This window comes from Sneathiella sp. (genome assembly GCF_036960985.1).
GTDB lineage: Bacteria > Pseudomonadota > Alphaproteobacteria > Sneathiellales > Sneathiellaceae > Sneathiella.
Window position 1 is genome coordinate 1 of sequence record NZ_JBALWD010000017.1, and the last position, 57,671, is coordinate 57,671.

General features: G+C 49.8%; 53 protein-coding genes and 1 other RNA gene (1 of these 54 running past the window's edge). 37 read left to right on the forward strand and 17 right to left on the reverse strand.

The features are described 5' to 3' along the window. On the forward strand, positions 1–444 hold a 444-nt coding region (locus V7723_RS11265), incomplete at its 5' end, for a hypothetical protein (protein WP_335684569.1). Positions 445–771: 327 nt separating this feature from the next. On the opposite strand, the gene V7723_RS11270 is transcribed toward V7723_RS11265, so the two are convergent. Next, the gene (locus V7723_RS11270) at positions 772–1,200 is read right to left on the reverse strand and encodes a DUF805 domain-containing protein (RefSeq protein WP_335684570.1); all 429 of its coding nucleotides are present in this window, start codon (positions 1,198–1,200) and stop codon (positions 772–774) included. Between the two features lie 686 nt (positions 1,201–1,886). Between V7723_RS11270 and V7723_RS11275 the strand changes: the two genes are divergently transcribed. Next, on the forward strand, positions 1,887–3,125 hold the full coding sequence (locus V7723_RS11275; protein WP_335684571.1) for an aromatic ring-hydroxylating oxygenase subunit alpha: 1,239 nt from the start codon (positions 1,887–1,889) through the stop codon (positions 3,123–3,125). Here the strand turns inward: V7723_RS11275 and V7723_RS11280 are convergent. The 8 genes from V7723_RS11280 to V7723_RS11315 are packed head-to-tail and all read right to left on the reverse strand — an operon-like array spanning position 3,122 to position 11,784. Beyond that, positions 3,122–5,380: a tetratricopeptide repeat protein gene (locus V7723_RS11280; RefSeq protein WP_335684572.1), complete on the reverse strand. Its 2,259-nt coding sequence runs from the start codon at positions 5,378–5,380 to the stop codon at positions 3,122–3,124. The two genes, V7723_RS11275 and V7723_RS11280, sit on opposite strands and share 4 nt — an antisense overlap. A gap of 4 nt (positions 5,381–5,384) precedes the next feature. Then, on the reverse strand, positions 5,385–6,722 hold the full coding sequence (locus V7723_RS11285; protein ID WP_335684573.1) for a BatD family protein: 1,338 nt from the start codon (positions 6,720–6,722) through the stop codon (positions 5,385–5,387). Next, positions 6,722–7,381: a hypothetical protein gene (locus V7723_RS11290; protein WP_335684574.1), complete on the reverse strand. Its 660-nt coding sequence runs from the start codon at positions 7,379–7,381 to the stop codon at positions 6,722–6,724. Before V7723_RS11290 ends, V7723_RS11285 begins: the two co-directional genes overlap by 1 nt. After that, complete coding sequence (locus V7723_RS11295) at positions 7,372–8,352, reverse strand: VWA domain-containing protein (protein ID WP_335684575.1); 981 nt, start codon at positions 8,350–8,352, stop codon at positions 7,372–7,374. Before V7723_RS11295 ends, V7723_RS11290 begins: the two co-directional genes overlap by 10 nt. Then, on the reverse strand, positions 8,349–9,332 hold the full coding sequence (locus V7723_RS11300; RefSeq protein WP_335684576.1) for a vWA domain-containing protein: 984 nt from the start codon (positions 9,330–9,332) through the stop codon (positions 8,349–8,351). The genes V7723_RS11295 and V7723_RS11300 overlap by 4 nt, the downstream gene beginning before the upstream one ends. Beyond that, complete coding sequence (locus V7723_RS11305) at positions 9,325–9,825, reverse strand: DUF4381 domain-containing protein (RefSeq protein WP_335684577.1); 501 nt, start codon at positions 9,823–9,825, stop codon at positions 9,325–9,327. The genes V7723_RS11300 and V7723_RS11305 overlap by 8 nt, the downstream gene beginning before the upstream one ends. A 27-nt stretch (positions 9,826–9,852) precedes the next feature. After that, positions 9,853–10,791: a DUF58 domain-containing protein gene (locus V7723_RS11310; protein WP_335684578.1), complete on the reverse strand. Its 939-nt coding sequence runs from the start codon at positions 10,789–10,791 to the stop codon at positions 9,853–9,855. Between the two features lie 21 nt (positions 10,792–10,812). Then, entirely contained in the window at positions 10,813–11,784 is a 972-nt protein-coding gene (locus V7723_RS11315) for an AAA family ATPase (protein ID WP_335684579.1), read from the reverse strand. Positions 11,785–12,026: 242 nt separating this feature from the next. Here V7723_RS11315 and V7723_RS11320 point away from each other — a divergent pair, with 242 nt between their 5' ends. Further along, positions 12,027–13,523 carry an arylsulfatase gene (locus tag V7723_RS11320; protein WP_443024218.1) on the forward strand — a complete coding sequence of 499 codons (1,497 nt, stop codon included), beginning with the start codon at positions 12,027–12,029 and terminating at the stop codon, positions 13,521–13,523. Between the two features lie 65 nt (positions 13,524–13,588). Here V7723_RS11320 and V7723_RS11325 read toward each other — a convergent pair whose 3' ends face one another. Both V7723_RS11325 and V7723_RS11330 read right to left on the reverse strand, forming a co-directional pair. Further along, positions 13,589–15,298 carry an alkaline phosphatase family protein gene (locus V7723_RS11325; protein ID WP_335684581.1) on the reverse strand — a complete coding sequence of 570 codons (1,710 nt, stop codon included), beginning with the start codon at positions 15,296–15,298 and terminating at the stop codon, positions 13,589–13,591. Positions 15,299–15,430: 132 nt separating this feature from the next. Further along, on the reverse strand, positions 15,431–15,751 hold the full coding sequence (locus tag V7723_RS11330) for an NIPSNAP family protein (RefSeq protein ID WP_335684582.1): 321 nt from the start codon (positions 15,749–15,751) through the stop codon (positions 15,431–15,433). Positions 15,752–15,825: 74 nt separating this feature from the next. Between V7723_RS11330 and V7723_RS11335 the strand changes: the two genes are divergently transcribed. Together V7723_RS11335 and V7723_RS11340 are read left to right on the forward strand one after the other, a co-directional pair. Continuing rightward, on the forward strand, positions 15,826–16,506 hold the full coding sequence (locus V7723_RS11335; protein ID WP_335684583.1) for a helix-turn-helix domain-containing protein: 681 nt from the start codon (positions 15,826–15,828) through the stop codon (positions 16,504–16,506). Between the two features lie 33 nt (positions 16,507–16,539). Further along, positions 16,540–17,478: an SMP-30/gluconolactonase/LRE family protein gene (locus V7723_RS11340; protein ID WP_335684584.1), complete on the forward strand. Its 939-nt coding sequence runs from the start codon at positions 16,540–16,542 to the stop codon at positions 17,476–17,478. Between the two features lie 58 nt (positions 17,479–17,536). Here the strand turns inward: V7723_RS11340 and V7723_RS11345 are convergent, their stop codons facing one another. Beyond that, positions 17,537–18,682, reverse strand: coding sequence for an FAD-dependent monooxygenase (locus V7723_RS11345; RefSeq protein WP_335684585.1), 1,146 nt, complete (start codon positions 18,680–18,682; stop codon positions 17,537–17,539). 138 nt (positions 18,683–18,820) lie between these two features. Between V7723_RS11345 and V7723_RS11350 the strand changes: the two genes are divergently transcribed. The 5 genes from V7723_RS11350 to V7723_RS11370 all read left to right on the forward strand — a co-directional run bounded on the left by V7723_RS11350 (position 18,821) and on the right by V7723_RS11370 (position 24,820). Then, complete coding sequence (locus V7723_RS11350) at positions 18,821–20,068, forward strand: type III PLP-dependent enzyme (RefSeq protein WP_335684586.1); 1,248 nt, start codon at positions 18,821–18,823, stop codon at positions 20,066–20,068. A gap of 26 nt (positions 20,069–20,094) precedes the next feature. Further along, positions 20,095–21,138 carry a 1,9-bis(guanidino)-5-aza-nonane synthase gene (locus V7723_RS11355; protein ID WP_335684587.1) on the forward strand — a complete coding sequence of 348 codons (1,044 nt, stop codon included), beginning with the start codon at positions 20,095–20,097 and terminating at the stop codon, positions 21,136–21,138. Further along, positions 21,135–22,034: an agmatinase gene (gene speB, locus V7723_RS11360; RefSeq protein WP_335684588.1), complete on the forward strand. Its 900-nt coding sequence runs from the start codon at positions 21,135–21,137 to the stop codon at positions 22,032–22,034. Before V7723_RS11355 ends, speB begins: the two co-directional genes overlap by 4 nt. Before the next feature lie 141 nt (positions 22,035–22,175). Then, positions 22,176–24,254, forward strand: coding sequence for a marine proteobacterial sortase target protein (locus V7723_RS11365; protein ID WP_335684589.1), 2,079 nt, complete (start codon positions 22,176–22,178; stop codon positions 24,252–24,254). A gap of 104 nt (positions 24,255–24,358) precedes the next feature. Further along, positions 24,359–24,820: a class D sortase gene (locus V7723_RS11370; protein ID WP_335684590.1), complete on the forward strand. Its 462-nt coding sequence runs from the start codon at positions 24,359–24,361 to the stop codon at positions 24,818–24,820. Here V7723_RS11370 and V7723_RS11375 read toward each other — a convergent pair. Continuing rightward, entirely contained in the window at positions 24,817–25,467 is a 651-nt protein-coding gene (locus tag V7723_RS11375; protein WP_335684591.1) for a 2-hydroxychromene-2-carboxylate isomerase, read from the reverse strand. The two genes, V7723_RS11370 and V7723_RS11375, sit on opposite strands and share 4 nt — an antisense overlap. A gap of 166 nt (positions 25,468–25,633) precedes the next feature. On the opposite strand from V7723_RS11375, the gene V7723_RS11380 reads away from it, so the two are divergent. The 6 genes from V7723_RS11380 (at position 25,634) to V7723_RS11405 (ending at position 31,747) form a co-directional block, all read left to right on the forward strand. After that, positions 25,634–26,434 carry an undecaprenyl-diphosphate phosphatase gene (locus V7723_RS11380; RefSeq protein WP_335684592.1) on the forward strand — a complete coding sequence of 267 codons (801 nt, stop codon included), beginning with the start codon at positions 25,634–25,636 and terminating at the stop codon, positions 26,432–26,434. Positions 26,435–26,531: 97 nt separating this feature from the next. After that, positions 26,532–27,377 (forward strand): DUF3108 domain-containing protein, encoded by an 846-nt coding sequence (locus tag V7723_RS11385; protein WP_335684593.1) that lies wholly within the window; start codon positions 26,532–26,534, stop codon positions 27,375–27,377. A gap of 51 nt (positions 27,378–27,428) precedes the next feature. Next, positions 27,429–27,881 carry a D-Ala-D-Ala carboxypeptidase family metallohydrolase gene (locus V7723_RS11390; protein ID WP_335684594.1) on the forward strand — a complete coding sequence of 151 codons (453 nt, stop codon included), beginning with the start codon at positions 27,429–27,431 and terminating at the stop codon, positions 27,879–27,881. Between the two features lie 108 nt (positions 27,882–27,989). Further along, positions 27,990–29,378: an adenylate/guanylate cyclase domain-containing protein gene (locus V7723_RS11395; protein WP_335684595.1), complete on the forward strand. Its 1,389-nt coding sequence runs from the start codon at positions 27,990–27,992 to the stop codon at positions 29,376–29,378. A gap of 87 nt (positions 29,379–29,465) precedes the next feature. Next, positions 29,466–30,557 (forward strand): Zn-dependent alcohol dehydrogenase, encoded by a 1,092-nt coding sequence (locus V7723_RS11400; RefSeq protein WP_335684596.1) that lies wholly within the window; start codon positions 29,466–29,468, stop codon positions 30,555–30,557. Next, entirely contained in the window at positions 30,554–31,747 is a 1,194-nt protein-coding gene (locus V7723_RS11405; protein ID WP_335684597.1) for a mandelate racemase/muconate lactonizing enzyme family protein, read from the forward strand. The genes V7723_RS11400 and V7723_RS11405 overlap by 4 nt, the downstream gene beginning before the upstream one ends. Positions 31,748–31,753: 6 nt before the next feature. Here V7723_RS11405 and V7723_RS11410 read toward each other — a convergent pair whose 3' ends face one another. From V7723_RS11410 to V7723_RS11420, 3 genes are all read right to left on the reverse strand, one after another. After that, on the reverse strand, positions 31,754–32,398 hold the full coding sequence (locus tag V7723_RS11410; protein ID WP_335684598.1) for an MBL fold metallo-hydrolase: 645 nt from the start codon (positions 32,396–32,398) through the stop codon (positions 31,754–31,756). Between the two features lie 67 nt (positions 32,399–32,465). Continuing rightward, the gene (locus V7723_RS11415) at positions 32,466–33,956 is read right to left on the reverse strand and encodes a helicase HerA-like domain-containing protein (RefSeq protein ID WP_335684599.1); all 1,491 of its coding nucleotides are present in this window, start codon (positions 33,954–33,956) and stop codon (positions 32,466–32,468) included. 63 nt (positions 33,957–34,019) lie between these two features. Further along, complete coding sequence (locus V7723_RS11420; protein WP_335684600.1) at positions 34,020–34,907, reverse strand: LysR substrate-binding domain-containing protein; 888 nt, start codon at positions 34,905–34,907, stop codon at positions 34,020–34,022. Between the two features lie 133 nt (positions 34,908–35,040). Between V7723_RS11420 and V7723_RS11425 the strand changes: the two genes are divergently transcribed. The 12 genes from V7723_RS11425 (at position 35,041) to ccoS (ending at position 49,109) form a co-directional block, all read left to right on the forward strand. Next, positions 35,041–36,828, forward strand: a complete 1,788-nt coding sequence (locus V7723_RS11425) for an acyl-CoA dehydrogenase family protein (RefSeq protein WP_335684601.1) — start codon at positions 35,041–35,043, stop codon at positions 36,826–36,828. Positions 36,829–36,865: 37 nt separating this feature from the next. Further along, positions 36,866–38,584, forward strand: a complete 1,719-nt coding sequence (locus V7723_RS11430) for an acyl-CoA dehydrogenase family protein (RefSeq protein ID WP_335684602.1) — start codon at positions 36,866–36,868, stop codon at positions 38,582–38,584. A gap of 344 nt (positions 38,585–38,928) precedes the next feature. Continuing rightward, entirely contained in the window at positions 38,929–39,720 is a 792-nt protein-coding gene (locus V7723_RS11435) for a Crp/Fnr family transcriptional regulator (protein ID WP_335684603.1), read from the forward strand. Continuing rightward, positions 39,717–41,066, forward strand: a complete 1,350-nt coding sequence (hemN, locus tag V7723_RS11440; protein WP_335684604.1) for an oxygen-independent coproporphyrinogen III oxidase — start codon at positions 39,717–39,719, stop codon at positions 41,064–41,066. The genes V7723_RS11435 and hemN overlap by 4 nt, the downstream gene beginning before the upstream one ends. A gap of 181 nt (positions 41,067–41,247) precedes the next feature. After that, positions 41,248–42,876, forward strand: a complete 1,629-nt coding sequence (gene ccoN, locus V7723_RS11445) for a cytochrome-c oxidase, cbb3-type subunit I (RefSeq protein ID WP_335684605.1) — start codon at positions 41,248–41,250, stop codon at positions 42,874–42,876. Between the two features lie 5 nt (positions 42,877–42,881). After that, the gene (gene ccoO, locus V7723_RS11450) at positions 42,882–43,607 is read left to right on the forward strand and encodes a cytochrome-c oxidase, cbb3-type subunit II (RefSeq protein ID WP_335684606.1); all 726 of its coding nucleotides are present in this window, start codon (positions 42,882–42,884) and stop codon (positions 43,605–43,607) included. Between the two features lie 8 nt (positions 43,608–43,615). Next, positions 43,616–43,765: a cbb3-type cytochrome oxidase subunit 3 gene (locus V7723_RS11455; protein ID WP_335684607.1), complete on the forward strand. Its 150-nt coding sequence runs from the start codon at positions 43,616–43,618 to the stop codon at positions 43,763–43,765. Positions 43,766–43,767: 2 nt separating this feature from the next. Continuing rightward, on the forward strand, positions 43,768–44,646 hold the full coding sequence (gene ccoP, locus V7723_RS11460; RefSeq protein WP_335684608.1) for a cytochrome-c oxidase, cbb3-type subunit III: 879 nt from the start codon (positions 43,768–43,770) through the stop codon (positions 44,644–44,646). A 35-nt stretch (positions 44,647–44,681) separates the two neighbouring features. Beyond that, complete coding sequence (ccoG, locus tag V7723_RS11465; RefSeq protein WP_335684609.1) at positions 44,682–46,142, forward strand: cytochrome c oxidase accessory protein CcoG; 1,461 nt, start codon at positions 44,682–44,684, stop codon at positions 46,140–46,142. Continuing rightward, positions 46,139–46,636 (forward strand): FixH family protein, encoded by a 498-nt coding sequence (locus tag V7723_RS11470; protein WP_335684610.1) that lies wholly within the window; start codon positions 46,139–46,141, stop codon positions 46,634–46,636. Before ccoG ends, V7723_RS11470 begins: the two co-directional genes overlap by 4 nt. Further along, positions 46,624–48,945, forward strand: a complete 2,322-nt coding sequence (locus V7723_RS11475; protein WP_335684611.1) for a cation-translocating P-type ATPase — start codon at positions 46,624–46,626, stop codon at positions 48,943–48,945. Before V7723_RS11470 ends, V7723_RS11475 begins: the two co-directional genes overlap by 13 nt. Then, positions 48,942–49,109 carry a cbb3-type cytochrome oxidase assembly protein CcoS gene (gene ccoS / locus V7723_RS11480; protein ID WP_335684612.1) on the forward strand — a complete coding sequence of 56 codons (168 nt, stop codon included), beginning with the start codon at positions 48,942–48,944 and terminating at the stop codon, positions 49,107–49,109. The genes V7723_RS11475 and ccoS overlap by 4 nt, the downstream gene beginning before the upstream one ends. A 7-nt stretch (positions 49,110–49,116) precedes the next feature. On the opposite strand, the gene V7723_RS11485 is transcribed toward ccoS, so the two are convergent. Then, positions 49,117–50,328, reverse strand: a complete 1,212-nt coding sequence (locus V7723_RS11485) for an MFS transporter (protein WP_335684613.1) — start codon at positions 50,326–50,328, stop codon at positions 49,117–49,119. A gap of 172 nt (positions 50,329–50,500) precedes the next feature. On the opposite strand from V7723_RS11485, the gene V7723_RS11490 reads away from it, so the two are divergent. The 9 genes from V7723_RS11490 to V7723_RS11530 all read left to right on the forward strand — a co-directional run. Continuing rightward, positions 50,501–51,292, forward strand: a complete 792-nt coding sequence (locus V7723_RS11490) for a TerB family tellurite resistance protein (protein ID WP_335684614.1) — start codon at positions 50,501–50,503, stop codon at positions 51,290–51,292. Between the two features lie 14 nt (positions 51,293–51,306). After that, on the forward strand, positions 51,307–52,188 hold the full coding sequence (locus tag V7723_RS11495) for a DMT family transporter (RefSeq protein ID WP_335684615.1): 882 nt from the start codon (positions 51,307–51,309) through the stop codon (positions 52,186–52,188). Beyond that, entirely contained in the window at positions 52,181–52,951 is a 771-nt protein-coding gene (locus tag V7723_RS11500) for an N-acetylmuramoyl-L-alanine amidase (protein ID WP_335684616.1), read from the forward strand. Before V7723_RS11495 ends, V7723_RS11500 begins: the two co-directional genes overlap by 8 nt. Positions 52,952–52,957: 6 nt before the next feature. After that, an RNA gene (gene rnpB, locus V7723_RS11505) (RNase P RNA component class A) lies at positions 52,958–53,339 on the forward strand. A 130-nt stretch (positions 53,340–53,469) separates the two neighbouring features. Further along, positions 53,470–55,323 carry a cation:proton antiporter gene (locus tag V7723_RS11510; protein ID WP_335684617.1) on the forward strand — a complete coding sequence of 618 codons (1,854 nt, stop codon included), beginning with the start codon at positions 53,470–53,472 and terminating at the stop codon, positions 55,321–55,323. Positions 55,324–55,770: 447 nt separating this feature from the next. Next, positions 55,771–56,241: a division/cell wall cluster transcriptional repressor MraZ gene (locus V7723_RS11515; protein WP_335684618.1), complete on the forward strand. Its 471-nt coding sequence runs from the start codon at positions 55,771–55,773 to the stop codon at positions 56,239–56,241. After that, on the forward strand, positions 56,234–57,196 hold the full coding sequence (gene rsmH / locus V7723_RS11520) for a 16S rRNA (cytosine(1402)-N(4))-methyltransferase RsmH (RefSeq protein ID WP_335684619.1): 963 nt from the start codon (positions 56,234–56,236) through the stop codon (positions 57,194–57,196). The genes V7723_RS11515 and rsmH overlap by 8 nt, the downstream gene beginning before the upstream one ends. Before the next feature lie 2 nt (positions 57,197–57,198). Next, positions 57,199–57,606, forward strand: a complete 408-nt coding sequence (gene ftsL / locus V7723_RS11525; RefSeq protein ID WP_335684620.1) for a cell division protein FtsL — start codon at positions 57,199–57,201, stop codon at positions 57,604–57,606. Further along, positions 57,603–57,671: part of a peptidoglycan D,D-transpeptidase FtsI family protein coding region (locus V7723_RS11530; RefSeq protein WP_335684621.1), annotated on the forward strand (this coding region is incomplete at its 3' end). 1,656 nt of the annotated region lie beyond the right edge of the window; the window shows 69 of its 1,725 annotated nt. The genes ftsL and V7723_RS11530, both read left to right, overlap by 4 nt.

The window sequence follows — 57,671 nt, forward strand, 5'->3', positions numbered from 1 at the left end:
CATGATCTTGGCCTTGTTGACGCTTTTATCAAGGAGGACAGATTTGAAGTTGATGGGGCAGATGCCGCGGCAGATTTTTTGTCGAGGAAAGGGTATCCAGACGCAAAGATAGCGATTGTCTGGGATGCTATCGCCTTACACGCGACTGTCTCCATACCCCAGCGAAAACAGCCGGAAATCGCGTTGGTACAATTTGGGGCTGGCCTGGATATTGGCGTGTTTCCGATTGATACGTTGACCAATCAGACCATTTCAAAAATCCTTGAAGAATTTCCAAGACTGGGTTTCAAGGAGGCCATGTTGTCGGCGATGGCATCTGTCGTTGAAAAAAAACCCATGACCGGGGCAATCAACCTAATGGGAGACGTTGGCCGGGAATGCGTTCATGGATTTCATATACCGAGTTTCTGCGACATCGTCCGGGGAGCTCCCTTTGATGAATAGGTGGCTGTGACATCGCCGTAAGAAAAGAGCAGCGTGTTCAGGAGAGATAGAAAAGGCAAAATACATAGACTTCCACTCAACTAACGTGGTTGTATTTTGCTGAAACTGCCTTGATGGGCTTAGGTGACGTTGAAGATAAAAACGAGTGGAAGTTAATGTGACAATACCGTGTCGCATCTCTTTTCACTACTCAACGATTTTCCTCTGACGATACCCAGAGAAGATTAAGTGAGGCTGGAACGGCGACTACCCTGCCTATGAAGAAGGCATCTTTAGATGAGCAATTTTCAGCTAAGTTTTTTTCAATGGCCGATTGAGGGCTATTCTCTAGGAGTAGGATCTGCTGGGATAGAATAAGAGGAGCAAGAAGTATAGTGTTCCGACAATAGGGATACATAGCACGAGCGTAAGCCATTTTGAAAAACCCATATCCTGCGCCCGAAATACGCAGCTAGCGGTACCAGTATAGGTAAAAAAGATAAATCCAATGGTGATCAACAGAGCAATATAAGGGGAAATTGTTTCCAGATTCATAGTTTCCATATTGGGATATAGCGTTTCCATTTCAAACCCCACAATAGAGCTGTATATGATGAACAAAACGGTCAAGATAATCTGCGCGCCGAAAAACATCAGGCGGGATATGGTAAAATCTCTGTTGGAAAAGATGATTGTTAGTATAGCAATTGCAAACGGTACGATAATAACGCCCAAACTCAGCAATATAATGGTTAAGTCACTTGAACCGTCTAACATTTTCTTTTTCTTAAAATATTGTAACGAATGCAAAATAGTAAGTGCCCGGATTGCTTGGCCAGATAGAGCTAAAACCAGCAAATTTTCCGGGATTTTCTATTTCTATTGGTGAAAATTTAATATCTCGTAAATTTCTCCGAAAAGTTCCTGAATAGATTTGAATTCGAGACGAAAAGGGAACCCGATTAAGGCGTCTCATGTGACGGCGATGAAGACGAGGGTTGGTCTCGTTCGGGCAGACTCTCCGCCACTTCGTTACTTTCGCCTTCTTCGTTTGAAACAGTTTCTGAGAAAATACGATCTTACATTCAACGAAAATAGATGACCGGTTATGATCCAAGCGGCCATTCCGTAGCATGATTGCATAGAGCGAATTTGGCGCCACCATTGACGCTTGAGAACTCCGTTATCCCAACAACAGCATCAAGCTACGGTTGCGTCGTAATCGCGTTTACGCTGAACGAAAGGTCGGTAATTGGATAACCTCCGCATAAAATCTACCCCTTCCTTCGCCCGCTTGAACGCTATAATCCGCTCCCCGATTACCATTGAGGGATAAGGGAATACCTTGTTCCGATCATGAGGTACCGTCATCTATGCCTTTACGACTCGATTGATATAATATTTATTGATCGGGCAGACGACATAGTGGGTTTCAAACAAATGCGGATTGCATAGGGGAAATAATGGAACATCAAAAACAGGTCGAGATCCTTAAAGAATTGATCCGGCAACTGGATAACAAGGTCAATGTTGATGCCGAAATTATGTACCGCAATCCAACCTCAGCCTATACCTGTCCGCAAATGGCGAAAAAGGAATGGGATCAATTCTTTAAAAACCATCCGCAGCTTATCGGATTAGCGGGCGATTTGCCGACGGCGAAGAGCTTTCTGACAACCGATGATTTTGGCGTCCCCATCTTGGCAACCCGGGATGAAGAAGGAAAATTTCGGGCTTTTCTCAATGTATGCCGACATCGCGGTGTCAAACTTGTCAGCGAGCGACGGGGCAGTAAAACAAGATTTGCCTGTCCTTTTCATGCCTGGACTTATGATAATGCGGGCAGCCTTGTCGCAGTGCCGCAGCAAGAACAATTTGGTGAGATAGATAAATCCTGTCTTGGTTTGATTGAGCTTCCCGCGGTTGAGCAATATGGCATGCTCTGGGTTCATCCCCAACCAAACGGGCATTTGGACGTGGATTTGCTCTTGGGGGAAATGGCGCCCGAACTTGCCAGTTGGCACTTTGGAAAAATGGTTGCCGTTGATACCACCGTAATCGACATGAAACTGAATTGGAAATTGGCCAACGATACGTTCGGTGAGACGTATCATTTTCAGAAACTCCACAAAAATACTCTGGGTAAAGTGGTCTATGGCGATAATTTATCTTACGAAGCCATGGGTAAAAACCACCGTTTTGTCTTTGCCAGCCGGACCATCGACGCGGAACGTTTGAAGCCAGAGGAAGATTGGCGACTGCTGGGCGGCGCCACCATGGTGTATTATATATTTCCGAATATTCAGCTGATCATGAACCGCGGTACCGTGGATTTGGTGAAGATTTACCCGGATCCAGACAATCCCGGTCGTTCTGTCAGTAATATTGGCCATTATTTTTCGGAGAAAGTTGTTGCCCTGAATGCTCCGGAAGCTGAGGATGTTGACTTGCAAAAAGCCGGCGATGCCTATGAATATGATCCCGCGCGTCTCAAGTCACCGAGCTTGGCCATGGTTATCGAGATTTTTACGAGTACCATTCGTAAAGAAGATTATGCGATGGGCGAGTTGATCCAGGCGTCTGCAGAAAATGGCACCATGGAATATGTGATATTCGGGCGCAACGAACCCGCTTTGCACCATTATCACAATACCTACCGTGCGGCTCTGGAGCTGCCGCCACTTGAGGAATATCGTGGCTAGTTCTTGCTGAATAGCTGTTGAAATGCTTCGGGAATAGCATATCCCGGATCCTGTGCGAGTAAGTTCAAGATGGTCCGCTTTGCGTCTTCCTTGCGCCCTAATTGGAGAAGGGCATTTGCGCTGAGAAAGAGTGCATCAGCATTTGTACTATCGACCTCGGAAAGGGCTTTCAACGCTTCTTCATTTTGTCCGGCTTGGCTCAGGATTGCAGCATAATCCAGCATTAAAGTTGTATCGCCGGGTTGCAGCGAAAGGGCTCTTTGCAAATGACCGATGGCTGCTTCGAATTGCCGCTGGCTCGCGAGGTGGTTCCCATAAAATTGCTGGATGACCGGAGAGTTCGGTAATGCTGTTTCGGCGGCGTCTAGGGTTTTACCTGCAAGATCAGGACGTTTTTCCGCGATATCAAGCCGGGCCTGCATGATCCAGGCGTCGCTAAGCTGGGGATCGATCGCAAGTGCTTCGGTAATTGCCGCCCTAGCGGCAGGGATGTTGCGAATTGACAAAGCAAGTCCAGCGAGAGACATCTGTGCATTCGGATGATCCGAATTCGCTGCGACAGAGACCTGAAATTCTCTGAATGCCGCCGCGACACTTTGGCGTTGACTGGGCGATAGGGCCCGCGCGGGGACGTCCAGCATCGACCGTGCCGCCGCGATACGAACAGTCTTAGCATCGTCGGTCAACAGGGCTGGGAGGCGTTGTACCCGAAGTTGTACCGGGGCTTGTCGATGAAGTCGCGCGGCGACACCGCGGATGAGGTCACTGTCATCTCGCAAAAATGCCGCGATGCGGGGCCAAGGCAGGTTCGCGCCGTAGGGAAGGGCGCGCTCCAGCGCTGACGCCCGAACAATGGCGGGGTAATTCTCGTCTTCGGCGACGGTCAGGATATTCTCCAACGCAGCCTTTGTGCCTTTCTCCGTATCGAACATTCCGAAGACTTCTGCAAATCCCTTGGGGCCCTGTTTAGTGTCGGGGTACCAACTGCTCATTTGCCGCTCCGCCCAGATCAGACCGTTACTTTGATGACAGGAAACGCAGGCATCTGGCGTTCTAAGCGCGCGGCTTTGCGCCGGGTTCGGGATTCCAAAACGGTGATCCCGGCGATCGTCGACTTCCATATAGTTTTGGGTCGGCATATGACAGGAAACACATTGCCCGCCTTCGGACGCGACAGGATGATGGTGATGCTCTTCACTGTCATAGGTCTTTTTCGGCAGGCTCGGGAATTCCGGATTGCCGGCCGGATTATGACACTGCGTACAAAGACTGTTATCTTCAGCCTTGATCTTGCCCGAATGGACATTATGGCAGTTGGAGCAGGTGACACCCGCCGCATACATCTTGCTTTGCTTGAAGGAGCCTAAGACATATACCTCATCTTTGATCTGACCATCGGGATGATAAAGATCGGGGCGTAGCAGCGCGAGATCATAATGATCGGCAAATGAAGTGCCAGGAAGAGGGCTGTTTCCACTTAACGCGCTGCGGCGGGAATGGCACGCCGCACATTGTTGGATCTCGATTTCTGAAGGCGTTGCGGCGTGAGACTGGACAAAGCCCTTTGAATCAATGCCGAGATAATCCTGTTGGCGGAACATATCGGGCTTTTCCGCCCATTTTGCATGAGCTTGTCCAGGGCCGTGGCAGGCTTCACAGGTTACGCCGATTTCACTCCACTGACTTTTGAAACTACGGGTTTGAGGTTCATAGTTTTTCTGGAAATCCGTCGCATGGCACTCTGCGCAGCGGCCATTCCAGTTTTTATAGACACCTTTCCAGTGTAAGGCATTCCCCGGAACGTTATCCGTTTGCCCGGGAAAGACCATGTACCATTTCTTGCTTTCCGTATCCCAGGCGATATCGAGAACCTGCAGTCGTCCACCTTCTTCGGCAATAAGATATTGCTGGAGAGGACGTACCCCAACCGAATACAGTATTTCACTGACTTCAGGCAGTCCCGCTTCATTGTTTGTTTCAATCCAGAATTTATTATCAGAGGTGAAAAACCGTGTTGTGACACCGTGATGCTCGAAGGTTATGTCCCTAAAATCTCCCAAGACATTTTCTACCGTTGCCGGACGCCAGGCCCAGCTATGATCTGACTGTTCCCAAAGCTCATGTTCCTGCTGGTGACAGCTCTGACATTGTTCGGATTTGACAAAAGTCGGTACTTTTGCCTGCTCCTGTGCACGAACTGGCGCGGAAAGGCTCAGGCCTATAACCACCAAACAAAACCAGAAAGAGCGTGTCATAAAATTAGGCTTTCTTTGTCTTCGGGTTGAGTGTTATGGCATCTGAGCGAGATGGTTGCTGGGCAAAAGTCTGGAGTATGTCGCGCCGTAAATTAACTATTCCCGTGCGTATTTCAGACGGTGTAGGGGCATCGCCGTTTTTCCTGGCCGCGTACGGAGTTCGAAGAAGGGTATGAAGAAACGTCTTATTCTTTATGTCAGTTATACAGCCATCAACATCCGCCAACGTAAGAATCCCTTCTTTTTTGTATAGTACCGAAAGCCAAGCCCAGATATCATTATTCAAAACTGAGGGCGATAGAGTAACGCATCTGCGCCGCAAGCGTTTGAATATATATATTTCGGATCGCTTGTATCGTCTCCCATAATCCGCAATAGCCCCAATCACTTGTTGGCCATATCTATAAGTAAGATAGCCGCCTCCGGCAACGCATATCAGGATCCAAAGGATGCTGATCAGGTTTGCCCTAAGAGCATCGATAAGATTGACCAGAAATTTTCGAATGCGGTTGCTGTCAGGAGCAGAAAGGCCAGCACCTGCTATCTTTGCGACCTCATAGGAAACGGCTGGTAGCGTTACTATATCGATTGCGTTTTTGGACAAATCCCATATCTCATAGGATATCTCCGGTACCGTTACGTTTCCGACCGTTTCGGCAATGTAGACCATCCGATCAATCCGTTGGGCGCTGTATTGCCCGCGATTTATATTGTCTGAGAGTTGCGGTGTCTCTGGATATGCTGTTAGCCCGTCAATATTCGCGAAATAAGCGGGCGGTAGAGTCAGCGCCAATGTATCCTGAGCCGTGATACGGATTGTTCTGGTGATGGCATCGCCTTGTTTAATCTCGGTTTCAACAGGCACAACCTCCTGCTGGATTTTGATGTTTTTGCCGACAATTAGACGCGCCAGATTTTTCGCGCCCGGCGGCACGGTAACCTGGAAAGAAACAGGTTCCGTCGCGATGGATTTTTCCGGGGTTTCACTCCAACTGACAGTAACTGCGGGAATAGTCAATTCGCCAGATCGTTTGGGAATTACCGCGTACTTTTTACGAATGCCGATAATCTGTTGACCCTTTTCAGTTTTACTGTAGCTCGTACCCAACTGTTCTGGTTGAAGGATAATGATGCCGTCGACAGCAATGTCTGGAAAAAGAAAGGGTCCCAGTTTTTCGTCGTCTGTATCAATATCGATATACAAGCTGACAGTCTGTCCAACAACAATATCTCCGACATCATCAAAATAGGCACGGGCTTGGGTTTCTGCGGCGACATCGACTGTTTTCAGAAAAAACAGAAAGGTGAGGGTGAAAAATTGCGCTGTAAAGAGCTTTTGCATTAGTTGGCCGTCTCCTCTGAAGATCCGGAAGACGTGCCCGTTTGATATTGATAGGAAAACCGTAAGCCGAGAAAATCACCCAGTGTTGTCTGAACGCGCCGCATCCACATTTCTTCCAGCTGTGCATCGCTTAACCCTTCACTTTTGAGCTGTTGCCGCGTTACCTCCGTGCCTGACTGTTCCCCCAACTTGTTACTGATAGTACGATCTGCGCCGAGCTTGCCGCCGGTGCCGCCGTTGTCTTCATATGTTTTCTGGTCAAGCTCATAAAGGTCGCTGACCCATTTCAAATTGAAAATTGCTTCTGGAAAATCAGGCTTTAGGTCGAGGGCAGCCTTGTACGCGTCGATTGCCTCAACAAGCATTTCGGCGCGGGCGAAGGCATTGCCGCGTAAGAACTGACCGGCGGCTGTTTCAATATTTTCCGAGGCCGCTGCTGCCGCTTCGAATTTTTCGGCTTTGTAAAATGCTTGTGCTTTCCATTCAGCGTTTTCAAAGAATTGGGCGGCCTTATCATATTGCGCGTGATCGAAATACCATCGGCCCCGTTGATCTGGAGTCAGCCAGAGATCCCAAAAATCAGAAGCCTGTGCCCCGTTACTTAAGAAAAGGCTTGAGAGCAAGATAACAGCTCCGAGAATGTGACGCTTTACGACCATCGTAATGTCCACCCCCGTCTTGCCCATGGTAATAGCAACAAAACGAGTGGCCAGAGCAGGTAATATCCTGCATCAATCCATTGCTCGTCTTGGCCCGACAGAAGCACATTTTCAAGATGGGTCGCTATCAATCGCTGAATTCTACTTATATCCGATCCATCCAGGCTTTCAGCAACCACTGTCCCTCCCGTTACCGCGGCTATTTCGTCGAGGCCGCGAATATTTGTGCCTTCGATGGCGGCGTTACCGGCTTCGGCAGTTTCGCCAGTTTCCGTCCCAAACCGCCAGAAAAGATATTGTGGCGGTGTCACATCGGCCGGCTTGGTAAATTCAACAGCAAGCGAGGCGTCAATGCCATCTGTGGCATAAAGGATTGTGCCCGGTATGGGGTTGCTGGCTAATAATTTGTTGGCAAGAATAAGCGCTTTCTCTGGTCGATCACCCTCGACGGGCATAATGCCGGGTGTCAGGTTTTCCAGATATAGATTAACCAAGGCGGGGTCATTGGTTGGCGGCACTACCATATGGCTCGTGCCGGAATAAACGACAACTCCGATTTGCGAAGACACATTTGTCGCGACGAGATCGCTGATTTTTTGTTTTGCCCGTTGCAGACGGCTTGGTTTCACATCCTCTGCCAACATGGACGGAGTTAATTCCAGAGCGATGATCAGAGGGGCGTTATTCTGAACGAAAGGCGTTTGGATTCTTTCCCATGCGGGTCCCGCAGCAGAAAGAATAAGCAAACAAAAGGCTGCGGTAAATAGATGGAAAGGGCGGATGCGATTGTTACTTCGGGCGCTAATGATCAAGTGCTCAAGAAGAGCGGGTTCAATGATCCGCTGCCAACGCCATTGACTGGATGTGAACCCTCTTAGGGTAAAGTATAGCCAAATGACACCGGGGAGCAGAAGCAACCACAAGGGGCGCAGGAAATGGAAATTGTCGATGAAGTTCGAAACAGATGTCATGATCTTTTTCCCTTGCCTTTGGGAACGAGCATAACAATCAGTAAAATAAACACGGTCGCAATCATCGCGTAGACGAAATACAGAAAGAGCGGTTGTTGCGGTGTGTAGGAAATAGTTTCTACTTTTTCTGGTTCCAGGGCGTCCAGGGCTGTGTACACATTTTCCAGCTGAGCTGTGTCTAATGCCAGAAAACTTTTTCCGCCGGTTAATGCCGCAATATTGTCCAGTTTTTCAAGATCAAGGGCCGTTTCCCCAACAGACTCCGGATCTCCCATGGCAATGGTATGGATGATGACATTATTTCCTGCCGCAATGGAGGCGGCTTTGTCCACCGGCATTTTACTGCCGGTATCATTTCCGTCGGTCAAAAGAATGGCGACTTTATTTTCGCTTTCACTGCCCTCGAACATCTTGAGACCAAGACCTATGGCATCACCGATCATCGTTTTTGGTCCCGCCATGCCAGGTTGCACTTCCGCAAGCAGGTCTTTGAGAACAGTATGATCGAGCGTAAAGGGCACTTGGGGGAAGGCTGCATCGCCAAACACAGCTAAGCCGATCCGATCCGACTCTCGTCGATCAACAAACTCGTCGACGACTTGTTTGACGGCGTCCAGTCGCGAAATCAGTGTCCCATCAGGAGTTTTGAAATCGGCAGCCTCCATGGAACCCGATAAATCGACGATGAGTAAAAGATCACGGCCGGAATTTTGCCAGGTGATGGGTTCCTGGAAAAGAACGGGCCGGGCCAGCCCGATGATTAACAGACACCAGCACAGCAGGAACATCAATTTTTGAAACCAGTTTTTGGTGATCACCGTGTCGCCTTTTTGGGGCTCTTTATCTGTCAGGGCCCCGATTTTGGACAGGAACGGGACTTTGACGGCGTCACCGGTTTCCTTGAATTTTGTGGTGAGCCAGAAGACAAGAACCGGAAGTGGCAGCAAGATAAAGCCATAAGGGAACTGAAACTCAAACATGATGCTTCTTGAGCCAGACAATGCTTTTTTGAACAAGGCCGTTCAATGTCGCGATGTCCGTGAGGCTTTTTTCAGAGAGCGTATAAGGGAGGGCGGAAAGTAACGCGCTGTCCTGAGGGTCAAACACCGGTTGTTTCAGCTTGTTATTTAGCCAATCTGTAAAGGATCGGCCCCGCAAACTGGCAACTTCGTCTCGATCATATTGTTGCAGGGCAGTTCGGCGCAGGATAAGCGGGATCTGCGAATAATTCAGTTGTTGATCAGAAATTTCCTGTAGATCCCTGATCGCTTGCCGGAGATAGGCTTTTTGGCGCCAGCGCCGTAAAAAAATGGCAATAAGGATGCAAAAGAATAGACCGAAAAGAACAACGAGGAACAGCCAGCCAACGGTCTCGGGAAAGTACGAAACGGGATCAGGCAAGGGGATTTCCTTTAAGCCCCACATCCGGTTGGACCCAAAGAGTTCCGATGCTGATGTGCTGTTATCGGTCATCACCAAACCTTATGTGACATTGCGGCTTCATCGTGCCCCCAAAAGACGGCTAAGCTGGCGGAACACTTCTTCATCTGTTTTAATATTCAGAACCGGAATTCGCCGCCGTAAAAGCAGTTTCTTTCCCTGATCGAGGCGCTGCTCAAATTGTTTTGTATATTGGCTGCGGAAGGCTTCATCGGAACTATCGAACTCCAATTGCAATCCAAAATCACTGGCCACCAGCGATCCCGCATCGGGAAAGGCCTCTTCCAGCGGATCGGAGATAAATCCGATGACCACGTTATTATGGCGCGCCATATTGGTCAGCAACATACGGGTTTCCGCGTCTGCACCGCGCAGGTCGCTGATGATGATGACAAGCATGTCATGGGAGACTGTGCGGCTGACCCGCTTGAGCACTTCATTGAGGCCAACACGTGGCTCCTCTTCGCTTTCTTGCGAGGAGAGCAGAGTATTGAGTTTGACGATGGAACGGAGCAGCTGCAGTACCGTTTTTTCGCTGCGGTTGGGGCGGATTTCTATAGTATCGGTGGCGTTGAAGACAAAACCACCGACCCGATCACCAGCGGCTAAAATGCGCCAGGCGGCGAGGCTGGCCAGCTCTGCCGCGGCCACGGACTTCATTGTTCGTTGTGAGCCAAAAAACATGCCCGGGCGCTGATCGACAACCAGAATTGACTGGCGATCCCGCTCTTCGGTGAAAATTCGGGTATGGGGTTTTCCGGTGCGGGCGGTGACCTTCCAGTCAATGGCGCGGACGTCATCGCCGGGTCGATACTGGCGTAATTCTTCAAAATTTAAGCCGCGCCCGCGCAATTTGGATCCATGCCGTCCGGCGAGCAGGCTGCGGGCCGGTTGCCGCGGTAAAAAGGAAAAACCGCGCGCTTGATATTTCAGCCGATACAGGGACTTGATGTCGGTATAGGCGCCGGCGGTGGTCGTCTTTGCTTTTTCAGTCACCATGATCCTGTGCCTTTTGGGTTCTCAGGGAGCAGCAACAAGCTCGACAATTTTCTCAATAACCTGATCGGGCGTGACATTATCGGCGTTGGCCTCAAAAGACAGGATGAGGCGATGTCGCAGAACATTCTTGATGATCGCCCGCACATTGTCAGGCGAGACGAAATCCTGCCCCTGCATCCAGGCATGCGCCCGCGAACAGATATCAAGGCCCAACGATCCGCGTGGACTGGCGCCGATTTCGATCCAGCTGTCCAGCTCTTCCGAATAGCGGTCCGGGAACCGCGTCGCATAAATCAAGTCGACCATATATGTCTCGATGGCTTCGGAGGTATGAATTTCCTCAATTTCTTTTCGCGCATCGAAAACCACGCTTTGCGCTGTTGGGCCTGAGTCAGAGGGCGCTGCGGCGGATGACTTCATTTCACCGCGGACCAATCGGATGATCTCGATTTCTGACGCTTCATCGCCATATTCCAGCGATACATGCATTAAAAACCGGTCAAGCTGCGCTTCAGGCAACGGATAGGTTCCCTCCTGCTCGATCGGATTTTGGGTTGCCAGAACCATAAACAAGTCAGGCATTTTATGGGTGTTGCCAGCGACGGTGACTTGCCTCTCTTCCATGGCTTCGAGCATGGCCGACTGCACTTTCGCCGGCGCGCGGTTAATTTCATCGCCCAGAATAATGTTGCCGAAAATCGGGCCCGGATCGAACTTGAACACCCCGCCGTCCTCGGTGCTGTGATAAACTTCAGATCCCGTAACGTCAGCGGGCAATAGATCAGGCGTGAATTGGATCCGTCCAAATTCCGTTTCGAGGTTGCGGGCGAGGGCCTTGACGGCCCGGGTTTTTGCCAAGCCAGGTAACCCTTCCAACAGAATGTTGCCATTGGCCAATAATCCAATCAGGAGCCGGTCAATGACATCTTCCTGACCGATGATTGAGGCTTGCATCTTTTGCTTCAAAAGATTGATTTGTTCCAGAGCTGTCATAAAGCATACCAAAATAGAGTTTAAGATTTCGACGTTATACGATAGCATGATTTTGTCGAATATTTATCTCCCAGTAATCTTGCATAATAAATATTATTTAGTCTATGGTATTAGTCCGGGGGAACGCAATTTCGAGAGCCACGAGTACTGTGGCTGAAGACATTTGCCAAGGAGCGCAGAGAATGTCACATTTTTCAAGAATTGGACGAGCCATAGTGCTGGGCGTCTCGGCGGTAACGCTGATGACGACCGCCAGTATGGTGCAGGCCCAAACGGAGAAGCCAAATATTCTGGTGATCTGGGGCGACGATATCGGCCAAAGTAATATCAGTGCCTATACGCGCGGCATGATGGGGTATCAAACTCCCAATATTGACCGAATTGCCAACGAAGGCATGATTTTCACCGATTATTATGGGGAGCAAAGCTGCACGGCAGGGCGTTCCACATTTGTAACCGGTCAAAGCGTTTTTCGGACAGGCCTGTCGAAAGTCGGTCTGCCTGGCGCTAAGGAAGGCATGCAGATTGAGGATCCTGCCATGGCCGTGGTGCTGAAAGCACAAGGCTATGCGACCGGTCAATTTGGCAAGAACCATCTGGGTGACCGCGATGACATGCTGCCGACTAACCATGGTTTCGATGAATTTTTCGGCAATCTCTATCATCTGAATGCAGAAGAAGAGCCTGAAAACGAGGATTATCCAAAAGATCCTGCGTTCCGTGAAAAATATGGACCGCGTGGCGTCATCAGTTCAACAGCCGACGGTAAAATTGAAGATACCGGACCGCTGACGAAAAAGCGGATGGAAACGGTGGATGACGAAACCATTGACCGCGCGATTAACTTTATCGAGCGTGCAAATGCCGCCAAGAAACCTTTCTTTGTCTGGTGGAATGGCACACGCATGCATTTCAGAACCCATGTGAAAGAAGAATTGCGGGGCATTTCCGGTCAGGACGAGTATTCGGATGGCATGGTCGAGCATGACCGCCATGTGGGCAAGCTTCTCGACAAGATCGACGAACTTGGCATTGCCGACAATACCTTTGTTTTCTATTCCACGGATAACGGCCCGCACTATAATACCTGGCCCGATGCCGCCTCAACACCGTTTCGCGGTGAAAAGAACACCAACTGGGAAGGTGGCTGGCGTGTGCCGGCAATGGTCCGTTGGCCTGGTAAAATCAAGCCGGGCACTGTGAGCAATAATATTGTTCATCATATGGACTGGCTTCCTACTTTCGCCGCGATGGCCGGTGATGCAGACGTGAAAGAGCGTCTGTTGAAGGGAACCACTATCGGTGCCCGGAAGTACAAGGTTCATCTGGATGGCTACAACATTCTTCCTTATCTAATGGGCGAAACGAAAGAAACAGAGCGCAAGGAGATCATGTATTTCTCTGATGATGGTGATTTGACAGCCATGCGCTATCAGGACTGGAAGCTTATCTTCATGGAGCAGCGTGCCGAGGGAACATTGCTCGTCTGGGCAAATCCTTTCACACCGCTGCGTCTTCCGTTGATTTTCAACCTGCGTCGGGATCCGTATGAGCGCGCGCAAGTCACATCAAATACCTATTATGACTGGTTGATTGATCGGGCCTATTTGCTCGTTCCAGCACAGGCTTATGTTGGCGCGTTCCTGCAGACTTTTGTCGAGTATCCACCACGGCAGAAAGCGGCGAGCTTCTCGCTTGACGCGGTCATGGAGAAATTGACGTCACCGACAAATAACTAACGTCTAAAGCTGAAAAGCGCGGGATCCGAGAACGGTCCCGCGCTTTTCTTTTGTCTGATCGACGTCTAGTTGATGACTTCGATAAGCGGCTCGGCAAAGGATCCCGAGGGAGGTTTTGTTCCGGTAATTAACGACAGGGTCGGTGCGATATCCACCGTATGGACCAGCCGGTGTATCCGTTGCGCCGGGATACCTTTACCGACGAAAATGATCGGAACATAAGTATCATATCGCCACGGAGAGCCGTGACTGGCGGCGACCACAAGGCCATCAAAATCATTGATAAAACGATTGGGGTCAAACACCACATAGATATCGCCAGACCGGTTGGCATTGTAGTTTCTCAAAACCGATTGCAAGATCGGTGTATCGGGGAGTTGACCGGACCGTAAAGCGCTGCTGGATACCGCGGCTGCGACGCCGTCAAATTTTGAAATCTCTTCGGCGACGGCGGCTTCGACCACATCTAGATCCAGTCCGGCATCGGCAATGGCTTTGCGGTTAAGATAGAGATAGGGATGGAAATAAGTGGAAATCAATTCTTCTCCGATGCCAAAGCGTTTTTTCAGGGCCGTGATTGCCCCGGCTTTATCAAATTCGGTTGGATCGATATAAGCGGCCTCAAGTCCCAATTCATTGAGATAGCCCGGCGCCTCGGGACCGCCGTGATCTGCAGACAGAACAATCAGGGTATTCTCAAGACCAATTTCCGTGTCCACATAGTTTAGCAGATCGGCCAAAGTGCGATCGAGCCTGAGGACATTGTCTTCGGCTTCCAGGCTGGACGGTCCGAAAATATGCCCGACATAATCCGTTGAGGAAAAGCTCACCGATAGGTAATCGGTGACATCGCCTTTGCCGAGGGCCTCATTTTTCAGGAGCTCCTTGGCAAAATCGAGGGTTATTTCGTCGCCGGCCGGACTGAGGGTCAGGAAGGTGGTGAAATATTTCCCGTCCCGTTGGCCATAGGGATGGGGAAATGTCCGTCCAAAACCGGGTAACGCTGTCTCATAAGCCCGGTCATCATGGCCCCCGAAAAGATACGTCGCCGGGTCATGCATTAGCGCCCAGTCTTGCCCCACATAGCGAGCCGTTGGATCCTTTGCATTAAAAGCGCTGACCCAGTCAGGGTAATCTTCGTAATAATATTGGCTGGTAATAAATTGGCCCAGCTGCTTGGAAAACCAGAAGGCTTTGCCCGTATGGCCCGCCATGGAAATGGCTCCGCGGTCTTTCACCGAAACACCGAATATTTTTGACCTGCCGCCGCGGTTTAATTTCAGCTCGTCGCTGTAAGTAGAGACCAGTATTCTGGACGGCGAACGGCCATCGGAGCGGGCGGTGCGCTGGGTTGGATCGATTTCTGTTTTTTTATCGACCCCGGCGCCTTCACTCAGGATGGGGTAGCGGGCATCTTCCACATTATATGTGAGCTCTCCGGTTATCCGGTCCAGCCAGACATTTCCGATCATGCCATGGTGCGCTGGATCTGCTCCGGTGGCCAGAGTTGTGTGACCCACAATGGTTTCTGTATTGGCGTGTTGGTGGTGCGCATTGGTATAATAGGTTCCCGTGTCCAGCAGATATTTGAGGCCGCCCTCGCCTAACCGGTCGTAATAACGGGTCGGCAAGTCGCCGCGAAACTGATCGACGGTAATTTGCAGGACTAGTTTCGGCCAGACTGAATTCTTGTCCTGTGCATTAGCCAGTGTTGCGGAGGCAAACAGGACGCCTGCAATCAAAAGACTCGTCTTCGTCACGGTCAGCTTAAACATACAAAATCCTTTCGACAGCGGCGACAACTGCTTGTGAGTTTCGCCTTTTCATGATTTTGATGTTCGCGGAACACGATGTCAATTGTCGCAGTCCTAATATTAGCCCCTGGAAATCTTTTAAATACGGGGCGATTATTTGTCTGACGTGAGATTTGAAGCCAATTTCAGAAACGTACGATTTTCGCGGATCAGGAATTTTTCCTGCTGGGCAAAGCGGTAGTTTTCCTGACCCAGCGGGTCGTTGGCGAGGCGGGTACGATAGGCCTCATAGGCCGCGAGGCTCTCAATGTTATACACCCCATAGGCCAAGGTGCTGGACCCTTCATGCGGGGCGTAATAACCGATCAAGTCGGCGCCGCAACGCGGGATGGCCTCGCCCCAGTTGCGCGCGTATTGCTCGAACTGTTGCTTTTTCGTCGGATCGATGTGATAGCGGATAAAACAGGTGATCATGATTTGGTCCTTTCAGGATTGATGCTGCGACTTTAACCCTTGTTTTCCCGCAATGCTTCGGTTACCATCGAACTATGAAAGAAGGACCAGACATAGCTCTTTTGGGATCCCTGATCGGCGATCCGGCGCGGGCCAATATGCTGACCGCGCTGATGAGCGGCAAGGCGCTGACCGCGAGCGAACTGGCGGCGGAAGCCGGGGTGACCCTGCAAACAGCCAGCTCACATTTGGGCAAGATGGAAACGGCGGGTTTGTTGCATTTGCGCAAACAGGGCCGCCACCGATATTTCTCGCTGGCCGATGATGATGTGGGCGGCTTGCTCGAAGTGATGATGGGGCTGGCGGCCAAAAAAGGCCATGTGCGAACCCGCACCGGGCCCAAAGATCCGGCCTTGCGCAAAGCCCGCGTCTGCTACAATCATCTGGCCGGTGAAATGGGCGTGCGGGCGCTGGATAGCATGCTGGCCGAAAAATACCTGACCCTGAAGGCTGAAAAATTGGATTTGACGACCCGCGGGATCGCGTTTTTACGGGATATGGATATTGACACGGAGCAGCTGGAGAAATCCCGACGGCCGATGTGCAAGTCCTGCCTCGATTGGAGTGCCCGGCGCAGTCATCTCGCCGGATCAATCGGTACGGCATTGCTTGATCGGTTTTATGATCTGGGCTGGGCGAAACGGGTGGCGGGCTCGCGGATTATTACGTTCTCGCCCCGCGGTGAAAAGCAGTTTCTGGAGCATTTTCCGTTGTAATTTGGCGGTACTAGGGAAGAGGGGACACTAACGATGCCAACGACACAACCCATGCCACCGCTGACCAAACTGACGGTCCCGTCACAAGGCCCTGAAGATGTGTTGGTGGCCGAGGATGGCACGGTTTACTGTGGCACCGGTGACGGCTGGATATATTGCCTTGATCCACAAACCCGCGCGGCGGAGGCTCTGGTCAATACCGGCGGCGTGGTGTTGGGGTTCACGTCTCAGGATGAAAACACGCTGGTAATTTGCGATGCCAAGAAGGGACTTCTGGCCTTGGATCTTGCGACAAAGGCTGTGCGGATTCTAACCGATCAGGTTGAAGGGCGGCCTTTGTTGTTTTGCAATAATTCTGATATCGCCGCCGATGGCACCATCTATTTCAGCGAATCCTCGACCCGTAACCGGATCGAAAATTCGAGCCGCGATATCCTCGAGAATATTCCCTCGGGTTCCTTATTCCGGCGACATCCGGATGGGCGGGTCGAAACGCTGCTGCGTGGATTGTATTTTGCCAATGGCGTCTGCCTTGCCCCCGATGAAAGTTTTGTCCTGGTTGCGGAAACCGGCGCGGCGCGGATCATGAAATATCATCTGACGGGTTCGCGTATGGGCCAATCGGAAATCTTTGCGCAGACCCTGCCGGGGCTTCCAGATAATCTATCTCTTGGATCTGACGGATTGATCTGGGTGGCGATGGTGGTGGAAAATTCTCCGCGGCTGACGGGCCTTCAGGCGCGGCCGCTTTGGGTGCGAAAGTTGGTAACCAGACTGCCGAAATTCATGTCCCCACCGCCCGGGCCTTTTCTCCGGGTTCTGGCTTATGCCCCCGATGGTAGCTGCCAGTTTGATTATGAGGGAGACGGGGAGATCTTCAAGATGGCGACGGGGGTGCGGGAAAAAGACGGACGGGTGTATCTGGGGAGTATTGCCGAGTCCGCTATTGCGGTATTCGATCACCCGGCCTGAGAGCCAACACATGAAAATTTCTAATGTTATCGGCTAAATATATCAATTTCATTCATGTTTATGAATTGGAGAGCAGGCGATCCGTTGCCAGTTTCTTCCAGCCATAGACATTCAGCGGTCCGCGTGACTTGATCATCAAATAGCGCATGGCACGGCCGATCCAGGATTCCATTTTCAGAAGATGCGGCAGCGGCCCGTCGGAATATTGCACGACCCAGCGAATACGGGCTTCGCGCCGCGCCTGATAACTTTCCAGAGCCTGATCAATATTCTGCATGGCGAGGGCGTCAGCCAGAATGTTGGTATCTTCAAGCGCGGCCGCGGCGCCCTGCTGGATAAGCGGCGAACAGCCATTGGCAGCATCGCCGACAAAGACGATCCGGCGATCATAGAATCGCGGCTCCGTCACCGATAATAATCGCCCGGTGACGATTTTGACCTCGTCCAGTTTGGACAGAATTTCCGGTACTGGACCGCCATAGCCAGAAAAGATTTTGCGCAGGTTATCCGCCGCATTATCGGTCAGATCCGCCGACGGGGAGTGTTCATGGATATGGCCATAGCAATAAACCGCATTGGCACTGATCGGATAGGCCATGAATAAATCCGTTTTGCCCATCATATAGATAGGCTCCAGTCCATGTTCGGGCAGGGTGACGATAAATCGCCAGCAGCGCATCTGATGATCGCGGATGGTTTCCTGACCTTCAAAATTCTGACTGCGAACCGTGGAATGAATACCATCGGCGGCGACCACCAAATCATATTTGCCGTCAAGGAGCTCATAGGAACAGCTAACATCCACCTGATCGTCCGCATGGACGACCGACAGCAGTTTGGTGTTATGGCGAATCTTATGTTCCAGGCCGACGCTCAGGGCCGCATGCAGATCCTGGCGTTTCATGGCAATAAACATTTCCTGATCAAAGGGGGGATCGGTCAGGTTGGCTTTGCCGAGTGTTTTACCGCTGGTCGTGGTGTAGTTGATCTCCTTGACCTGATGATAGCGTCCGGCCAGGCTGTCGAAAACCTTCAGATCTTTCAGTTCGCGCACCGCATTGAACGGCAATGCAATGCCGGCACCGGATTTATACTCGGACGGTTTCTCGTCGATAATGTCGAAATCCAGATCAAAATGCTTCAATCTGCGCGCCAGTGACAAGCCGGCAATGCCGGCCCCGACGATCAATATTTTCGAGGTCAAAATTGTAACTCCACATCCACCCATAGGAGGGACAATCCTACCTGACTTTTCCCGCGCAAAAAAGCCAAGTTTTTCAACCTGCGTAATTTTTGCGTATTATGCTATTTTGCCACTGGTGAGAGTTGATTTTTTCTGATAATGACGATTTCTCTTTCGATTGAATGGATGGACCGCTTGGACCAATCAGGCCTGCATATCTTAAACGACGCCGACGGCTTTACGGAGAATTCCGAGATAGCCCTCGAGGGCCTGCGCCGTTATGACAACGAAGCGATCGCCATTGAGATTGAGCAATGCGACGACGCACTGCATTTCCTGTATGCCGACAAGATCACCGCTGCGGCGACAACGTTTCTGTCAACTTTTCCCGGCACAAGCCTGTATGCAGCGAAGGCCAATCCGCACCCGGCGGTCCTCAAGCTTTTGTGGCAGACCGGGATGCGGGACTTTGAAGTGGCGTCGGTTCGCGAGGTTGAGCAAATTCAGGCGCTGTTGCCCGACGCAACATTGTATTTTATGCATCCGGTCAAAAGCCGGAAGGCCATCCGAACCGCGTATGCGCTGGGGGTGCGGCATTTCGCTTTCGACAGTCTGGACGAGCTGCGCAAAATCCGCCAGGAAACGTGCGAAGCGCCGGATCTTGCCCTGCATCTGAGGGTCAGCGTTTCTCAGCAGGGGGCTGAGTACCCGTTGGGCGACAAGTTTGGCGCGACCTTGATTGAGGCGCCCTTGCTGCTGGTCCATGCCCGGCAATTTTCGGAAAAACTGGGGATCACCTTTCACGTGGGATCGCAATGCCTGGATGTGACGGCCTATCATGCGGCCCTCAAGGATATCGCCGGTTTGCTGGATGGCGCCGGGCTATCTTTGGATATGTTGAATGTGGGCGGCGGATTTCCGGTGACTTATCCGGGCATGCCCGCGTTGCCGCTTGCCGATTATTTCGATGAGATCCAGCGGGCGTTGACGGAATTCGGCTTTGACGGGCTGGAAATATTTTGCGAACCCGGCCGGGCCTTGGTGGCAGAAGGCGGGGCGGTTGCGGTTCGTGTGGAAATGCGCCGCGGGCACTCCTTATATTTAAATGACGGCACCTATGGTGCGCTGTTCGATGCGGGTCAACCCGGCTGGAATTTCCCCCTGGAGCTTTATCCGGCCGGCCGCCTTGGCAAGAGTGACGATATGGCCTTGTTCGAATTCTACGGGCCCACATGCGACAGCATCGACAGAATGTCGGGGCCCTTTACTTTACCGGCAGACGTGCGGGAGGGGGACTGGATAATCTTTCGATGTCTCGGCGCCTATGGCTATGCCATGCAAACCAGATTTAATGGATTTTACTCCGAAACCACCGTGGCAATCGCCAGTGAAACAACTTCGGATTAATCGATCAACTTTAAAGGACCCGGGAAGTGACAGAGAAGCAGCCGCCCCAGAATAACGAAAAGGCGGCGCTGCTGTCGTCTCCGGTCGAGCATATTGATTTCAAGAGTTTCGACGCCCGCCCGATCATCGACGCCATGGCAAAAATGTCTTTCACCTCGCGGGATCTGGCCCGGGCGACGGATATTTTTAATAAAGCTGTTGGCGAACCGGACGGCGCCGTAATCCTGACATTGGCCGGATCTACTTCGGCCGGTGGTTGCATGGATGTTTATCGGGATCTGGTGGAAACCGGCATGGTGGATGCGGTGGTTTCCACGGGGGCCTCCATCGTTGATATGGATTTTTTCGAGGCGTTGGGCTTTCGCCATTATCAAGGAGATGTGGCCGTCGATGACAACGCCTTGCGCGCCCAGTATATCGATCGTATTTATGATACCTATATCGATGAAGAAGAGCTGCAAAGCTGCGACGAAACCATCAAAGTGATTGCCGATAGTCTGGACCGGCGCGCCTATTCATCCCGGGAATTTATCTGGGAAATGGGGCGATGGCTGAAGCAGAATTCGGTCAAGAAAAACTCCCTGATTGAGACCTGTTATGACCATAACGTGCCGATTTTTGTTCCGGCCTTTTCAGATTGTTCAGCCGGTTTTGGCCTTGTCAAACATCAAGTAGAACATCCAGAAAACCATATAACCATCGACAGCATAAAAGATTTTCGTGAATTAACGGAAATCAAGATCGCGGCGGGCACCACCGGACTTTTGATGGTGGGCGGCGGCGTTCCAAAGAATTTTGTTCAGGACACGGTGGTCTGCGCGGAGATCCTGGGCAAAGAAGTCGATATGCATAAATACGCCATTCAGATTACCGTGGCCGACGTGCGCGACGGGGCCTGCTCTTCGTCAACGTTGAAGGAAGCGGCCAGTTGGGGGAAAGTGGATACGACTTTCGAACAGATGGTCTTCGCCGAAGCCTCTTCGGTCATTCCGTTACTGGCCTCCGATGCCTATCACCGCGGTGTCTGGAAAGACCGGCCGCGCCGTAATTTCGCGCAGCTATTTACATGACCATCCCGTTCGTCGTCATGCCGCCGGGCGATGGGTTTCTTGGTCTTCCAGAAGAAGACGCGGTAAGCTACGCCGAGGCGAAAGCCGTGGTTGTACCCTTCGGTCTGGAAGCGTCGGTCAGCTATGGCGGCGGAACCGCTGCCGGGCCCGCAGCTATGATCACCGCCAGCCATCAGGTGGAGCTGTTTGACGAGGATTTATGGCGGGAGCCGTTTCGTGATTTTGGTGTCGTCACGTTGGCGCAACCAGACTTTTCGCCAAATGATATTGCGGCGGCGCTGGAGGTCCTGGAGGGATTAAACAGCCAGCTGCTGGAAGACGATAAGTTTCCGATTGTCTTTGGCGGGGAACATTCCATAACGCCCGGCGCCATCCGCCCCTTTCTTGAAAAATACCCAGATTTGATTGTTCTGCATTTTGATGCCCATGCGGATCTGCGCGATGGCTATGAAGGGGAGCATTTCTCCCATGCCGCCGCCATCCGGCGTGTGCTGGATCATCCGACCCTGCCCATCGTCTCTGTCGGCATCCGCAATATCTCGGCGGAAGAAATTCCGTTTCTTGACGCCAACCGTCACCGTATGACAATTCATTGGGGCAAGGATCGAGACAGTTGGAATGTGGACGAGATTGTCGGGCCGCTGAAAGGTCGGCCCGTCTATGTGACCTTTGATCTGGATGGGTTTGATAGTTCTGTCATGCCGGCAACCGGGACGCCGGAACCGGGCGGGTTCTTCTGGAATGACGCCATGGTCATTCTCAAGGCCGCGGCGCAGGCTGGAACCTTTGTCGGGGCGGATATTAATGAACTGGCGCCCATACAGGACTTTCCGGCGCCGGATTTTCTGGCGGCCAAGCTGGCGTATAAAATCCTGTCTTACGGGCTCGCTGGTTAAAGAAAACGGCGAAAAAATGGCCTTTTCGACGGATTTCTGCGGTTATATACATCAAATTTATCTAAAAAAAGCCCTGATTGCGTAGTTTCGCTGCCGCATTTCTTTTGCATATTACCTTTTCAACAAAAAGGGAATGGGCATATGCGGTATCATCAAACGAGAACACAGCATAAAAATATAGTCGGCTTGATCGCATATAAAATCAGCAATTCCTGGCAGCAGATAATCGTCGCAACCGTCGCCTCAACCATCGCAACTTTATGTATTCTGAACGTCGTCATGGCGTCGGAGCGCAACGCGGCTGACATGTCGGCGCTGAAGATGGTGCCGATGGGGGCAGAACAGGTGGGCGAACCCGTCACCGTTTTGCAAGCGGAAATTCTATCGACGGAAATCTCTTCTGTGGTCACCGGGTTTATTGTTCGGACCACGGTGCGCCAGCAATTTAGAAATTCTTCAACTGACTGGATGGAGGGAATGTATCAATTTCCGCTGCCCGATGATGCGGCCGTTGACGAAATGGTGCTGATTATCGGGGAACGGCGGATCGTGTCGGAAATTCAGGAAAAGAAACAAGCGCTTAAAACCTATCAGAAGGCCGCTATTGCCGGTAAAAAAGCAGCGTTGTTAAGCCAGCAACGACCCAATATGTTTTCAACCTCGGTTGCCAATATCGAACCGGGCGGGGATATCGTCGTCGAACTCAGTTTTCAGTCCCTGGCGGCGCAGGATGGGGTTAATTTCAGCTGGCGCATGCCGCAGGCCATCACACCGCGTTACAACTCACCGTCGGCCGCCACCTATATTCAGGATGCCAATGTCACCGCGTCGGACAGTCACTACGATCGCCGCGGCGACCGCAATCCCACTAGCTTTCGTATTCTGATGCAAAAGGCAGATGCCTTGTCGGCATTGGAAAGTCCGTCCCATGACATCGATTTGAGCGAAGGCGATGACAGGGCACGTGTGATTAAGTTGGCCAATGGTGCCTTGCCGGCAGACAAGGATTTCGTCCTGCATTGGCAATATGCCCAAGGCGACGAAGCCTCCACCGTCGTGTTTTTTGAAGACGGGGAGGACGCCCGATATATCCTCGGGATGGTGCTCCCGCCGAAAGCCGCAACGGAAGTCTCCTCGGCGCCGCGCGATATTACTTTCGTCATTGATGTGTCCGGCTCCATGCATGGCTTGTCCATGGAACAGGCGCGCAAGGCCCTGACCAAAGGTCTTGAGCTTTTGGGGCCCAAAGACAGATTTGATATTATTGCCTTTAATGACAAAACCTGGCGGCTGTTCGGGCAAAGCCGGGCGGTGACCGCCGCCAACCTTGCCCAGGCCTATCAGTTTATCGGTGGGTTGCAGGCGGATCGGGGAACCGAGATGTATCCGGCCTTGTCGGCCGCCCTGCTGGATGTCCAGTCTGAAGATTATTTACGGCAGATCATGTTTCTGACAGACGGGGCCGTCTCCAACGAACAGCGGATGTTCGATCTGGTGAAGAAGACCGTTGGTCCGGCGCGACTGTTTACCGTTGGATTGGGCAGTGCGCCCAATGGCTGGTTTATGCGCAAAGCCGCCGAGCAGGGACGCGGGGTGCATTTGCAAGTGAGCAATCTGGCCAATACCCAGTCGGAGCTGGAAAGCCTGTTCTACGATATGTCGGCACCGACTTTACAAAATATCGAGCTGCAATTATCCGAAAGCAGCGATTTTTACCCGCGGCAAATCCCTGATTTATTTGGACAGCGGCCTTTAACATTTGTCGCCCGCCACGATCAAAGCGCTGCGCCGATCCGAATTGCTGCGGTGGGGCCGCAGGGGCAACCCTGGAGCTACGATTTCGAGATGAGCGAGGCGTCAACCGGCAGCGGCATTTCCAAGCTTTGGGCGGGCCGCAAGATCGAATCCCTGACCGATGCGCGCGCGCGCGGAATGAGTGCGGATCTGGTGCGAGAAGCGGTACTTGATGTGTCCCTGACCCATGGGGTCCTCAGTGAATTTACCAGTTTTGTTGCCGTCGATCAGACACCGGTCCGGGTGCGCCAAGATTTCCTCAAGAAAGTGCAGCTTAAAGGTAATCTGCCGCAAGGCACCAGCTGGGAGAAATTCTATGGACCGAAAACAGCGTCTCCCATGATCTGGCAACTTACCTCCGGCTTGGTGTTGCTGATGCTGGCAATCGCGTTGTTCTTTGCCGTCCGTCGGCGGGTAGGGACATGATGGCCAAAGCCGTTGCCCTACTGCTTGTTGCACTGCTGCTGAGTGTTGCAGGATGGCAGCTGGGGCAGGCAGGGTTGATTGCTGGCAAGGCCTGGGCCGCGCCGGTGCTGATCGAATGGTCGTGGGATCATCGCGACGATGACAGCTTGCCTGAAAAACCCTGGCCCTGGGCCGATAGCTATCCTGTTGCCCGTCTGGATGTTGCTGGCGATGACATCACCCGCTTTGTCCTGGCGGGCGATAACATGCGCAATCTGGCCTTTGGACCCGTGATGTCTGAAGTGGCGGCCTCGCAGATTTTATACGGCCATCGGGATACCCATTTCAGGTTTCTGAAAGACCTGAAACCGGGCCAATCCCTGTCGTTTCAAGAAGCTGGTCAGCAGGCGACGAACTGGCAGGTACAGAAGTTAAGCATCCTGTCCGCGGACGCCTTGTCTGTCCCCACCGACACCGGGACACCGGGCCTCCTCCTGGTCACCTGTTACCCCTTCGATGCGGTCAGTACAGAAACTGACCAACGCTATGTCGTCTGGTTAGTCCCTGATGATCAGCGCGCCCTTTAACGGGCGGCGAGCCCATCGTTGCTCATGCGCCAGACGCAAGTATCAATGCGATCCTGTCCAAAGAAGGCTTCGTTGTTATAGGCCAGGGTTGGGACACCCCAATGCCCGGAGGCTTCAAGTGCGGCCTGGTTTTCGCCGACTTTCTGCGTGTAGGTCTCGAACTGGCCCTCGATCAGGCTATCGAGATGGGCCAGATCAAAGCCAGCTCTTTCTGCAGCGCGGGCCAGATGGTCGCCTTCATGCCAGTCTTTCGTGTCGCCATTCCAGATCATTCTAGAAACTTCATCGGTAAACGCCAGGCCATCACCGGTTTCACTGGCGGCGATGCCAAGATGGGTGAGGCGATGAATATGCGGCTGTTCTTTGGGTATTTCTCGCGTGACATTGTTCATGGCGACGGGATCGGGGCTCGGCCAGCTGATCGGCGTGCCGTTCATCTCCCCGACACGCATGATATCTTTAAGCAAATAGGGGATCCACAGGGGGTTGATCGCCGAAAAGAAATCCGGGTTCCGGATTGCAATGGGATAAACCGGCCGGACATTGACGGCCAAATCATATTCACGGCGCAGGTCGACAATACGTCCTGTGGCCAAGTATGAATAGGGGCTTCTGTAGGAATAAAATAAATCGACGTTATGGGTCATGGTTTCCTCCACGCTTCTGTGATTGTTTAGTGACACAATAGAGGCGACGGGTAACAAAGACTACTTTCTTTTCTTTACCGCGATGGATGCGGGCGTCATTGTTTCCCTATTATATTCCTGTGCGAGCGTAATAATTGCGCAATCTTTTTAAGCTAAAGAAATTGATATGGCATTGTTTCATATAATCATTCTTGCACTGGTTCAGGGTATTACGGAATTTCTTCCCATATCCTCCAGCGGGCATTTGTTAATCATCTCCCCGCTGACCGGTTGGCCCGATCAAGGGCAGGTGCTGGATATTGCCGTGCATGTGGGCACATTGTTTGCCGTGATCCTCTATTTCTGGCGGGATATTGTTGAAATCGCCGTTGCGCTTCTCAACCCCCGTCGCTCGGAGTCCGCTCCCGCGCTTCGTTTATTCGGGCATGTCATCGTTGCCAGCATACCTGCTGTCATTGCCGGTGGGCTTTTGTACTTCCTGGTTACTCTTGATTTAAGATCTATCCTGCTGGTGGCGATGACGACGATAATTTTCGGCGTCCTTTTAGGCTGGGCCGATAAAACCTATCCAGTGAACAATTCGCTACGACAGATGAACTATAGAGATGCCTTGATCATCGGCATGTTTCAGATTTTTTCGCTGCTGCCCGGCACCAGCCGATCGGGCGTAACCATGATGGCGGCGCGTATGAGGGGCTTTGACCGGGCGGAGGCTGCGCATTTTTCCATGTTACTGTCTATTCCGACAATCATGGGCGCGGGGACGTTGGGAACGTTAAGCTTGTTGAACGCTGGCAATGCTGATTTCAGTATGGACGCGCTTCTGGCCGCCGGTATAGCATTTGTATTCGCATTAATGGCGATCAGCTTACTAATGAAATGGATCAGCCGTATTGGATTCATGCCTTTTGTGATTTATCGCCTGGCTCTGGGTGCTCTGCTTCTTGGTGTTTATTTCTTAAGTTAGCGTCGTACGCCCTCCATCAAATTTTATAAAAACTTGATAAAATGCTGCGCAAGCACCATGTTTTGTCGAATGGGGTTTGTTAGGGATGGAAAACATTATGTTCAAGTCAAATTCTGCCGGTAAATCAAAAACAGGTCTTCTATGCGGAACTGTTTTGGCCATTAGTGTATTTGCCGCCTCTGCTGCTGCGGCAGAAAAAATCACAGAACTCAAGCACTCTGTCTATGTCGGAGGCTTGTTTCTTGGTAGTATTGATACAGAAATCGGCGAAGAAAATAACAACTATCGCATCGAAAGCGTTGCCAATACCAGCAAGGCGTTTGACTGGGCATTTAAATGGATTGCCAAGGGCAAAACTGTTGGGCTGATCGATCGCGATAAAATTTCACCCTTTCTTCATCGACACGAAAGTACCTGGAATAAAAATGCTCGCTCGGCGACAATGAATTATGATCCATCTGGTGCCGTCACTGTTGAAACGACGGGGAAAGTCTCTTCTGATCCGAATAAATATACGACCATAGATCCCGCCAGCCTGACGAACAGTATTGATCCTATGTCTGCCATGTTACTGGTTTCCAACAGACTGGAAGCCGGGCAAGGCTGCAATGCAGAAGTCCCAGTGTTCGATGGTCGGCGGCGTTACGATGTCAAGCTTACGGAAAAGGACAGCCGGTTGTTCAAACCTTCACGGTATTCAGTATTCGCAGGTGAAGCGATTGGATGCAAAATTGAAATCGTCAAAAAAGGCGGCTTCAAAAAAGGACAAGACAACTATGATCGCATGAACCAGGAAATTGTGGTCTGGGCGGCAGCTCCTGTTGCCGGAGCACGAGTTGTCCCTGTTAGAATGCAAATCACAACTGATTTTGGTGGTATGGAACTTCACCTTGCGAAGTATCATGAAGGCCCCATTCAGTTGGTTAGTAAAAACAGCAAGTAAGCAGACAGCTTCTAGCATTAATCTGAAATCGGCTTTTCGGAAGGGGGTCTGATGCAGCTGACGACGCACTTCACGTTGTATGAACTTGTTAAAAGCCAGACGGCCGTACGTCTGGGTATTCGAAACATCCCTGGCGAACAAGAAATGGGCAATTTAAGATTGGTTGCGGAACATATTCTGCAGCCTATTCGGGATCATTTTGGAATTCCATTTGCGCCAACAAGCGGTTATCGATGCCGCCAATTAAATCGCGCCTTGAAATCGAAGGATACCTCGCAACATATTAAGGGTCAGGCGGTGGACCTGGAAATACCGACAGTCTCTAATCTGGAATTGGCAAGTTGGATAAAAGACACCCTCAAATTTGATCAACTCATTCTTGAGTTTCACACGGCAGGCGAAGAGGCCAGCGGCTGGGTGCATTGTTCGTATGTTGACGAGAACCCGCGTATGGCGGTTTTGAATATGGTGAATGACGATGAAGAACAAGCGGCATTCGCCTAGCTGAATGTCTTTAATCCGCAGAATGCAGATACTTCACACGTATGAAAAGATACCAACAGCTGCTATTAACGGATAAGCAGGAATTGGTAGAGTATATGGGGCAGCAAAATGACAGAAGTACAAACCCGCGGTTGGTTTGGAAGGCGTAAGCGTAGCGTAGTACCGGACGATGTGCCGTCACATAAGTATCTGGACGAGGCCCTCAATCAGAGCAAACGGGAAGGCCTGCAGCTAGCTGTCCGCGCCAGGACTATTTCTCTTGCCGTTATTGGCATTTTCCTGATCTACCTTAATCCTCATTATTCCGTTGTATATTATGAAGTATTGCTGGTTGGATTTGCTCTGATCGGTTGGGCGCAATTGAAGATTGGTCGTGTCGGGCGATCCCGGGCCGAATTGTTGCTTTTGTTCCTTGATCTGGCATTGATGACAGTTGTTCTGGTGGTACCAAACCCGTTTGACCAACGCGAATGGTCAATTGGTATGCAATACCGATTTAACGGATTTTCCTATTTTTATGTTCTTTTGGCTGGTGCAGCGCTGGCGTATTCCTGGCGTACGCTTTTTGCCGTGGCCGGGTATACGGCCATGTTATGGATGGGAGCCTATTTCTGGGCACGCGAACAGCCGTCCAGCATTGATCACCTTAGTGAAAAGATGAAAACCGTATTATCAGACTACCCACATATCCTCGAATTTGTTGATCCAAATAATATACTCATCCAGGCCCGTATTCAGGAAGTTCTGATATTTGCAATTGTCGCCGGCATCATTGCTCTCAACAGTTGGCGTGCAAACCAGTTGCTATTAAGGCAGGCGGATGCCGCTCGGGGCCGTGCAAATCTGGCACGTCATTTCCCCCCTAACATTGTCGATAACCTTGCAGCCCGCGATCAACCCCTTGGAGACGTGCGCGAGCAACCGGTCGCCGTCTTGTTTGCTGATATTGTCGGCTTTACAAAAATGGCGGAAGCGCAAACGCCGGACGCGATTGTCGCATTGCTTCGGGATTTTCATTCCCGCATGGAGGCCTGTGTTTTCGATAACAGTGGTACCTTGGATAAGTTCCTTGGCGACGGTCTGATGGCAACTTTTGGGACGCCGGATACCTCACCCGATGATGCGATGAATGCCCTTCAATGTGCACAATCCATGAACGCTATTATGAAAGAATGGAATGCGGCTCGACAGGAGGCTAACTTGCCGCCCATCAGGTTGTCTGTTGGCATCCATTATGGCGATGTTGTTTTGGGAGATATTGGTTCGGAGCGGCGTCTTGAATATGCGGTTCTGGGGGATGTGGTCAATGTGGCCAGCCGTCTCGAGACATTGACCCGGCCACTCAATGCATCTGTTCTGGTAAGTGATGCTGTGATAAATGCCGCGGGCGGCGCGGAGACTGCTGAAAAGCTTGGATATACAGCAACCGGCCCCCAAGAAATCAGAGGCAGAGAGCAAACTATCAGCGGTTGGCAATTGGCCCGCAATGACGGATGAAATAAATTGTTTTACCGCCTATTTGCCCCATTGCTTTTTTCAATAGTTACGTAGACACTCTGCTCAAATAGTGATTGGGAGTGTCGTATGAAAGCAGCCGTGTGCCGGGCGTTCGGACAGCCGTTGGAGATTGAAGAACTAACCCTTGGGGCCCCACAAGCTGGCGAAGTCAAAGTGACCTTGGCAGCCTGTGCAATTTGTCATTCAGATCTTACATTTATGGACGGTGGATGGGGAGGGCAGCTTCCTCAAATTCTGGGCCACGAAGCTTCAGGTGTTGTCGAAGAACTCGGTGAAGGCGTCGTTAATGTTCAAGTCGGCGATCGGGTGCTAGTGACGTTACTGCGGTCTTGCGGTCATTGCGGGAATTGTGAAAGCGGAGAGCCCTATATTTGCGGAACTTCCTTTCCTATCGATACGGACAGTCGCGTTGAAACGGCGTCGGGCGAAAAGGTTGGCCAGGGGCTCAAAACCGGGGCCTTCGCCGAAGAAGTTGTCGTCAATCAGTCTCAAGTCATTCCGATTCCGGACACCGTACCGATGGACGCGGCGTCCCTTCTTTCGTGTGGTGTGATTACCGGCTTGGGCGCCGTCGTGAACACAGCCAAAGTTGAATATGGCAGTTCTGTCGTCGTGATCGGCTGTGGCGGCGTGGGACTGAATTCTGTACAGGGCGCAACCTTGGTCAATGCCTATCCGATTATAGCGCTGGATCTGGTAGATAGTAAGTTGGAAGCGGCGCAGGATTTCGGCGCCACGCACACCGTCAATCCGCTTGCCAATGACGCGCATGAAAAAGTTATGGAATTGACGTCCGGCCAAGGAGCCAATTACGTCTTTGTCGCTGCGGGAAGCCCAAAGGCATTTGAACAGGGCCTGGATCTTTTGGCATCTTCCGGGACGATGGTGATTGTCGGTATGCCGCCGACAGGGCAAAAAATATCCGTAGAAGCGGGTAACATTGCCGGTGCAGGGCAAAAAATCATCGGGAGTAAGATGGGCTCCACCCGGCTTCGCATAGACATTCCGAAACTCATAACACTCTACGAAAAAGGCCGGCTGAAGCTCGACGAGTTGATAACCGGTCGGTATTCGTTAGAGGATATCAATCAGGCCATTGACGATGTGCGGGCAGACAAAGCGCTTCGAAATGTTATAGTATTTGGTGAGAAATCATGAAAATCACAGACTTGAAAACCTATGTCGTAGGAACGCCGCCGCCGCATTGGGGTGGCCAGTTTTGGGTTCTGCTCAAACTGACGACGGACACTGGAATTGAGGGTATCGGGGAAGCCTATGCGGTGCCCTTTCATCCGGATGTGACAGTCAAAATGATTGAAGATGTATTTGAGCGCCGTGTCGTCGGCAAAAATCCATTTCACATTGAACGCCTGTGGCGACAAGTCTATTCCAGCGGATACACACAGCGACCCGATGTTTCGATGATGGGTGTTCTCAGCGCGTTGGAAATGGCCTGTTGGGATATAATCGGCAAGGAAACCAATAAACCGGTTTACGAACTGCTGGGTGGCCGCGTCCATGAGAAGCTTCGCTCTTATACCTACCTTTATCCAAAAGAGAATGATTCCGTCGACGTATATATCGATCCGGATATGGCGGCGGAGCGGGCGGCGGAAAATGTGGCCCTCGGTTTCACCGGCGTCAAATTTGATCCCGTTGGGCCGTACTCCGCGTTTGATCCGCGACAGCCCTCTTTGGAACGTATGGACATTTCCGAAAAACTGGTGAAAAGGGTGCGCGAAGCCGTTGGCGACAAAGCAGACCTTCTTTTCGGCACCCACGGTCAACTTACAACCTCCGGCGCTATTCGATTGGCCCGCCGTTTGGAAAAATATGATCCCTTATGGTTTGAAGAACCAACACCTCCGGAAAACCCCAATGAAATGGCCAAGCTATCGCGTCAGACAACAATCCCTGTTGCTACCGGCGAAAGGCTCTGCACGAAATATGAATTTCATCGGGTGCTTGAAGCCGGGGCAGCGTCGATTATGCAAATGGCGCTGGGCCGTGTCGGCGGATTGCTGGAGGGCAAGAAAATTGCCAGTCTGGCAGAAGTTTACTATGCGCAAATCGCGCCACATATGTATTGCGGTCCTGTGTCGGCCATGGCGGATATTCAACTCAGCACCTGCACGCCAAATTTCTTGATACAGGAAAGCATCAATACCATGGGCGACTTCCATGCCGAGATCCTGAAAGAACCGATCCAATGGCAGGATGGCTATATTATTCCGCCAACCAAACCGGGCTTGGGTATTGAGCTCAACGAAGATGTCATTGCGGCGCACCCTTTTACAGGTACGGAACTGCATCTTGAAATGGTGGATGATCCCGCGACATTCGGTTAGACGTCGTCAGCCGAAATTCATATCGGCAACAAACGGATTTGTTTGGCGTTCGCGTCCGAATGTGGACATATCGCCATGCCCGGGAACAAACGCAATGTCATCGCCGAGCGGCCACAGTTTTTCACGAATTGAATGGATGAGATCTTCATGGTTGCCGCGCGGAAAATCGGTGCGGCCGATTGAGCCTTGAAACAACACGTCCCCAACTATGGCAATGCGCGCTTTCGGATGAATAAACACCACATGTCCGGGCGTATGGCCAGGGCAATGAACCACGTCAAAGGTTTGATTGCCAACGGTTACTTTGTCGTCATCTTCTAACCAGCGATCCGGTGTAAAAGCGTAAGAGGTGGGAAAGCCATATTTCGCACATTGAACTGGAAGTTGGTCAATCCAGAATTTATCCTCTATATGCGGGCCTTCGATTGGGACACCAAGTTTTTCATGGAGTTCCTGCGTGCCGCCCGCATGATCAAGATGGCCGTGCGTAATGAGTATCTTCTCTATTTCAACGCTTTGATCTTCGGCGGCTTTAAGGATTTGATCGAGATCACCGCCCGGATCGACGACCGCGCCTTTCATGGTTTCTTCGCACCAGATGAGGCTGCAATTTTGCGCAAACGGCGTAACGGGGATAATGACTGCTTTCATTTGCAATCGGATTTAAAGAAAAATCCGTCCTTCCTGACTGGGTTATTCAGAATTTGGGTTGGCGCCGTTATCTTTTCAAGGCGCCAAGTATCCCGCGTTCAAGTGCTTTTACAATTGATCTTCCAACAGTGGAACCAATGGATCTAAGTAAGGATTTGAAAGCTGCTTCGCCGCTGCTTTGTCGGTTGGAGGCGCGTTTTTTCGGTTTGGCTTTTCCTTCTTCCTTTGCCGCTTTTTCAGCTGCTTTTGCGGCATTTTCCGCGCGTTCTTGTAAGATTTCATAGGCGGACTCGTTATCCACCGATTGACCATACTTATCCGCCAAATCACTTTCCGTAATCTCGCTTTTGCGGATGGTCTTTGTCACCGGCCCCAGTTTTGAGGAGGGGGGACGGATCATTGTGCGCTGGACAATGGACGGCTGTCCTTTTGCTTCCAACGTCGAGATCAGGGCTTCACCGACACCAAGGGTGGTTATGACATCCTCCACATCAAAAGCTGGATTTGGGCGATAGGTTTGCGACGCCAGGCGAATGGCTTTTTGCTGCTTTGGTGTGAACGCCCGCAGGGCATGCTGGACACGATTGCCCAGCTGGCCAAGAACGGAATCCGGAATATCCCCGGGGCTTTGAGTAACGAAGAAAACCCCTACGCCCTTGGATCGGATCAGTCGAACGACTTGTTCTATTTTTTCCAGCAGCGCCTTGGGGGCGTCCTTGAACAGCAAATGGGCTTCATCAAAGAAAAACACGAGCTTTGGTCGGTCGGAATCTCCGGCTTCGGGCAATTCCTCAAACAATTCCGATAACATCCATAACAGGAATGTGCCGTATAACCGCGGCGAATTCATCAACTTGTCGGCAGCGAGGATATTTACTTTGCCGCGCCCTTCTGCGTCGGTTCTGATGAAATCCTTCAGATCAAGCGCGGGTTCGCCGAAAAACTGACTGGCGCCTTGATTGTCAAGCCGCAAAAGGGAGCGTTGGATAGCGCCAACGGATTGCGGGGAGACATTTCCGTATTCCGCCGAAATTTCCTTGCGCTGTTCATTCACCGAGCTGAGAAGGGCTCGTAAATCCTTCAAGTCCAGCAACAACAATCCTTGTTCGTCAGCAACTCGAAATGCGATATTCAGAACGCCTTCCTGAGTATCGTTCAGCTCAAGCATGCGGGCCAACATAAGAGGACCGATTTCGGAGACCGTGGTTCGGACAGGATGCCCTTGTTTGCCAAACAGGTCCCAAAAAACCACCGGAAACGCCTGGCCCGAAAACTCGTCTGATAGCCCGATCAAGTCAGCGCGTTTGGTGAGGAACCCTTCCATCTTTGATGGCCGGCACATTCCAGACAGATCGCCTTTTGCATCCGCGAGAAAAACCGGAACGCCCGCGGCGGCGAAACCCTCGGCCAATACTTGAAGAGTCACAGTCTTTCCGGTGCCGGTGGCGCCTGCGACTAACCCATGGCGGTTGCCCCATTTAAGCGGCAGATACTGATTGGAGCCCGTGCCATTATCGCTTTTGCCAATATAAATGGCGTCGTCTACCAAACAATCCATAGCGTTATCACCTATACTTCATAAAATTTGCGGGCCGCCTTATCTTTATACGGTTTATGGAATTTATACAGGTTGTTTGGCCGCCTCAAGCATCCATTCGCGAATGGCCACTAATTTAGGCCGGCTTGATTTGCGTGTGGAAGAAACAAGGTGAAAGGGAAATCCGGATCGGCGAACAATATCAAACGGTTTTACCAGCCGCCCAGCTTTGATATCTTCCTGCACAAGAGCGTCAATACCAATGGCGACACCAAGCCCGTTCATGGCCGCATGTTGCGCCATATTCGCGCTTTCAAACTGCAAGCCTTTACTGGAATCAACACTCTCTAAACCCGCCTTATGAAGCCATCTTGGCCAATCAGTAGGGCGCGGATTCTCATGCAAAAGAACAACATCCTGCAGATCTGTAAGGTTTTTGATTTGCTCTGCTAGTTTCGGACTACAGACAGGATAGGTGTCGACTTCCAATAGCTTGTCAATTTGCATACCTTTAATGGTGGTTCCTTCTGCCAATACCTGAACAGATAAATCGAAATCGTCCCGCTCGTAATCTGCCGGATTTAAGGACGTAATAAGTTGTATGTCTATATCCGGATACTTTTCGTAAAGGCTTGCCCAGCGCGGTATGAGCCAATTTATTGCAAATGTAGGATAGGTGCAGATAGAGAGGGCATTTCGAAGATTCTCGCTTCTTAACCGCACAGACGCTGCCGCAAGTTTTTCAAGCGGCACCGTCACCTCTGAAAGATACTGACGTCCAACGGCTGTAAGTTCGACTTTCTTGTGATGACGATGAAATAGCGTTTTTCCAAGATAATGCTCAAGGCTTTGAATTTGGCGACTGACAGCTCCGGGTGTTACGCCCAGTTCTTCTGCTGCTTGATTGAAACTCAAATAACGACAAGCCGATTCGAAAGCTCTAAGGCCTGATGTAGAGGGGATATGAAGCATATTTCGGTACCTTTGCGTGAGTATTTAGCAATCATATCATGCGGAATATTCGATTGTCTAATGCTCTTCTGTAGAGCAGGGTATAGGTCAACAATTGACCAAGTTCACTGCGCCTACACCGAGGAAAACTAAGATGAATTCTATAAATAAGAAGCAACATTTTGTTCCACAAGAACTGTCGGACTATGTGGCGCCCGATTGCCATGGATTAAATTTCTTCGATGTCGACACCGGGTTACAAGACCTCATGCATTGCTACATGCCTGAGGATCTACGCTCCCATATGGAACCTCATTTTAAAAAACTGGGTCAGATTGCCGGAACGGATCTTGATGATTGGTCCCGCGAGGCTGATCGGCATATACCAAAATTACATACCCGAGATGCCCGTGGCCGCAATGAAGACTGGATCGAATTTCATCCGTCTTATCGCAAAATGGAAGAGGTGGCTCTTGGGCAATTTGGTATTCATTGCATGTCCCGAAAAAGCGGGGTTCTCGGTTGGGAGGGAGTAGTTCCTCCGGTCGCAAAATATATATTTCAATACTTGTTCGGCCAATCTGAGTTTGGCCAACTTTGCCCAATTTCCGCAACGGACAGTACGGCAATGCTGATTAAAAGCTATGCAGATGATAAAACGAAAGACCGCTTTCTCGATCGGATGTTAAGTCAGGATATGAATGAAATCCTGAAAGGCGCCCAGTTCATGACCGAGAAAACAGGCGGGTCAGATGTCTCTAATATCTCTTTGGAAGCACGCGAGGAGAATGGCACCTGGACACTTCACGGAGAAAAATGGTTCTGTTCCTGTGCCGATGGTGATGTGGCACTCTTGCTAGCCCGCCCACAAGGTGCGCCAGAAGGAAATAGTGGCCTGGCTCTTTTTGCTCTGCCTCGTCATCTTGATGATGGCCGCAGAAATTCCTATCGGATTGTCCGCCTAAAAGAAAAACTTGGGTCCAAATCCATGGCCTCCGGCGAAATTATCTTTGATGGGGCCGTTGCTTATCCGCTGGGCGATGTTGGCGCGCATCCAAATGGCGGTCTGAAGATGATGATGGATCAGGTGAATATATCTCGCCTTTCTCATGGTGTTCGGGCGGCGTCAATGATGCGCCGCTGTTTGAATGAAGCCCTGACTGTAGCTAATTACCGAAAAGCCTTCGGCAGCACCTTGATAGAAAAGCCTCTGCTGCGTCGCCAGTTGATGAAATTAATGGTGCCAACAGAACAGGCGCTTTCAATGTTCATGTTTGTTGCTGATAATTTGCACAAAGCGGATGGCGGCGATGAAGCTGCAGCCAAACGGACACGCATTTTAACACCGCTTCTCAAATACCGGACTGCTCGGGATAATGTCCGTGTGGCGACTGGCGCCATGGAAGTTCGAGGCGGCAACGGCTTTATCGAAGACTGGGTTAATCCACGCCTCGTTCGGGATGCGCATTTAGGGGTGTTATGGGAAGGTACGTCGAATATTAATTCGCTGGACGTAACCACGCGTGCCATTGCACGCTTGGGGGCACATGAAGACCTTGGGGAAGAATTAACCGCCCAGTTGGAGGATAATAAATCCATTCCGGGCCAGTATGCAGGACAGTTAAAAGGACTGGTTGATCAGACGGTAAAATTCGCCGAGGAAGTCGCGCGTTCCGGAAAAGAAACACACGCCCGAAAGGCCTCCAGTGCGCTTTACCATGTTACGACTGCGACATTGCTTGCAAACGAAGGAACGAAGTTGGGAGAAATCGGTCGAGACGCTCGAAGACTGCTTCTGTCTCGCATGGTCGTGGATCACAAGTTGAATTCTGCGCAACCGCTTTCCATGGAAAATGATGCCTTCGATACTGCGGCAACAGATGTGCTACTGTCTGATAAATCAATCAAACTTGACGAAGCAAAGGCTATTCTTACTCTATGATCAAGCGTCCTACTTTCCTTGCGAACTCGGAGTTACTATGAATATTGAAGCATCCATTCCCAAAAATGCAGAAAAAAAGGAACTGGAAGATTGGGTGGCAGACGATTGCCACGGACTTAACTTTTTCGATATCGATCAAAGCCTTCAGGATTTGCTAACACTGTATCTTCCGCAAGATCTCCGAGAGCATATGACCCCAATTTATCAGCGACTGGGCAATATCGCGGGTAACCGGTTGGATGATCTGGCCCGGATGTGCGATCGGCATCCACCCGTATTGCATTCCCGAGATGCGCGCGGGCGGAATGAGGACTGGATTGAGTTTCATCCGGCATACCGGGAAATGGAACAACTGGGATATGGAGAATTTGGTATCCACGCCATGTCGCATAAGCCCGGAGTTTTTGGTTGGCCTGAAAAAATTCCACCCATGGCCAAGTATATTTTTCAGTATTTGTTTACGCAGTCTGAATTTGGATTGATGTGTCCTATTTCCGTGACAGATACATCCGCGATGTTGCTTGAACGATATGGGCCGGAAATTGCCAAGGACAAATATCTTGATCTCATGCTCAGTCAGGATATGGAAAGTAGTTATAAAGGTGCTCAGTTTATGACTGAGAAGATCGGAGGATCTGAAGTCGCGAATTTTGCTGTTACGGCGAAACAGGAAGATGGCGAATGGAAGATATACGGCGACAAATGGTTCTGCTCCTGTGCAGATGCGGATGTATGTCTGGTTCTGGCGAGGCCGGAGGGGGCCCCGGACGGAAATTCAGGTCTGGCGATATTTGCGGTTCCAAGGCAGCTTGAGAATGGCCGCCGGAATAAATACCGCATTGTCCGCTTGAAAGACAAAATGGGCACAAAGTCCATGGCCTCTGGCGAGATCGTTTTTGAAGGTGCCTTAGGATACGCCTTTGGCGATGTTGGTGCCAAGCCTAACCCAGGCTTGAAGCAGATGATGGATCAAGTCAGCATGTCTCGGCTGTCTCATGGTGTTCGCGCTGCAGGAATGATGCGTCGCTGCTTGAATGAGGCTCTCGTGACTGCGAAAACAAGAGATGTTTTCGGTGAAGCCATAATTCATAAACCGCTCCTGCGCCGTCAATTGCTTAAACTGATGGTGCCAACGGAGCAGGTACTTTCAATGGTCATGCATGTAGCCAATATTCTTCACAAAGCTGATGCAGGAGATGAAAGCGCTAAGCGACTTAATCGAATTCTTACGCCCCTTTTAAAATTCAGAGCATGCCGAGACAATATTACTGTCGCAACAGGATCACTGGAAGTGCGTGGCGGCAATGGGTTTATTGAGGATTGGGTGAATTCTCGACTAGTTCGTGATGCCCACACTGGGTTGCTCTGGGAAGGGACGTCCAATATTAATGCGTTGGATATTACGACAAGGGCTATCGCAAAAGTTGGTGCGCACGAAGCGCTGGCTGAAGATTTGAAAGACCGTATAGAAACTGCTGAAGGGATACCAGGTCAATATGGTGGTGAGCTAATTGGGTTGATTGATCGGGCGACATCGTTTGCAGAAGACGTAGCGAAGTCTGGTAATGAAACGCTGGCGAGGCAGGCATCAGATGCTCTTTATCATGTAACAACAGCAACATTACTGGCAACGGAAGGGGCGGCGCTTGGAGAAGCCGGTGGTGATGCGCGTCGTCTCTTGCTATCGCGGTTGGTTGTCGACACCAGGTTGCGCTCCCATGACCCGTTAAGTGTTGGTGATAGTGCTTTGAAATAGAAGCCGGCAATCGCCTTTTGCAGGATGCACCTGTATTATTGGCAGATGCTATGGATCTATTAACTCTTTGACGGTTTCCTTGCGTAAAAATAACTAAAAATAAGCGAGGAAAGCGTAAATATCCCGGCTGTGGCAATTTGCCGCTGCTGGGATATTTTTTGCTAGAGGCTATATAAACTGCCAAAAAATTCTCTAATTTGCGAAATTTCTCGGTAGAATTAACCGGTGGCCAAGCCTGCGTCATCTGACCGCATGGAATGTTCTTTAATATGCGGGAATTATTGCCTAACCAGAAGCTACCAATCGCGGCCGATAGGTAATGACCGACAAGGGGAGAAGAGAAAATGGCACTAGAATTGAGAGATCGAGAAACCGGTGTATTTGAGGCTTATGAAGCGAAATCTTACCGCCCGCTAAATCCTGTAGCAAGGGCTCGACCAATTCCCTTATCTCCTTGTAATTGTTGTGCCGCCCATAAAAAGGCGATTTGCGCTTCTTTAGATGGGAAAGAACTCACCCGGTTCAGAAAACTAAGTCAAGTTCGCCTGGTCAAGGCAGGACAGTCAATTTATCGGGAAATGGATCCCGCAAATTATTTATACACCGTTGTTTCAGGTGAAGCGCGGCTTTCGAGTTTACTAAATGATGGACGCCGGCAGGTAACAGATTTCAGGGCCTGTGGCGACAAGCTCGGAGAGCATAATCAAGGCTATTATACTGCCGATGCGGAGGCAATTACTGACACGATTGTCTGCCAAACGCCGCTTCCAGATATTCGGGCTCGTTTAAACGATATGCCGGGCCTGCGTAACTCTTTGATGGATAAGATGGAGTATGAAATAAACCAGATGAGAAGCCACCTTTTGTTGCTGGGCCGGAAGACACCTATTGAGAAGGTTGCGACATTCTTAGTTGAACGCGCTCAGAAGTTTAAAAACGCGAACGGAGATGATAGCGAGATCAGCCTTTCCATGAGTAGGCGTGATATTGCTGATTACCTAGGACTGACAATCGAGACGGTCAGCCGAACGTTGACCACTCTAAAATCAAATGATGTTCTAATAATTCCGTCTTCTGATCGGATATCCGTTCTCGATATGACGGAATTGAAGTGTTTGGCAGGCTTAGAGCCATGACAGATGGGGTGAAGGACAGACTTTCGCAATCTGTTCCCAGATATACGAGTTATCCAACTGCGCCTCATTTCTCTTCCCGCATTGATGCCCGAACGTACCGTCGCTGGTTAGAAGAGCTAAATGCGGATAAACCCCTTTCTATTTATGTGCATGTCCCCTTTTGCCGGAAAATGTGCTGGTATTGTGGGTGCCATACGAAAGTAACGGCGAAGTACGAACCGATAGCCAAATATGTGCGGGCGATGCAGACGGAAATAAAGTTGCTGGCGTCAATTTTACCGGAGAGGTTCTCGATCTCTCATATTCATTGGGGGGGCGGCACACCAACTATTCTTTCGCCTGCCGATTTTAAATCAACTATGCAGCTGTTTGAAGAGTATTTCGATTTCACGGAAAAGGCGGAAAAGGCGATCGAAATAGATCCGCGCACCCTAGATGCTGAAATGATAGATGCGTTGGCAGCGGCGGGAATTAATCGTGCCAGTTTAGGCGTACAAGATTTCAGTTTGGTTGTGCAAGAAGCCATAAATCGCGTTCAACCTTATGAAACGACCAAAGCGGTGACGGAAGATCTCAGAGCAGCCGGCATAACTAACATTAATTTCGATCTGATGTATGGATTGCCACTGCAGAACGAAACGGACGTGCGGCGCACCGTAGATTTGGCCCATAGCCTGAGGCCCGATCGCATAGCTCTATTTGGTTATGCGCATGTTCCGTGGATGAAAAGCCACATGAAAATGATCCGGGATCAGGATCTGCCTGATGGCCCAGCACGATTGACACAAGCCAACTCCGCATCTGATCGTCTAGCTGAGCTTGGGTATCGAAAAATTGGTTTGGATCATTTCGCGGCGGAACATGACGAACTGGCAGTTAGCCATAACCAAGGTAAACTGAGCCGTAATTTCCAAGGATATACAACGGACAATGCGGAGACTTTACTGGGTATAGGCGCTTCCTCGATTGGAAGTTTACCGCGCGGTTATGTCCAGAATACCGTTCCTATGCGCAGCTACGAAGAGTTTATGCAAAAGGGTGAATTGGCTGTTATCAAAGGCATAGAACTTAGTCTCGATGATAAAATTCGGCGGCATATAATTGAAAGATTGATGTGCGATCTTGAAGTAAATTTGAATAGCGCACGTGGCCTGTTTCCAATACAAATTTCGGATTTTCAACCAGAGTTGACAGCTCTCGTAGAACTTGAGCAAGAGGGTTTAGTTGAGAACAAGCTTGGTCATTTGGTGGTAACGAATAAGGGGCGTCCGTTCGTGCGATCTATTTGTGCCGTGTTTGACAAATATTTAAATCAAGGCTTGGCGCAGCACTCAAAAGCGGTTTAAATTAAAGTTAAGTTATGTGCGAAAAACGGCTTGGGGGAGTTTGTTGGTTGGCTATTGATCTTAATCAATGCAGGCTCGATACGTCGCGATAAAGTGGGGATGCTGGGGTTCGTCGCAAAGAAGTTCCTGAGGCGCAAAATTTCAGAACCCGAGAAAATTAACGAAGAAGACGGAACTCGACATGAATCTGTTATGGCTAGGCTTTACAATTATTGGGGCTTTAATTGGGATCTTGCTGTCGGCCAAGGCCGTTGATCCGGCAATGATGATCCATGGGATGCTCTTTTCCATCGCCAGCGTCATTAGCGCTTTTGCTCTTATTTCGCGGCATTATAGTTCGCTCAATATTCCCGTATTGACCAATGGAAATGGGCAGGTCGATTATAATATCGATATTGTAAAAGCAGGACTTATTGCCTCTACAGTCTGGGGGATCGTGGGTTTTTCCGTCGGCCTTATTATTGCGTTACAGCTGGCTTTTCCAGTTCTGAATTTCGATTTACCCTGGACAAATTTTGGTCGGTTGCGGCCACTTCATACGTCGGCCGTTGTGTTCGCTTTTGGCGGAAACGTGCTGATTATGACATCGTTCCACGTCGTGCAGCGAACGTGTCGCGCTCGCTTAGCTGGAACAATGGCTCCATGGTTTGTTTTTTGGGGCTATCAGTTGTTTATTGTTTTGGCAGCAACGGGTTATCTTTTGGGTGTGACGCAGTCCAAGGAATATGCCGAGCCTGAGTGGTATGTGGACATTTGGCTAACGTTAGTCTGGGTCGTTTATCTGTTTGTTTTCCTTGCGACCCTCTGGAAACGAAAAGAAAAGCATATTTATGTTGCGAACTGGTTCTACTTGGCTTTCATTGTTACGGTAGCGATGCTCCATATCGTCAATAACCTGTCCATGCCCGTGAGTTTTACTGGGGTGAAAAGCTACTCCTTATTCGCCGGTGTTCAAAGCGCATTGACACAATGGTGGTACGGACATAATGCCGTTGGCTTTTTCCTGACGGCCGGTTTCCTCGGGATTATGTATTACTTCATCCCTAAACGCGTTAATCGGCCTGTCTATTCCTATCGCCTATCAATCATTCATTTCTGGTCGTTGATCTTCTTGTATATTTGGGCTGGACCTCATCACCTGCATTATACGGCTTTGCCAGATTGGGCGCAGACTTTAGGCATGACATTCTCAATTATGCTGTGGATGCCCTCATGGGGCGGCATGATTAACGGCCTGATGACGTTGTCTGGAGCCTGGGATAAATTGCGCACCGATCCGGTCGTTCGCTTCTTGGTGACGTCTGTTGCCTTCTATGGCATGAGCACATTTGAAGGGCCTCTGATGTCGATTAAAGCGGTAAATGCGCTCAGCCATTACACCGACTGGACCATCGGCCATGTACATTCCGGAGCTCTCGGTTGGGTCGCATATATAAGTTTCGGCGCAATGTATTTCCTAGTCCCTGTATTGTGGAAACGAAAAACACTTTATTCTGATATGCTGGTTAATCTTCATTTTTGGATTTCTACTCTTGGCATCGTGTTGTATATCACGGCGATGTGGGTATCCGGCATTTTGCAAGGCCTAATGTGGCGCGCATATGACAGTTTTGGTTTCTTAGAGTATTCGTTCAGCGAATCCGTTGAAGCAATGCATCCTTTTTATGTGATCCGTGCGTTGGGCGGCGTGTTGTTCGTAATCGGGTCGCTGATTATGGCTTACAATTTATGGCGGACTATTCGTGGTGATGTCCGTCAAAAGGAAGTTGGCGCTTTGGTCCTTAACGCAGAATATGTTGGGGCGAGGTAAGCAGTATGTTCAGTCATAAAGTAATTGAGAAAAACTCGATCCTTTTGGTAGTCCTCTCGCTTTTCGTCGTCTCTATTGGTGGGATTATTGAAATCGCGCCTCTATTTTACCTTGAGAGTACAATCGAAAAAGTGAAAGGGATGCGACCTTACAGTCCGTTGGAATTGGCGGGGCGCGACATCTATATTCGTGAAGGTTGTTATAATTGCCACAGCCAAATGATTCGTCCTTTGCGAGATGAGGCGGAGCGATATGGTCATTATTCCCTTGCTGCAGAAAGCATGTATGACCATCCGTTCCAATGGGGCTCCAAGCGGACGGGGCCGGACCTCGCTCGGGTTGGTGGGCGGTATTCAGATGAGTGGCATACAACCCACATGAATAATCCACGGGACGTAGTTCCAGAGTCGATCATGCCCGGTTATCCTTTTCTTGCGAAAACAACTCTGGATATTCCGGATATAAAGGCGAACCTCGTTGCCAACAAAATGGTTGGAGTTCCCTATACCGACGAAATGTTGGAGCAAGCGGCTGCGGATTTAAGAACACAAGTGGATCCAGATGCCGATGACGTTGACGGTTTGTTGGAGCGATATCCAAAGGCCCAAGTACGTGACTTCGATGGTAACCCTGCAATGTTATCTGAGTTGGATGCAATGATTGCATATTTGCAAATGATGGGAACACTTGTTGATTTCACGTCTTATGACGCTGACGCCAACAAGAGGTAGGAGGACAGATGGATTATAATTCGGTTTCCGCCTTTTCGCAGAGTTACGGTCTGCTGTATCTATTCGGCATGTTTCTTATCGTCGTTGGTTACGCGCTTTGGCCGCGAAACAAGGAGAAATTTGACGAAGCTGCCCAGATCCCGCTTGAGGAAGATTAAACATGTCCGACAATTCCAACAACGTAGAGAAAGACGAGTTCTCCGGTACTGAGACGACGGGGCACGAATGGGATGGTATCAAAGAGCTCGATACACCGATGCCCCGTTGGTGGTTGTGGACGATGTATGCCACGATCGTTTGGTCAATCGGCTACTGGATCGTTATGCCAGCTTGGCCATTGGTAACTGATTACACAAGAGGAATGATTGGTTATTCATCCCGTGGCCTGTTGGAGCAGGAATTGGCTGCTGCTGCTGACGCTCATTCTGTTGATCGTGCTGCGCTAGTCACCATGGAGCTCAGTAACGTTAAATCCGACCAGCAAACCTACCAATTTGCGCTTTCTGGTGGAAAATCTGCGTTTGCTGTCAATTGCTCGCAATGCCATGGATCTGGGGCGCAAGGTGCACCAGGATTTCCAAACTTGAATGATGATGACTGGCTATGGGGTGGCAGCGTCGATCAAATTTATGAAACGATTAAGTACGGGATCCGATCGGACCACGAGGACACCCGAATAGGGGATATGCCGGCTTTTTTGGATGATGAATTATTGGAAAAAGATCAGATTAGCGATGTGGCGGATTACATATTGTCATTGTCGCAAAGCAGTCAGAACGAAGAAGCTGTCATGCGTGGCAAGGAAGTTTACGTGGAAAACTGTGCGTCGTGCCATGGGGACAACGCCAAAGGATTACGCGAATTTGGAGCGCCAAATTTGACTGACGCAATCTGGTTCTATGGCGGAGACAAAGCAACTATCGTTAGAACAATCTCGAAGGGCCGCGCAAATGTAATGCCGGCGTGGGCAAATCGTTTGGACGATGTAACCATACGTCAAATGACATTGTTTGTGCATTCCCTGGGGGGCGGGGAGTAATTTCTGTTTAACCAATCCGTCTTGGAGATGAGCTTTTGGTTGAGAGCGCCGTAGAGAATGTAGATGTTCGTCCGGTTAATAAAAAAGAAAACCGGGCGCTATTTGAAAGACGCGAGAAAATCCAGCCCAAAAAGGCACGGGGTGATTTTCGGCGATTGAAGTGGATCATCATGGCGGTGACCTTGTCGATCTACTATGTCACGCCGTGGATCCGTTGGGATCGTGGGGAAGGGGCGCCAGACCAAGCTGTTCTGGTAGACTTCGCTACAGAGCGTTTCTATTTTTTCTTCATCGAGTTATGGCCGCAGGAAGTTTATTACATAACCGGCCTTCTTATCATCGCCGCCGTGTCGTTGTTCTTGGTGACGGCATTGTTTGGTAGGGCATGGTGCGGATATTCTTGCCCGCAAACGGTCTGGACAGATTTGTTTATATTTGTCGAGCGATCTATCGAAGGGGATCGAAACGCAAGGCTAAAGCTCGACAAGGCACCGATGTCGATATCGAAATTGACGAAGCGTGTCACCAAGCATTCCATATGGTTGCTGATCGGCGTGCTTACGGGCGGCGCTTGGGTGTTCTACTTTGCAGATGCCCCGTCTCTTATTGTTGATCTATTCACGCTTGAGGCGGCCGTTATTGCCTATGCCAGTGTCGCCACGCTGACGGCCACAACCTATATCTTTGGTGGATTAATGCGGGAGCAAGTCTGCACATATATGTGCCCATGGCCGCGAATTCAGGGCGCAATGGTTGGAGATGAATCTTTGACCGTGACCTATCACGGCGCGCGTGGAGAGCCCCGTGGTCCACACAAAAAAGGCCAATCCTGGGAAAACAGTGGCCATTGTATCGATTGTAATCAATGTGTTGCGGTTTGCCCGATGGGAATAGATATTCGCGATGGCCTGCAAATGGAATGCATTACATGCGCGCTATGTATCGACGCCTGTAACGATGTCATGGATAAAGTTGATTTACCAAGGGGATTGATCAGCTACGATACCTATGCCGGGCAATTTGATGGGACCCCGGACAAGAAGCTCAAAGTGCGTCTAATTCGACCCAGAACGATTGCATATGCCTTAATTTTGGCGTTTGTTGGCGCGATTATGCTGTTCACCTTATTGAATCGCTCCATTCTTGACGTTAACGTCATACGAGATCGAAATCCATTATTTGTCACGTTGTCGGACGGATCCATAAGAAATGGGTATACGGTCAAAATACTTAATAAGTTGCACGCGGTGCGAAAATACCATGTGGAAGTATCGGGCCCTGCTGGGCTGCAGAGCTGGTTCCAAAAAGAAGGCCCTAAAGATCATACAATGATCGTTACAGTTCCGGGCGATTCCGTATCCAGTGTAAAGCTGTTTGTCTCAATACCGTCGGCAAATATTGAAAGTAAAAGTAGTGATCTTAACGTCACCGTTGTTGACCGTGAAACCGGTGAAACAGACACTCAGGGTACGAGTTTCAAAGGGCCGGAGAAATGAGTACGCAAGTGGTGGGTAAAAAATTGACTGGACGACATGTTGCTTTCATGCTTGCAGCCTTTTTCGGATTGATGTTCGCCGTAAATGGGATTTTCGTTTATTTTGCGTTGAATAGTTTTTCCGGTGTAAGCGTGTCGGATGCCTATCGCCGCGGTCTCGCGTATAATGAGGAACTTCAGGCGAAAGAAGAGCAGAATGCGCGGGGATGGCAGCATTCGCTGGAATTTGAGCAGTTAGGCGATGATACGGGAATTATACGATTAAGATTACTTGATCCGGATAAGCAACCGATAGAAAACTTGTCAATCTTGGGCACTCTCCGTCGTCCAGTTATTGAAGAAGCAGACAAGCCGATTATGTTTGTTTATGCCGACCAATTATATATTACCGATCTTTCTGGTCTTGAAAAAGGCCAATGGGACATAACCATTCAAGTACAAGGTGGAGGGTATGCCGTGCCTTACCGGTTGGACAAAAGAATATGGGTGAAATAGCGCGCAAAACCACAGACGACCCGCTGCCGTCTCGTGAGCATGACATTGGCGGAGACTGCTGTGCTGGCGGTGCAGCAGCCCTTGCCGAAATAGGGACACAACAAGAAAACTATCGTGATTTTGTTGATTCAGACCCGGCTGCTTTTGTGGCGCATGATCAAGATAGCAATGCAATGCTGTATTTGCTTGTCGAGAATATGCATTGCGCCAATTGTATAAAGAATATTGAGGAGACCCTGCAATCTAACCCTGCGGTAATTGATGCACGTGTCAATTTTTCCACTCGCCGACTTTTTGTCCGCTGGCATGAAGACAGAGCAATTGCGGGAGATATACTGCGTCCTGTAATTTCCATGGGGTATCCGCTTACACCATATAATCCAGACCTCATTCAAGCTGCCTCAGCAGCAGAAGATCGCCAGCTCCTGAAAGCACTGGCCGTTGCAGGTTTTGCAGCCGCGAATGTCATGCTTTTATCGGTTTCGGTGTGGGCCGGATTTTTTTCTGAAGACATGGGGGGCGCTACTCGGAGCTTCCTGCATTGGATATCTGCGATGATCGCCTTGCCGGCAGTCGCTTATGCTGGGCAACCGTTTTTTAAATCCGCGTCGGGGGCCCTTAAAAACGGCCGTCTCAATATGGATGTACCTATTTCTCTCGCGGTATTACTGGCGTCGGCAATGAGTCTGTCAGAAACTATCCAAGGAGGGGAGCACACTTACTTTGATGCTTCTGTCACCTTGCTTTTCTTTCTGCTCATTGGACGGTATCTGGATAGGGCGGCGCGGAATAAAGCAAGATCGGCTGCAGAACGGCTTCTTCTGTTAAAATCTGTGGCAGCCACCGTCATAAACGCGGATGGGACGCAGCAAACCATTCCTGCAGATGCTGTGATGCCTGGACATTTGGTACAGATAACTGTTGGCGAACGTCTGCCTGTGGATGGCGTTGTCTCCTCGGGTCGATCAGAATTGGATATCAGCCTAGTCACAGGAGAGAGCCTACCAGTGTTTGTAACGACGGGTGACGAAGTCTTTGCCGGAACCATGAATTTGCAGGGCCCGCTTGAAGTTACGGCGACCAAAACAGGCGATAATACTCTCCTCGGCGATATCGTCCGGCTTATGGAAGCCGCGGAACAAGGGCGAGCAAAATATGTCCGGCTGGCAGACCGTATCGCGGAAATCTATGCACCAACGGTTCATATCCTCGCTGCGCTCACATTTGCCGGCTGGTGGTTCTTCGGTGCCAACTGGCAGGTTGCCCTCCTTCAGGCTGTTGCAGTGCTGATTATTACCTGTCCCTGTGCTTTGGGATTGGCAGTCCCCGTGGTTCAGGTTGTCGCTAGCGGTCGTTTGTTGGGCAAAGGAATTTTAGTTAAATCGGCAGATGGACTGGAGCGCCTTGCTCAGATTGATACTGTTGTATTTGATAAGACAGGCACGCTGACTGAGGGGCGGTTAGAACTCCAGAACCAATCTGAAATATCTGAAGAAGATTTGGATTTGGCGGCGTCTATTGCGCGGGCAAGCCGCCATCCCTTAGCGCTTGCTATCAGTCGTCACAGACAAGTAACTGTAAAACCGTTTGACGTTCAGGAATTGCCGGGTGAAGGCCTAACGGCAATTGTCGACGGCACTGAGATGAAGCTCGGCAATAGATTCTGGACTGGTGCAATCGCAAACGAGAATTTGGAAGAGGCAGCGGGGCCTGAACTGTGGTTGGCTGTCGCCGGTAAAGAACCGGTACAGTTTCGATTTTTGGATCAAGTGCGACCCGCTGCTCGACAAACCATTCAGAGGTTAGTGAGACAGGGGTACCGTGTCGAAATTATTTCCGGTGATAGAGCTGCTGTCGTTGAGCAGATAGCCAGTGAGCTCGGGATTGAAAATTGGAAGGCGCAACAGAAACCAGAAGACAAAGTTGCTCGGCTAGAGGCCTTGAGGGAAGCTGGTCGGAAGGTTGTGATGATTGGCGACGGACTTAATGATGCCCCGGCGTTGGCGGCGGCACATGTTTCCATATCTCCCTCAACGGCGGCGGATATTAGCCAGACGGCTGCTGATTTTGTGTTCCAAGGGCGAAGCCTAGCCGCTGTTTTCGAAACGATAAAAGTGGCAAAATTTGCGCATCGACTTGTTGTTCAGAATTTCTCACTAGCTTTCCTATATAATGCCATTGCAGTTCCGCTGGCCGTCGCAGGCTTTGTCACACCGTTGTTTGCGGCAATTGCAATGTCAGCTTCCTCACTTGCCGTATGTTTGAATTCCTTAAGGTTGCGGCTTGAACGTAATGGAGGAACAAGATGAATGTGCTTGTTTATTTAATTCCAGCGGCATTATTCCTGGGAGGGCTTGGCCTTCTGGCATTTTTATGGAGTTTAAAAAATGGTCAGTATGAGGACATGGAGGGGGCGGCCAATCGGATCCTTATCGATGACAAGGATCCGGACGACCCACCGACACAGACTTGAGGCGCTCTTAAGGGTTTGCGTTAACTACATTTCCCGCATTGTCATAGCGCGGGCCTCTAATTACTTCATTGCCCTCGCACGGATGCCGCGGGATGTTAAGTGATATAATCAACGAAAGTAATGCCATGCCGGCGCCTGCCAAAAATACGCTGGCTGGTGATATGAGCCATAAAAGTCCAAATAGAACAGGTATCACAACCGCGGCAATGTGATTGATCGTAAAACTCACTCCGGCGGTTGCTGCCATGTCTTTTGGGTCCGCAATTTTCTGAAAGTAGCTCTTTATTCCAATAGCAAAGGCGAAGAATAAATGATCCAGAACATAAAGGCCGGCCGCCATCGTTGCATTTTGGACGAAAGCGTAAGCTGCAAAAATCAGCACTAGTCCTGTATATTCGAATACGAGTGCTTTTCGCTCTCCCCAATGGGCAACGAGGCGACCAATGCGAGGTGCGAGAAAGATATTGATAGCATGGTTGATCAGATACAAAAGAGTGATTGTCGCAACATCATATCCAAATTTTTCAACCATCATAAAGCCAGCAAAGACGATAAAAATTTGTCGCCGTGCTCCAGCCAAGAAAGTCAGAGCGTAATACAGCCAATAACGCTTGCGCAGTATGATTTTCTTTGACTGTGGCACGGCGACTTTAAACTGTGGAAAGAAAGCCCACGCACCCAAGGTGATAAAGACTGTGATCGCACCGCCAACGGCATAAATAACGGCATAGTCCAGATCAAGAAATTTGGTGCCGAGGAAAATTACGCCATAAGCGATAAGCGCTGCAAATGCCTGTGCAGATATTTGTCGGCCCAGGGCAAGCGGTGTGTGTTCCTTGGAGATGAGTTGCAAGGTGAGCGATTGCTTTATTGCTTCCCCGTAATGGAACCCGATGGACATGAGCACGGTGGTGAAATAGAGGCCATATTCATACGGAAAAAAGCCGGTTATTGCGACGCCAATGCCAAATACCAGCAACGAAATCATCAATAACCGTTGTTCGGCAATGATGAGCAAGACGAAGATGACGGTAAAAGCCAAAAACCCGGGTATCTCTCTAAGCGATTGTAATATTCCGATTTCTCGGCCTGAAAATTCAGCGGCATCAACAGCAAAGTTATTGAGCAAGGCCATCCAGACGGCGAAGCCGACGGACCAGCCAGCGGCTACAGTCATCAACATGATCTCTGGCGTGCGCCATTTTTGAAAACTACTCATTCTTCCTCAATCCAAGTAAATCTATCAATTGCCTTACTATACGAGCTCCAGAATCCGTAATCTTTCGCGATTAAGCCAAAAAATACCGAGATACGGACAAACTATATTGAGCGGCATAGATTTATAATGATGGTTGCCGAAATAGTATTTCCGGAATGCTGGCGATTTTCGAGTGAGCCTGCTACTATTTGTCTTCAACTTCATCTACGGCGAAATTTACATCATGGCTATTTGGGGAAAAATTCTTGGCGGAGCAGCCGGACTGTTAGTCGGTGGGCCTTTGGGTGCCCTAGTAGGCGGTTTAGCCGGGCATGCTGTCGATAAAATCCGCCAAGCTGGCGAAGAACATGACGGCGAGACAGGAACGCATCACGTCAAACAGGTGGCATTTACCATCGCGGTAATTGCCCTTGGTGCAAAAATGGCTAAGGCAGATGGCGTGGTCACCAGAGAAGAAATAGATGTCTTCAAGCGGGTTTTTCGAATTCCAGCCAATGAAGAGAAAAACGTTGGCCGGGTCTTTAATATGGCTCGTAAAGATACGGCCGGATATGAAGAATATGCTGCTCAGGTGGAGCGGATGTTCCGTGATACGCCACAAATGATGGAAGACTTGCTGCACGGTTTGTTTTCCATTGCCATGGCAGATGGTGTTCTTCACCCGGATGAGGATATTTATCTGCAAAATGTTGCCGGGATCTTTGGCTTCAACGAGGCAGCGTATGCGCGCATAAAAAGTTATCATGCAAAAGATGGAGAAAGTGATCCTTATCAAATATTGGGCGTGTCGGCAGATATTTCCAATGAGGAGCTGAAGAAAGTACATCGGCAATTAATTCTTGAAAACCATCCGGACAAAGTTATGGCCCAAGGATTGCCTCAGGAGTTTGTAGATGTGGCGAACGATAAATTGGCGAAGATCAATGCAGCGTATGACGAAGTCTCTAAAATTCGAGGCTTGTAAGATCGGAAATAAATTTGAAAAACAAAGATCTTGCGCTCATTTTGCTGGTCAATTTTTTGTGGGCATCTAACTTCCTAGCTGCAAAAATTGGAATGGAGGAGTTTCCACCGTTATTCTTTACGGCGTTGAGGTTTGCCATGGTGATCGTTGTTATGGTGCCCTTTATCTCAATACCCCACGGCTATTGGCGTAAATTGTTGATTGTCGGTTTATTGATGGGTGTTTTGCACTACTCCCTAATGTTTTGGGGGTTATCCATCGCACCGGATATTTCTCCGGTGGCGATTGTTAACCAGACTTTCGTGCCTTTTTCCGCGTTGATGGCTGTCATTTTTCTTAAAGAACGCCTGGGATGGCGACGGTGGACAGCCATTGTTATGGCTTTCGCGGGCGTGATGGTAATTGGTTTCGATCCGATAATTTTTAGTAGTTTTCTCTCGCCTGCGTTAGTTGCCATCGCATCGTTTTTCTTATCCGTCAATTTGGTTATCGTTCGAACTATGCCGGGAATTGGTGCGCTTAATTTGACGTTTTGGACAGCCGCCATAGCGTTTGTACCCATACTTTGCCTATCCTTTATTTTTGAATCAGGGCAGGTGAACGCACTTCAATCCGCGGGTTGGGAAGAATGGTCGGCGGTAGCCTTTTCTGCAATCGGCGCAACAGTAATCGGCCATGGACTCGGGAATTACCTGATAAAATTCTACCCTGTCAGCACCATTGCACCTTATTATCTTTTGGTGCCGGTTTTTGCCATAATTTTGGGAGTAGTATTCTGGGGAGATCAGATCACCATAGAGTTAGTGATTGGCGGAGCAATGGTTATGAGCGGGGTAACAATCATTACATTTCGCTCCAACAAACAGAAGGCTGTAGAGGGCATTGACGGTGCGTGAAAAAGTAATTTGGCAACCTTCTCCGAATTTTGATGATAGGGGGGAGGGTGTGCCTACCGATATGCTCGTATTGCATTACACAGGTATGGAAACAGGAACGGCTGCCCTTGCTCGATTGACGGAAGAAGTTTCTCAGGTAAGCGCCCATTATTTTATCGAAGAAGATGGAACTATTTTTCAACTTGTTGAAGAGAATAAGCGCGCCTGGCATGCTGGCGTTTCTTCATGGCGAGGCGAAGCCAATATAAACGCCCGCTCTATAGGTGTAGAAATTGTCAATCCCGGTCATGAACTTGGCTACAGGACTTTCTCCGATAATCAAATGGCAAGCGTCAGTGAGTTGTCAAAAGATATCGTACAGCGGCATGGTATCCTGCCAACGCATGTTGTTGGTCATTCAGATATTGCACCGGCGCGAAAGCAGGATCCGGGTGAGTTGTTCGCATGGGACAAGCTGGCTGCAATTGGCATCGGACTATGGTTTCCGCAAGGCTGGGCAGCGGATTTGACTTTGTCATCATTGTCTGTTGGTGACGGTGGACGCCCGGTTCAAAGGCTTCGGGGGTTTCTTCGTGGTATAGGGTATACTGTTGCTGACATTGACATGTTTGATGAAGAGCTAGTCGCGGTCCTTAAGGCTTTTCAACGTCATTGGCGCCCAGATCTAATCGATGGCGTTGCTGATAGCGTAACCCAATCAGCGGCTGAGGAAATTTTTAACAAGTCTGTCCGCTTGACACCATCGAAAACGCAGCTTACCTAAGAGCCATCAGATGGCTGGATGATCGCCGCTTGCGAAAGTAAGGGGAGGAAAGTCCGGGCTCCACGGAAATGCGATGCCGGTTAATGGCCGGCGGGGGTGACCCCAGGGAAAGTGCCACAGAAAGTAAACCGCCTGACTTTATTGACGGGTAAGGGTGAAAGGGTGCGGTAAGAGCGCACCGCGCGGCTGGCAACAGAAGCGGCACGGTAAACCCCATCGGGAGCAAAACCAAATAGGGGCGTCCGGCACAGGGTATTCTCGTGTGCAGGCTGGTTTTCCGAGCTGACGTCCGGGTTGGTTGCTTGAGGTGCTTGGTAACAGGTACCCTAGATGAATGATTATCCCCTGTTTTCAGGGACAGAACCCGGCTTATAGGCCATCTGCCTTATTTAAGTTCGTTTGTTGGTATTAAACAGTGTGACAATCGAAATTGCCACGTATGCTGGACAAAGGTTCTGGGGGCGCGTACTAATTTCTAAAATTGACAAATAACTCGCGGAAAGGATGAAATTAAACAATTGACCACCTTAATTTCATTACTTTTAGCAACCTCTTTGGTATTTTTTAACTCCTCTCCAGCCTTTGCCGCAGCGACAGAGATGCCACCGCTAGTGTATGATATTGGCATTAGTATTTTTGTTGCGAGTATTCTTGCGATTGTCTTTGTTCGCCTCAAAATTCCAAGTATTGCTGCGTTTCTTCTGAGCGGCATATTGATTGGTCCGATTGGTTTGAAGCTGATCACACATCCGGAGAATATAGATACAATTGCGGAGCTTGGTTTTATCTTGCTTCTTTTCATGATCGGCATGGAAATCGACTTGCGCCGGATGCTGCGCAGCGGAAAAATGATCATCATTACCGGATTTTTGCAATACCCAATAAGCGTGCTTTTTGGTTTTGTTGTTGTTAAGGGGCTTCTCTGGCTTGGACTTTCGACTGGGCTGACCGGGACTTATGACGCTTTGTATTTTGGCATCTTTATCGCCGGCTCTTCTACGCTCTTGGTGATTAAATTATTTCAAGAAAAGTATGAGCTTGATACAGAACCTGGCCGTATTGCTCTGGGAATTCTGGTCTTTCAGGATTTTTGGGCAATCATTGTTATTATTATGCAGCCGACATTTACGAATCCAGAGCTTGTCCCGGCCTTGATGTCCTGCCTTGGGATCGTCATTTTAAGTATACTTTCATATAGTTTGGCGAAAAGCTTGGTTCCAATTGTGTTTAAGTGGCTAGCGAAGGAGCCGCAACTTATTCTCGTTGGGGCCATTGGTTGGTGTTTCACCATTGTTTTTATCGGCGGTGGTTTAGATTACGTCGGTGTATATATTTTCGGTGAAAGTTCAGTCATGTCCGTTGCAACGGGGATGAGTGCGCTGATCGCTGGTATGACCATTGCAACCTTGCCATATAGCAGGGAAATAGTTGCGAAAGTTGGGATCGTTAGAGATTTCTTTATCACCTTGTTCTTTGTCGGGTTAGGGATGAGTATCCCGCCTGTTACTGGCATGAGTGTCATAGTTATTGCAATTGCATTGGCCTTTTTTGCCTTGCTAAGCCGCCAATTGATCTTCTTTCCCCTGCTTTATTTTACCGGTGGAGATCAACGGCATGCGGAAGTCGCTTCCATACGGTTAGCACAGCTGTCAGAATTTGGACTGGTCATCGCGTATCTCGGTTCGCAATATGGACATATCTCGGACGAATTCGCCAGTGCGATTATTTTCGGGTTTATTATTACTGCCTTATTGACACCACCACTTTATAAGCATGCCTATGATATTCACCGGTTCATTGCGCCGTTTTTACAAAAATGCGGATTTAAAGAGCCAGACGAAGGGCTTGATGAGACGGTAAAGGAATATGATCTTGTGTTACTTGGTTTCCACCGGGTAGCATCCTCTTTGCTCCATGAGATCGCGAAGCATAAGCCTGAATTGGTTTCTCGGATTTTAGTGATTGATTTTAATGTTCAGCTTCATGCGGCCATTCGTAAGCTAGGCGCAAATGTTCGCTATGGGGATTTGTCAAACGACGATACCTTGATGCATGCTGGTATTGATAAAGCGAAGGTTATCGTTGCCACAATACCTGATGACATACTTCGGGGGACGAGTAATCAGAAACTTGTGCAAACCGTCCGGAATATGAACACGAGTGCTATTGTAATTGCCAATGCAGAAGAACTTTCTTCAGCTAAGGATGTGTATGCTTCGGGAGCTGATTATGTATATATGGGGCGGATTAATACGGCGCGTTCATTAGAAGAAATCATAACCAGGACCATGGAAGGCTCCATCAAAGATTATCGCCTGGAACAAGAAGAGCTATATGGCGCTCATCATGAGCGAACCGAAATTCTGAAATAGCTTTTTCCGCTTTTTCTCCGACTTCAAGTTGGTTTGCGGGAGATTCGCAGAATTATTATATATATATGAAAATTATGATGTTTGTGGTTTCTCATCCGACGGTTGAGAGGGTTGAGTTCCCAACGGAACGTAAAACCCTGCACTAGTCTTCTTGCAATTTTGCTGAATTAGTTAATATAGAACAAAAAGAGAACAAATAAAAATATTGTATTGAAATCAATAGTTAGAATTCTCATGATTGTCTTCAAGTAACCGCAGAATAATCTTTCTAATCGTTTTTTGAAACCCTTCAAAGAATACTTGAAACCCACGATTTTCCGGCGTATTTCCGTTGACTTCCATCTTATCCCATGATATCCCGGATTATCCCGTTTACTGAAGGATTAAATCCGGAAAAATCAGAAAATAGAGGGTGAAAATAGGGAATTTAGGGGGATTTTGGCTGTTATGGCCCTGTTTCTGTCCACATATGTAAACAAGATTGATAAAAAGGGGCGCGTATCTGTACCTGCCCGGTTTCGATCTGTGTTGGCAGAAAACGGATTTGACAGTGTTGTTTTATTCCCAACCGTAAATGGCGACGCGATAGATGGCTGTGGCATGGATGTCATGGAAAAACTCCTTGAGAAAATTGGTAGCTTTGATCCGCTTTCTGAAGACCGCGAAAGCTTCGCCGATGCCTTGATGCCCGATGCGCTTGAACTGTCGTTTGATGGAGATGGTCGGATCACGATCCCGACGGATATGTTGGAGGATGCCGGTATTGATGGCCAATGCGCGTTTGTTGGTCGCGGCGATAGTTTTCAAATCTGGCAGCCTGAAGCCTTTACGGCCCGAAAGAAAGAGGCGCGTGCGCGGGCGAAATCAAAACGAGCTGGCAGCACGAACATGAAGGTGGAGGAGGGCGGTCATGATTGAAAATGACGCGCCCCATATCTCTGTTCTGCTGCGAGAGGTTGTCAATATTTTGGCGCCGAAGGACGGCGAAGTTTTTGTGGACGGTACTTTTGGTGCCGGTGGTTACAGTCAAGCTATTCTCGAAGCGGCGAACTGCGTTGTTTACGGAATAGATCGTGATCCTCTTGCTATTTCTATGGGGCAAACGATGGCTGAGAAATACTCGGGGCGATTAATTATGCTCGAGGGATGTTACGCCGATATGGAGGCGCTGCTCGCAACTAAGGGATTGTCAGGTGTCGATGGGATAGCACTGGATATTGGTGTGTCCTCTATGCAAATTGATGAAGCTGATCGTGGCTTCTCATTCATGCGCGACGGACCGTTGGACATGAGAATGTCGAGTAAAGGGCGGACGGCGGCGGATGTCGTAAATGAAGAATCTGAAGCGGAACTTGCCAGGATTATTTTTGTGTATGGCGAGGAGCGCAGATCGCGCGCAATTGCGCGTGTCGTAGTCGAAAGGCGCGAAGTAAAGCCTTTCACCAGTACAGTAGAGTTAGCGGAAGCGGTGGCGTCAGTGGTTCGTCCTACAGGAAAGGGCATCCATCCGGCGACGCGTACCTTCCAAGCGTTGCGTATATTTGTAAATGATGAACTTGGGCAGCTGGTCAAGGGTCTAGCCGCATCCGAGAGACTGCTTACTCCCAGCGGTCGTCTCGCGGTTGTATCTTTCCATAGTCTTGAAGACCGTCGCGTGAAAAACTTCCTGTCAGCAAGGTCTGAAGGGCGTGCTAGGCCGTCTCGTCATGTTCCTGTAAATGACGAGGGGCCAGCTCCCTCCTTTAAGTTAGTCAAAAGAGGCACGATCAAAGCGCGTGAAGACGAGTTGGCTGCAAATTCCCGATCGCGGTCAGCACGGCTTCGCGGGGCTATCCGTACAGGCGCGAAAGCCTGGGGTGAGGTGGCAGCGTGAAAATGAACCTTACCGCATTGTCGCTGCTACTTGTCGCTGGGGTTTCCTATGGTTTGTATCAATTGTCCTATGAGGTGCAGAGTTTAGAAAAGAATTTGGCTTCTTTGGACAAAAATATTTCCGACAACAGGGAAACAATTAGAATACTAAAGGCGGAATGGGCATATCAGAACAGGCCAGATGTGCTTCAATCGTTAGCGACGACACATCTTCCCTTGCTGTTGATTGCTCCCTACCAGGTGGCAGATCTCGGACAAATTCCAGAAAATGTCATTACTTTGTCGGAATTGGATGCCAAGAATGTTCCGTTACCTCGGAAAAAGCCAAGAAAGGAATATAAATCTCCCAAAAGCAAGCCGCTGGGATCCTACACATTGGCGACATTCTCAAAAGCTGGAGGGGTGCAATGAGCGAATTGACTTGGCTGTCAAAGTCGCGCCGTTCCCGCCTCAATCTCAAAAACCCGTTGAATGCT

What these genes read in the sequence shown, in the direction of transcription:
- V7723_RS11270 (WP_335684570.1), bottom strand. Translation starts at nt 1,200, where the DNA reads ATGTTAGACGGTTCAAGTGACTTAACCATTATATTGCTGAGTTTGGGC.
- V7723_RS11275 (WP_335684571.1), top strand. Translation starts at nt 1,887, where the DNA reads ATGGAACATCAAAAACAGGTCGAGATCCTTAAAGAATTGATCCGGCAA.
- V7723_RS11280 (WP_335684572.1), bottom strand. Translation starts at nt 5,380, where the DNA reads ATGACACGCTCTTTCTGGTTTTGTTTGGTGGTTATAGGCCTGAGCCTT.
- V7723_RS11285 (WP_335684573.1), bottom strand. Translation starts at nt 6,722, where the DNA reads ATGCAAAAGCTCTTTACAGCGCAATTTTTCACCCTCACCTTTCTGTTT.
- V7723_RS11290 (WP_335684574.1), bottom strand. Translation starts at nt 7,381, where the DNA reads ATGGTCGTAAAGCGTCACATTCTCGGAGCTGTTATCTTGCTCTCAAGC.
- V7723_RS11295 (WP_335684575.1), bottom strand. Translation starts at nt 8,352, where the DNA reads ATGACATCTGTTTCGAACTTCATCGACAATTTCCATTTCCTGCGCCCC.
- V7723_RS11300 (WP_335684576.1), bottom strand. Translation starts at nt 9,332, where the DNA reads ATGTTTGAGTTTCAGTTCCCTTATGGCTTTATCTTGCTGCCACTTCCG.
- V7723_RS11305 (WP_335684577.1), bottom strand. Translation starts at nt 9,825, where the DNA reads ATGACCGATAACAGCACATCAGCATCGGAACTCTTTGGGTCCAACCGG.
- V7723_RS11310 (WP_335684578.1), bottom strand. Translation starts at nt 10,791, where the DNA reads ATGGTGACTGAAAAAGCAAAGACGACCACCGCCGGCGCCTATACCGAC.
- V7723_RS11315 (WP_335684579.1), bottom strand. Translation starts at nt 11,784, where the DNA reads ATGACAGCTCTGGAACAAATCAATCTTTTGAAGCAAAAGATGCAAGCC.
- V7723_RS11320 (WP_443024218.1), top strand. Translation starts at nt 12,027, where the DNA reads ATGACGACCGCCAGTATGGTGCAGGCCCAAACGGAGAAGCCAAATATT.
- V7723_RS11325 (WP_335684581.1), bottom strand. Translation starts at nt 15,298, where the DNA reads ATGTTTAAGCTGACCGTGACGAAGACGAGTCTTTTGATTGCAGGCGTC.
- V7723_RS11330 (WP_335684582.1), bottom strand. Translation starts at nt 15,751, where the DNA reads ATGATCACCTGTTTTATCCGCTATCACATCGATCCGACGAAAAAGCAA.
- V7723_RS11335 (WP_335684583.1), top strand. Translation starts at nt 15,826, where the DNA reads ATGAAAGAAGGACCAGACATAGCTCTTTTGGGATCCCTGATCGGCGAT.
- V7723_RS11340 (WP_335684584.1), top strand. Translation starts at nt 16,540, where the DNA reads ATGCCAACGACACAACCCATGCCACCGCTGACCAAACTGACGGTCCCG.
- V7723_RS11350 (WP_335684586.1), top strand. Translation starts at nt 18,821, where the DNA reads ATGACGATTTCTCTTTCGATTGAATGGATGGACCGCTTGGACCAATCA.
- speB (WP_335684588.1), top strand. Translation starts at nt 21,135, where the DNA reads ATGACCATCCCGTTCGTCGTCATGCCGCCGGGCGATGGGTTTCTTGGT.
- V7723_RS11365 (WP_335684589.1), top strand. Translation starts at nt 22,176, where the DNA reads ATGCGGTATCATCAAACGAGAACACAGCATAAAAATATAGTCGGCTTG.
- V7723_RS11375 (WP_335684591.1), bottom strand. Translation starts at nt 25,467, where the DNA reads ATGACCCATAACGTCGATTTATTTTATTCCTACAGAAGCCCCTATTCA.
- V7723_RS11380 (WP_335684592.1), top strand. Translation starts at nt 25,634, where the DNA reads ATGGCATTGTTTCATATAATCATTCTTGCACTGGTTCAGGGTATTACG.
- V7723_RS11385 (WP_335684593.1), top strand. Translation starts at nt 26,532, where the DNA reads ATGTTCAAGTCAAATTCTGCCGGTAAATCAAAAACAGGTCTTCTATGC.
- V7723_RS11390 (WP_335684594.1), top strand. Translation starts at nt 27,429, where the DNA reads ATGCAGCTGACGACGCACTTCACGTTGTATGAACTTGTTAAAAGCCAG.
- V7723_RS11395 (WP_335684595.1), top strand. Translation starts at nt 27,990, where the DNA reads ATGACAGAAGTACAAACCCGCGGTTGGTTTGGAAGGCGTAAGCGTAGC.
- V7723_RS11400 (WP_335684596.1), top strand. Translation starts at nt 29,466, where the DNA reads ATGAAAGCAGCCGTGTGCCGGGCGTTCGGACAGCCGTTGGAGATTGAA.
- V7723_RS11405 (WP_335684597.1), top strand. Translation starts at nt 30,554, where the DNA reads ATGAAAATCACAGACTTGAAAACCTATGTCGTAGGAACGCCGCCGCCG.
- V7723_RS11410 (WP_335684598.1), bottom strand. Translation starts at nt 32,398, where the DNA reads ATGAAAGCAGTCATTATCCCCGTTACGCCGTTTGCGCAAAATTGCAGC.
- V7723_RS11415 (WP_335684599.1), bottom strand. Translation starts at nt 33,956, where the DNA reads ATGGATTGTTTGGTAGACGACGCCATTTATATTGGCAAAAGCGATAAT.
- V7723_RS11420 (WP_335684600.1), bottom strand. Translation starts at nt 34,907, where the DNA reads ATGCTTCATATCCCCTCTACATCAGGCCTTAGAGCTTTCGAATCGGCT.
- V7723_RS11425 (WP_335684601.1), top strand. Translation starts at nt 35,041, where the DNA reads ATGAATTCTATAAATAAGAAGCAACATTTTGTTCCACAAGAACTGTCG.
- V7723_RS11430 (WP_335684602.1), top strand. Translation starts at nt 36,866, where the DNA reads ATGAATATTGAAGCATCCATTCCCAAAAATGCAGAAAAAAAGGAACTG.
- V7723_RS11435 (WP_335684603.1), top strand. Translation starts at nt 38,929, where the DNA reads ATGGCACTAGAATTGAGAGATCGAGAAACCGGTGTATTTGAGGCTTAT.
- hemN (WP_335684604.1), top strand. Translation starts at nt 39,717, where the DNA reads ATGACAGATGGGGTGAAGGACAGACTTTCGCAATCTGTTCCCAGATAT.
- ccoN (WP_335684605.1), top strand. Translation starts at nt 41,248, where the DNA reads ATGAATCTGTTATGGCTAGGCTTTACAATTATTGGGGCTTTAATTGGG.
- ccoO (WP_335684606.1), top strand. Translation starts at nt 42,882, where the DNA reads ATGTTCAGTCATAAAGTAATTGAGAAAAACTCGATCCTTTTGGTAGTC.
- V7723_RS11455 (WP_335684607.1), top strand. Translation starts at nt 43,616, where the DNA reads ATGGATTATAATTCGGTTTCCGCCTTTTCGCAGAGTTACGGTCTGCTG.
- ccoP (WP_335684608.1), top strand. Translation starts at nt 43,768, where the DNA reads ATGTCCGACAATTCCAACAACGTAGAGAAAGACGAGTTCTCCGGTACT.
- V7723_RS11470 (WP_335684610.1), top strand. Translation starts at nt 46,139, where the DNA reads ATGAGTACGCAAGTGGTGGGTAAAAAATTGACTGGACGACATGTTGCT.
- V7723_RS11475 (WP_335684611.1), top strand. Translation starts at nt 46,624, where the DNA reads ATGGGTGAAATAGCGCGCAAAACCACAGACGACCCGCTGCCGTCTCGT.
- ccoS (WP_335684612.1), top strand. Translation starts at nt 48,942, where the DNA reads ATGAATGTGCTTGTTTATTTAATTCCAGCGGCATTATTCCTGGGAGGG.
- V7723_RS11485 (WP_335684613.1), bottom strand. Translation starts at nt 50,328, where the DNA reads ATGAGTAGTTTTCAAAAATGGCGCACGCCAGAGATCATGTTGATGACT.
- V7723_RS11515 (WP_335684618.1), top strand. Translation starts at nt 55,771, where the DNA reads ATGGCCCTGTTTCTGTCCACATATGTAAACAAGATTGATAAAAAGGGG.
- rsmH (WP_335684619.1), top strand. Translation starts at nt 56,234, where the DNA reads ATGATTGAAAATGACGCGCCCCATATCTCTGTTCTGCTGCGAGAGGTT.
- ftsL (WP_335684620.1), top strand. Translation starts at nt 57,199, where the DNA reads ATGAACCTTACCGCATTGTCGCTGCTACTTGTCGCTGGGGTTTCCTAT.